Source organism: Klenkia brasiliensis, assembly GCF_900100695.1.
Classification (GTDB): Bacteria; Actinomycetota; Actinomycetes; order Mycobacteriales; family Geodermatophilaceae; genus Klenkia; species Klenkia brasiliensis.
Map to the genome: position 1 here is coordinate 224015 of NZ_FNCF01000002.1, position 55652 is coordinate 279666.

Annotated in this window: 60 protein-coding genes (2 of these 60 running past the window's edge); 36 read left to right on the top strand and 24 right to left on the bottom strand. The window is 74.8% G+C overall.

Annotated features, from left to right (window positions below):
* Positions 1–129, bottom strand: partial view of a YybH family protein gene (locus BLT39_RS05435; protein WP_091060144.1) — the 5' end (the start) only. Its footprint begins 252 nt before the window's first position; only the first 129 of its 381 coding nucleotides appear in the window; it begins with the start codon at positions 127–129; the stop codon falls past the left edge of the window.
* Positions 126–1652, bottom strand: coding sequence for a purine-cytosine permease family protein (locus BLT39_RS05440; protein WP_091060147.1), 1527 nt, complete (start codon positions 1650–1652; stop codon positions 126–128). The genes BLT39_RS05435 and BLT39_RS05440 overlap by 4 nt, the downstream gene beginning before the upstream one ends.
* A 102-nt stretch (positions 1653–1754) precedes the next feature.
* Here BLT39_RS05440 and BLT39_RS05445 point away from each other — a divergent pair, with 102 nt between their 5' ends.
* From BLT39_RS05445 to BLT39_RS05455, 3 genes are all read left to right on the top strand, one after another.
* Entirely contained in the window at positions 1755–2417 is a 663-nt protein-coding gene (locus BLT39_RS05445) for a cyclase family protein (protein WP_091060149.1), read from the top strand.
* A 97-nt stretch (positions 2418–2514) separates the two neighbouring features.
* The gene (locus BLT39_RS05450) at positions 2515–3387 is read left to right on the top strand and encodes a PP2C family protein-serine/threonine phosphatase (protein ID WP_165640157.1); all 873 of its coding nucleotides are present in this window, start codon (positions 2515–2517) and stop codon (positions 3385–3387) included.
* Between the two features lie 57 nt (positions 3388–3444).
* The gene (locus BLT39_RS05455) at positions 3445–3882 is read left to right on the top strand and encodes a hypothetical protein (protein ID WP_091060155.1); all 438 of its coding nucleotides are present in this window, start codon (positions 3445–3447) and stop codon (positions 3880–3882) included.
* 7 nt (positions 3883–3889) lie between these two features.
* On the opposite strand, the gene BLT39_RS05460 is transcribed toward BLT39_RS05455, so the two are convergent.
* A complete protein-coding gene (locus tag BLT39_RS05460; RefSeq protein WP_091060158.1) occupies positions 3890–5776 on the bottom strand; it encodes a primary-amine oxidase in 1887 nt (628 codons plus the stop codon).
* Positions 5773–6786 (bottom strand): agmatinase, encoded by a 1014-nt coding sequence (speB, locus tag BLT39_RS05465; protein WP_091060162.1) that lies wholly within the window; start codon positions 6784–6786, stop codon positions 5773–5775. The genes BLT39_RS05460 and speB overlap by 4 nt, the downstream gene beginning before the upstream one ends.
* 108 nt (positions 6787–6894) lie before the next feature.
* Here speB and BLT39_RS05470 point away from each other — a divergent pair, with 108 nt between their 5' ends.
* The 3 genes from BLT39_RS05470 (at position 6895) to BLT39_RS05480 (ending at position 9252) form a co-directional block, all read left to right on the top strand.
* Positions 6895–8265: an NAD-dependent succinate-semialdehyde dehydrogenase gene (locus tag BLT39_RS05470; protein WP_091060166.1), complete on the top strand. Its 1371-nt coding sequence runs from the start codon at positions 6895–6897 to the stop codon at positions 8263–8265.
* 80 nt (positions 8266–8345) lie between these two features.
* Positions 8346–8756, top strand: a complete 411-nt coding sequence (locus BLT39_RS05475; protein ID WP_091060170.1) for a hypothetical protein — start codon at positions 8346–8348, stop codon at positions 8754–8756.
* A 94-nt stretch (positions 8757–8850) separates the two neighbouring features.
* Positions 8851–9252, top strand: a complete 402-nt coding sequence (locus tag BLT39_RS05480; RefSeq protein WP_091061715.1) for a VOC family protein — start codon at positions 8851–8853, stop codon at positions 9250–9252.
* 75 nt (positions 9253–9327) lie between these two features.
* Here the strand turns inward: BLT39_RS05480 and BLT39_RS05485 are convergent, their stop codons facing one another.
* The 4 genes from BLT39_RS05485 to BLT39_RS05500 form a co-directional block, all read right to left on the bottom strand.
* Entirely contained in the window at positions 9328–9687 is a 360-nt protein-coding gene (locus BLT39_RS05485; protein WP_091060174.1) for a PRC-barrel domain-containing protein, read from the bottom strand.
* Between the two features lie 96 nt (positions 9688–9783).
* Entirely contained in the window at positions 9784–10278 is a 495-nt protein-coding gene (locus BLT39_RS05490) for a glutathione peroxidase (RefSeq protein ID WP_091060177.1), read from the bottom strand.
* 2 nt (positions 10279–10280) lie between these two features.
* Positions 10281–10715 (bottom strand): DUF2237 family protein, encoded by a 435-nt coding sequence (locus tag BLT39_RS05495; protein WP_091060179.1) that lies wholly within the window; start codon positions 10713–10715, stop codon positions 10281–10283.
* Positions 10712–12055 (bottom strand): glucose-6-phosphate dehydrogenase, encoded by a 1344-nt coding sequence (locus BLT39_RS05500; protein ID WP_091060181.1) that lies wholly within the window; start codon positions 12053–12055, stop codon positions 10712–10714. The genes BLT39_RS05495 and BLT39_RS05500 overlap by 4 nt, the downstream gene beginning before the upstream one ends.
* Before the next feature lie 62 nt (positions 12056–12117).
* Here BLT39_RS05500 and BLT39_RS05505 point away from each other — a divergent pair, with 62 nt between their 5' ends.
* Together BLT39_RS05505 and BLT39_RS05510 are read left to right on the top strand one after the other, a co-directional pair.
* Positions 12118–14088, top strand: a complete 1971-nt coding sequence (locus BLT39_RS05505; RefSeq protein WP_242658179.1) for an acetoacetate--CoA ligase — start codon at positions 12118–12120, stop codon at positions 14086–14088.
* Between the two features lie 90 nt (positions 14089–14178).
* Positions 14179–15432, top strand: a complete 1254-nt coding sequence (locus BLT39_RS05510; protein WP_242658180.1) for an acyl-CoA dehydrogenase family protein — start codon at positions 14179–14181, stop codon at positions 15430–15432.
* 128 nt (positions 15433–15560) lie between these two features.
* Here the strand turns inward: BLT39_RS05510 and BLT39_RS05515 are convergent, their stop codons facing one another.
* Positions 15561–15968 carry a four-helix bundle copper-binding protein gene (locus BLT39_RS05515; protein WP_091060185.1) on the bottom strand — a complete coding sequence of 136 codons (408 nt, stop codon included), beginning with the start codon at positions 15966–15968 and terminating at the stop codon, positions 15561–15563.
* 126 nt (positions 15969–16094) lie between these two features.
* Here BLT39_RS05515 and BLT39_RS05520 point away from each other — a divergent pair, with 126 nt between their 5' ends.
* A complete protein-coding gene (locus BLT39_RS05520; protein WP_165640158.1) occupies positions 16095–17117 on the top strand; it encodes a heparan-alpha-glucosaminide N-acetyltransferase domain-containing protein in 1023 nt (340 codons plus the stop codon).
* 18 nt (positions 17118–17135) lie between these two features.
* On the opposite strand, the gene BLT39_RS05525 is transcribed toward BLT39_RS05520, so the two are convergent.
* Positions 17136–17561, bottom strand: a complete 426-nt coding sequence (locus BLT39_RS05525) for a VOC family protein (protein ID WP_091060187.1) — start codon at positions 17559–17561, stop codon at positions 17136–17138.
* Positions 17562–17622: 61 nt separating this feature from the next.
* Between BLT39_RS05525 and BLT39_RS05530 the strand changes: the two genes are divergently transcribed.
* Positions 17623–18618, top strand: a complete 996-nt coding sequence (locus BLT39_RS05530; protein ID WP_091060188.1) for a helix-turn-helix transcriptional regulator — start codon at positions 17623–17625, stop codon at positions 18616–18618.
* On the opposite strand, the gene BLT39_RS05535 is transcribed toward BLT39_RS05530, so the two are convergent.
* Complete coding sequence (locus BLT39_RS05535) at positions 18536–19441, bottom strand: polysaccharide deacetylase family protein (RefSeq protein ID WP_091060191.1); 906 nt, start codon at positions 19439–19441, stop codon at positions 18536–18538. The two genes, BLT39_RS05530 and BLT39_RS05535, sit on opposite strands and share 83 nt — an antisense overlap.
* A 113-nt stretch (positions 19442–19554) precedes the next feature.
* On the opposite strand from BLT39_RS05535, the gene BLT39_RS05540 reads away from it, so the two are divergent.
* Entirely contained in the window at positions 19555–20571 is a 1017-nt protein-coding gene (locus tag BLT39_RS05540) for a lysylphosphatidylglycerol synthase domain-containing protein (RefSeq protein WP_165640159.1), read from the top strand.
* A complete protein-coding gene (locus tag BLT39_RS05545; protein WP_091060199.1) occupies positions 20568–22889 on the top strand; it encodes a phosphatidylglycerol lysyltransferase domain-containing protein in 2322 nt (773 codons plus the stop codon). Before BLT39_RS05540 ends, BLT39_RS05545 begins: the two co-directional genes overlap by 4 nt.
* On the opposite strand, the gene BLT39_RS05550 is transcribed toward BLT39_RS05545, so the two are convergent.
* Together BLT39_RS05550 and BLT39_RS05555 are read right to left on the bottom strand one after the other, a co-directional pair.
* Entirely contained in the window at positions 22890–23420 is a 531-nt protein-coding gene (locus BLT39_RS05550) for a GNAT family N-acetyltransferase (protein WP_091060203.1), read from the bottom strand. It lies immediately after the preceding gene.
* Entirely contained in the window at positions 23417–24037 is a 621-nt protein-coding gene (locus BLT39_RS05555; protein ID WP_091060206.1) for a LysE/ArgO family amino acid transporter, read from the bottom strand. Before BLT39_RS05555 ends, BLT39_RS05550 begins: the two co-directional genes overlap by 4 nt.
* 71 nt (positions 24038–24108) lie before the next feature.
* Here BLT39_RS05555 and BLT39_RS05560 point away from each other — a divergent pair, with 71 nt between their 5' ends.
* Entirely contained in the window at positions 24109–24975 is an 867-nt protein-coding gene (locus BLT39_RS05560; protein WP_242658181.1) for a LysR family transcriptional regulator ArgP, read from the top strand.
* A 6-nt stretch (positions 24976–24981) separates the two neighbouring features.
* On the opposite strand, the gene BLT39_RS05565 is transcribed toward BLT39_RS05560, so the two are convergent.
* Both BLT39_RS05565 and BLT39_RS05570 read right to left on the bottom strand, forming a co-directional pair.
* Complete coding sequence (locus tag BLT39_RS05565; RefSeq protein ID WP_091060213.1) at positions 24982–25872, bottom strand: Rieske (2Fe-2S) protein; 891 nt, start codon at positions 25870–25872, stop codon at positions 24982–24984.
* A gap of 53 nt (positions 25873–25925) precedes the next feature.
* Entirely contained in the window at positions 25926–26822 is an 897-nt protein-coding gene (locus BLT39_RS05570; protein WP_242658182.1) for a TetR/AcrR family transcriptional regulator, read from the bottom strand.
* Between the two features lie 266 nt (positions 26823–27088).
* On the opposite strand from BLT39_RS05570, the gene BLT39_RS05575 reads away from it, so the two are divergent.
* Together BLT39_RS05575 and BLT39_RS05580 are read left to right on the top strand one after the other, a co-directional pair.
* Positions 27089–27259: a CsbD family protein gene (locus BLT39_RS05575; protein ID WP_091060217.1), complete on the top strand. Its 171-nt coding sequence runs from the start codon at positions 27089–27091 to the stop codon at positions 27257–27259.
* Between the two features lie 100 nt (positions 27260–27359).
* Entirely contained in the window at positions 27360–28007 is a 648-nt protein-coding gene (locus BLT39_RS05580) for a hypothetical protein (protein ID WP_207507641.1), read from the top strand.
* Between the two features lie 67 nt (positions 28008–28074).
* Here BLT39_RS05580 and BLT39_RS05585 read toward each other — a convergent pair whose 3' ends face one another.
* Complete coding sequence (locus tag BLT39_RS05585; RefSeq protein WP_091060221.1) at positions 28075–29064, bottom strand: isopenicillin N synthase family dioxygenase; 990 nt, start codon at positions 29062–29064, stop codon at positions 28075–28077.
* Between the two features lie 182 nt (positions 29065–29246).
* On the opposite strand from BLT39_RS05585, the gene BLT39_RS05590 reads away from it, so the two are divergent.
* Genes BLT39_RS05590 through BLT39_RS05600 form a run of 4 tightly spaced genes read left to right on the top strand, consistent with a single transcriptional unit; the run spans position 29247 to position 31301 of the window.
* Positions 29247–29624: an FKBP-type peptidyl-prolyl cis-trans isomerase gene (locus tag BLT39_RS05590; protein ID WP_091060224.1), complete on the top strand. Its 378-nt coding sequence runs from the start codon at positions 29247–29249 to the stop codon at positions 29622–29624.
* A gap of 53 nt (positions 29625–29677) precedes the next feature.
* Positions 29678–30370, top strand: a complete 693-nt coding sequence (locus BLT39_RS05595) for a DsbA family oxidoreductase (protein WP_091060227.1) — start codon at positions 29678–29680, stop codon at positions 30368–30370.
* Positions 30367–30516 carry a hypothetical protein gene (locus BLT39_RS22270; RefSeq protein WP_165640160.1) on the top strand — a complete coding sequence of 50 codons (150 nt, stop codon included), beginning with the start codon at positions 30367–30369 and terminating at the stop codon, positions 30514–30516. The genes BLT39_RS05595 and BLT39_RS22270 overlap by 4 nt, the downstream gene beginning before the upstream one ends.
* A 20-nt stretch (positions 30517–30536) precedes the next feature.
* Positions 30537–31301: an alpha/beta fold hydrolase gene (locus tag BLT39_RS05600; RefSeq protein ID WP_091060232.1), complete on the top strand. Its 765-nt coding sequence runs from the start codon at positions 30537–30539 to the stop codon at positions 31299–31301.
* Here the strand turns inward: BLT39_RS05600 and BLT39_RS05605 are convergent.
* On the bottom strand, positions 31298–31495 hold the full coding sequence (locus tag BLT39_RS05605) for a hypothetical protein (RefSeq protein ID WP_091060236.1): 198 nt from the start codon (positions 31493–31495) through the stop codon (positions 31298–31300). The two genes, BLT39_RS05600 and BLT39_RS05605, sit on opposite strands and share 4 nt — an antisense overlap.
* A gap of 193 nt (positions 31496–31688) precedes the next feature.
* Between BLT39_RS05605 and BLT39_RS05610 the strand changes: the two genes are divergently transcribed.
* From BLT39_RS05610 to BLT39_RS05645, 8 genes are all read left to right on the top strand, one after another.
* Positions 31689–33503 (top strand): phosphoenolpyruvate carboxykinase (GTP), encoded by a 1815-nt coding sequence (locus tag BLT39_RS05610; protein WP_091060239.1) that lies wholly within the window; start codon positions 31689–31691, stop codon positions 33501–33503.
* A 27-nt stretch (positions 33504–33530) separates the two neighbouring features.
* Entirely contained in the window at positions 33531–34055 is a 525-nt protein-coding gene (locus BLT39_RS05615) for a hypothetical protein (protein ID WP_091060242.1), read from the top strand.
* Positions 34056–34135: 80 nt separating this feature from the next.
* Positions 34136–35350, top strand: coding sequence for an MFS transporter (locus tag BLT39_RS05620; RefSeq protein WP_091060244.1), 1215 nt, complete (start codon positions 34136–34138; stop codon positions 35348–35350).
* A 225-nt stretch (positions 35351–35575) separates the two neighbouring features.
* On the top strand, positions 35576–36121 hold the full coding sequence (locus BLT39_RS05625; protein WP_207507643.1) for a cysteine dioxygenase: 546 nt from the start codon (positions 35576–35578) through the stop codon (positions 36119–36121).
* Positions 36118–36552 (top strand): rhodanese-like domain-containing protein, encoded by a 435-nt coding sequence (locus BLT39_RS05630; RefSeq protein ID WP_207507645.1) that lies wholly within the window; start codon positions 36118–36120, stop codon positions 36550–36552. The genes BLT39_RS05625 and BLT39_RS05630 overlap by 4 nt, the downstream gene beginning before the upstream one ends.
* Before the next feature lie 85 nt (positions 36553–36637).
* Positions 36638–37453, top strand: a complete 816-nt coding sequence (locus tag BLT39_RS05635; RefSeq protein WP_165640161.1) for an EAL domain-containing protein — start codon at positions 36638–36640, stop codon at positions 37451–37453.
* A 19-nt stretch (positions 37454–37472) separates the two neighbouring features.
* A complete protein-coding gene (locus tag BLT39_RS05640) occupies positions 37473–38132 on the top strand; it encodes an acVLRF1 family peptidyl-tRNA hydrolase (RefSeq protein ID WP_091060249.1) in 660 nt (219 codons plus the stop codon).
* A gap of 96 nt (positions 38133–38228) precedes the next feature.
* The gene (locus BLT39_RS05645; RefSeq protein WP_091060252.1) at positions 38229–39680 is read left to right on the top strand and encodes a methyl-accepting chemotaxis protein; all 1452 of its coding nucleotides are present in this window, start codon (positions 38229–38231) and stop codon (positions 39678–39680) included.
* 17 nt (positions 39681–39697) lie between these two features.
* Here the strand turns inward: BLT39_RS05645 and BLT39_RS05650 are convergent, their stop codons facing one another.
* On the bottom strand, positions 39698–40840 hold the full coding sequence (locus BLT39_RS05650; protein ID WP_091060256.1) for a thiolase family protein: 1143 nt from the start codon (positions 40838–40840) through the stop codon (positions 39698–39700).
* Between the two features lie 198 nt (positions 40841–41038).
* On the opposite strand from BLT39_RS05650, the gene BLT39_RS05655 reads away from it, so the two are divergent.
* The 4 genes from BLT39_RS05655 to BLT39_RS23485 all read left to right on the top strand — a co-directional run bounded on the left by BLT39_RS05655 (position 41039) and on the right by BLT39_RS23485 (position 43292).
* Positions 41039–41887, top strand: coding sequence for a formate/nitrite transporter family protein (locus tag BLT39_RS05655; RefSeq protein ID WP_091060259.1), 849 nt, complete (start codon positions 41039–41041; stop codon positions 41885–41887).
* A 17-nt stretch (positions 41888–41904) separates the two neighbouring features.
* Entirely contained in the window at positions 41905–42354 is a 450-nt protein-coding gene (gene cynS, locus BLT39_RS05660) for a cyanase (RefSeq protein WP_165640162.1), read from the top strand.
* Positions 42355–42456: 102 nt separating this feature from the next.
* Entirely contained in the window at positions 42457–43065 is a 609-nt protein-coding gene (locus BLT39_RS22915; RefSeq protein ID WP_109502108.1) for an ABC transporter ATP-binding protein, read from the top strand.
* Between the two features lie 17 nt (positions 43066–43082).
* Positions 43083–43292, top strand: coding sequence for a LuxR C-terminal-related transcriptional regulator (locus tag BLT39_RS23485; protein ID WP_423221481.1), 210 nt, complete (start codon positions 43083–43085; stop codon positions 43290–43292).
* Here BLT39_RS23485 and BLT39_RS05675 read toward each other — a convergent pair.
* From BLT39_RS05675 to BLT39_RS05690, 4 genes are all read right to left on the bottom strand, one after another.
* Positions 43224–43988 carry a helical backbone metal receptor gene (locus tag BLT39_RS05675; RefSeq protein ID WP_091060262.1) on the bottom strand — a complete coding sequence of 255 codons (765 nt, stop codon included), beginning with the start codon at positions 43986–43988 and terminating at the stop codon, positions 43224–43226. The two genes, BLT39_RS23485 and BLT39_RS05675, sit on opposite strands and share 69 nt — an antisense overlap.
* Complete coding sequence (locus BLT39_RS05680; RefSeq protein ID WP_091060265.1) at positions 43985–44470, bottom strand: MarR family winged helix-turn-helix transcriptional regulator; 486 nt, start codon at positions 44468–44470, stop codon at positions 43985–43987. Before BLT39_RS05680 ends, BLT39_RS05675 begins: the two co-directional genes overlap by 4 nt.
* Positions 44470–47670 carry a fused isobutyryl-CoA mutase/GTPase IcmF gene (gene icmF, locus BLT39_RS05685; protein WP_091060268.1) on the bottom strand — a complete coding sequence of 1067 codons (3201 nt, stop codon included), beginning with the start codon at positions 47668–47670 and terminating at the stop codon, positions 44470–44472. The genes BLT39_RS05680 and icmF overlap by 1 nt, the downstream gene beginning before the upstream one ends.
* 70 nt (positions 47671–47740) lie before the next feature.
* A complete protein-coding gene (locus tag BLT39_RS05690; RefSeq protein ID WP_091060272.1) occupies positions 47741–48238 on the bottom strand; it encodes an FBP domain-containing protein in 498 nt (165 codons plus the stop codon).
* Positions 48239–48525: 287 nt separating this feature from the next.
* Between BLT39_RS05690 and BLT39_RS05695 the strand changes: the two genes are divergently transcribed.
* Positions 48526–49377 carry a 3-hydroxybutyryl-CoA dehydrogenase gene (locus BLT39_RS05695; protein ID WP_242658183.1) on the top strand — a complete coding sequence of 284 codons (852 nt, stop codon included), beginning with the start codon at positions 48526–48528 and terminating at the stop codon, positions 49375–49377.
* On the opposite strand, the gene BLT39_RS05700 is transcribed toward BLT39_RS05695, so the two are convergent.
* Positions 49365–51077, bottom strand: a complete 1713-nt coding sequence (locus BLT39_RS05700; protein ID WP_091060278.1) for a chorismate-binding protein — start codon at positions 51075–51077, stop codon at positions 49365–49367. The two genes, BLT39_RS05695 and BLT39_RS05700, sit on opposite strands and share 13 nt — an antisense overlap.
* A gap of 180 nt (positions 51078–51257) precedes the next feature.
* On the opposite strand from BLT39_RS05700, the gene BLT39_RS05705 reads away from it, so the two are divergent.
* From BLT39_RS05705 to BLT39_RS05715, 3 genes are read left to right on the top strand one after another with little or no spacing between them, the layout of a single operon-like run.
* Positions 51258–51872: a TetR/AcrR family transcriptional regulator gene (locus tag BLT39_RS05705; protein WP_091060281.1), complete on the top strand. Its 615-nt coding sequence runs from the start codon at positions 51258–51260 to the stop codon at positions 51870–51872.
* A gap of 12 nt (positions 51873–51884) precedes the next feature.
* A complete protein-coding gene (locus tag BLT39_RS05710; RefSeq protein ID WP_207507647.1) occupies positions 51885–53840 on the top strand; it encodes a HelD family protein in 1956 nt (651 codons plus the stop codon).
* A 21-nt stretch (positions 53841–53861) separates the two neighbouring features.
* Positions 53862–54716 (top strand): PPK2 family polyphosphate kinase, encoded by an 855-nt coding sequence (locus tag BLT39_RS05715; protein WP_091060285.1) that lies wholly within the window; start codon positions 53862–53864, stop codon positions 54714–54716.
* Between the two features lie 13 nt (positions 54717–54729).
* On the opposite strand, the gene BLT39_RS05720 is transcribed toward BLT39_RS05715, so the two are convergent.
* Complete coding sequence (locus BLT39_RS05720) at positions 54730–55278, bottom strand: MOSC domain-containing protein (RefSeq protein WP_207507649.1); 549 nt, start codon at positions 55276–55278, stop codon at positions 54730–54732.
* A gap of 167 nt (positions 55279–55445) precedes the next feature.
* Here BLT39_RS05720 and BLT39_RS05725 point away from each other — a divergent pair, with 167 nt between their 5' ends.
* Positions 55446–55652, top strand: partial view of an HNH endonuclease signature motif containing protein gene (locus BLT39_RS05725; RefSeq protein ID WP_242658184.1) — the 5' end (the start) only. Its footprint extends 1191 nt past the window's final position; the window shows 207 of its 1398 coding nt (coding positions 1–207); its start codon is at positions 55446–55448; the stop codon falls past the right edge of the window.

Below are 55652 nucleotides of genomic sequence, written 5' to 3' on the forward strand. Positions count from 1 at the left end.
CCGGGAGCCGAACCGCGGGCTGCCGGGCAGCACGAAGGTGGCGTCGGGGTGCATCCGGGCGAAGTAGGCGTCCTCGTCCGACGACGCGAACGCCGCGACCAGGTCGTCCAGCGCCTCCAGCGGGGTCACGCGGGCAGCTCCGCACCGGCCGGGCGGACCGGGTCGGTGATCGGCCGGGCCTCACCGGGCGTGCTGGGCACCCAGCGCGGGCCCTGCGGGCCGAAGACGTAGCGCGGCTCGGGGAAGACGAACAGCGACCCCAGGTAGATGACCGCGGCCAGCAGCAGGGCCACCGGCAGGCTGACGTCGACCCCGCCGAACGCGTTCGTGAACGGCCCCACGATCAGCGGCGGGTAGTTGGCGAACAGCAGGCCGATGACCGCCGAGGGGATCCAGGCGACCATGCCGCGCCAGTTGACCCCGCCGGAGAACCAGTAGATGCCGCCCTCGCGGCCCTGGTTGAACACCTGGACGGCGGTCGGGTCGTAGAACCCGCGGCGCACCACGTAGCCCAGCGCCATGATCACCATCCACGGCGTGGTGCAGATGACGATCGCGCCGATGAAGGCGTTCACGCTGCCCACCAGGTCGAAGGCCAGCCGCCCGACCAGGATGAACACGAAGCTCAGCGCGCCGATCACCAGCGAGGCCCGCACCCGGCCCAGCCGCGGGAACACCGAGGAGAAGTCCAGCCCGGTGCCGTACAGCGAGGTCACGCCGGTCGACAGGCCACCGAGGACGGCGACCACCATGAGCAGCAGGGCGTACCAGAGCGGGGAGAGCTGGACGAGGGCGAACACGTAGTCGGCCTCGCCGGCCACCAGCGTCGCCGTCGCCACGCCGAACAGGAACGGCACCAGCGTGGCCAGCTGCGCGGCGACCGTGGCGCCCAGCAGCCGGGCCCGCGACGTGGCGGCGGGGATGTAGCGCGACCAGTCGCCGAGGAAGGCGCCGAAGGACACCGGGTTGCCCATCACGATGAGCACGCTGAGCACGAAGGTGGGGGCGAAGGAGCCCAGCGCGTAGGCGTCGGGGCCGGGGTCGTAGCCGGCGTCGAACACGCCGGCGTAGGCGACCAGGCCGAGCAGGATGAGCACGGTGTTGCCGATGACCACGACCTTGTTGACCAGCAGCATGAACTGGTAGCCGTAGACCACGACGACGATGACCAGGCCGCCGAGCAGCGCGTAGACCAGGGCGCGCACGAGGTCGGTGTCGGGCAGGCCGACGAGCCGGTTGCCGGCCGCGACCAGGGCGTCGCCGGAGACCCACACCGAGATCGAGTAGAACGCGATCGCGGTCAGCAGCGACAGGAACGACCCCACGATCCGGCCGCGGACGCCGAAGTGCGCCGATGAGGACACCGCGTTGTTGGTGCCGGTGCGCGGGCCGAACAGGCCCATCGGCGACAGGATCAGCCCGCCCAGCACCACGCCCAGCACGGTCGCGGCGGCGGCCTCGGCGAAGGACAGGCCCAGCAGCACCGGGAACGTGCCCAGGATGATGGTGGCGAAGGTGTTGGCGCCGCCGAACTGGATGCGCAGCAGGTCCAGCGGTCGCGACGTCCGCTCGGCGTCGGGGATGGTGTCGATGCCGTGCTGCTCGACCTCCAGCGCGCGGGGGCGACGGGTCGGGGTGGGCGTGCTGGCCATCGCGGCTCTCCTCCTCGGCGGTGACGGGGGCCACCGAGCGGTACCGTAGATCCACTGTTGCCCCGAAGGCAACGAAAGTTCACCACAGCGAAACGAGGACACGTGCGCGTCACACGGCTGGTCGACCTCTCGGTCCCCGTGGACGCCGGCACGCAGGTCTTCCCCGGCGACCCGGTGTTCGCCTCGCACCCGCACGCCACGGCCGCCGCCGACGGCTTCCACGTGCAGGCGATCAGCATGGGCTCGCAGACCGGCACCCACGTCGACGCCCCGTTCCACTTCGCCGACGACGGGCTGCGCATCGACCAGCTCGACCTCGGCCTGTTCACCGGCCCGGCGGTGCTGCTCGACGTCCGCGGCCGGGCCCCCCGCAGCCGGCTGACCTGGGCCGACCTCGGCGAGCCCGACCTCGCCCCCGGCACGCTGGTGCTGCTGCACACCGGCTGGTCGGCGCACTACGGCACCCCGGCCTACTTCGACCACCCGTACCTCGACGCCGGCGCCGCGCAGCGCCTGCTGGACGCCGGCATCCGCACCGTCGGCCTGGACGCGCCCAACCTGGACCTCACGCCGACCGCGGACGACCCCGGCGAGGGCTACCCCGTGCACCACCTGCTCGCCGCCGCCGGCGGGGTCATCTGCGAGAACCTGGCCAACCTCGCCGCCGTGGACTTCGCCGACCCGTTCGTCTCCCTGCTGCCGCTGCGACTGACCGGTGCCGACGGCGCCCCGGTCCGCGCGGTCGCCCTCCAGCTGGCCCCCTGACCACCCCGACCGGGTCGGACCGCGCCCGGCGCGCAGGCACGGGCGCCCGGCTGCTGTTCTACTGATCATCGGCCGCACGGTGCGGTCGGGGACGGGGGTGGACGTGGCGCTGGCGCTGCACGCTGCCGCCCGCTCGCACACCGGGCCGCGGCCGGACAACCAGGACTCCGGTCTGGTGTCCCCCGCCCTGGTCGCGGTGGCCGACGGCGTGGGCGGCAACGTCGGCGGCGCGGTCGCCTCCGGCCTGGTCGTCTCCTGGCTCGCGCCGCTGGGTGCGGGCCTGCTGGCCGACGAGCCCGACGGCGGCATGGCCCGGCTGGTGTCGGCGGCCAACGAGCGCATCCGCACCGCGGTGACCCACCGGCCCCGGCTCGAGGGCATGGCCACCACGCTGTGCGCGGTCGGCGTGCAGGGCGACTCCGCGGTGCTCGCGCACATCGGTGACTCCCGCGCCTACCGCTGGCGCGCGCCCGAGCTGGTGCAGCTGACCCGCGACCACACCCTCGTGCAGGCGCTCATGGACGCCGGCTCGATCACCGCCGAGGAGGCGCTGGTGCACCCGCAGCGCTCCGCGGTGTACGCGGCGCTGCACGGCGGCACCGACGACGTCGAGGGCCTGGAGGTGCTCGCCGTCGACGTCCGGCCCGGCGACCGGCTGCTGGTCTGCTCCGACGGCCTGTCCGGCGCACTGCCCGCGCAGGTCATCGCCGAGCTGCTCGCGGTGGCCGAGAACGCCGACCAGGCGGCGGCCACCCTGCTCGGCGCCGCGCTCGCCGCCCCCGCCTCGGACAACGTCACCGTCGTCGTCGCCGACGTCCTCGACGACATGGTCGACGGCCGGCCGGCCACCCGGTACCGCACGGTCGGCGCGGCCTCCGGTGCCCGCGACGAGACCGTCGAGGTGCTCGAGGCGCTGTGGCCCGGGCCCGCCACCGGCGCGTTCCGGCCGGTCGCGGCGTCCTCGGACTGATCACCCCTGCGGGGGAGGACCCCTGCAGAACGCGCTGGCCAGGCCGACACCACAGGCGTGACCACCCTGCTCGACGTCGACGCCACCACGCTGCTGCCCGGCCGTTCCGCCCTGCTGGACGTCCTGGGCCTGCGCCGGCCCACCCCGCCGGCGGCCCCCACCACCGGCCTGGTGCTGATCGGCCTGCCCGCACCCGCCGGCCTGCCCCTCGGCGCCGGCCAGCTGGTCGAGGCCGCAGCCGGGCTGTCGGGTGCGCTGCTGCCCGGCGAGTGGCTGGCCCGGCACGGCGCGGACGCGTTCGCCGTCGTCACCGAGGAGCCGATGACGGCCACCGCCGGCCGGCTGCTGGCGGCGCTGCCCCCGGGTGCCGCCGCCGGCGTCTGCCCGGTGACCGCCGACCGCACCGCGGTCGACGTCCTCCGGCTGGCCGCCCTCGGCCTGGTGCTGGCCCGCCTGGGCGAGCCGGGGGCGGTGGTCCGCTACCCCACCGCCTGACCCGCGCTCAGTGGCAGTGCGGCTTGCCCGACGCCGACGGGGGCATCGACAGGGTGGGGTTGCGGTCGAAGAAGCCGGTCGGCTTGAGCTCGAACCGCACGATGTCCACCGGCATGACCGGCCAGTCCTCCACCCGCGGCACGTGGTGCAGCCCGAACACGTGCCAGAGCACGACGTCGGTCGCCTCCACCGACCGCCCCGCCTTCGTCCACTCCGGCAGGCCGGCGTCCCGCGAGCTCTGGTTGCAGAACTCCCCGGACGGCCAGCGCTCCTCGGGGTCGAACGGGCTCACCCACACCGGGTGCGCGACCACCCCGGCGCGCTGCATCAGCGGTGACTCCGGCCCGGCCAGCGCGGGGATGGCCGCGGTCGGCACCAGCTTGTAGGACGTCGGCGCGCCCCACGCGTTCCGCCGGGACGCCGAGGTCACGGCGAACCCGCGCTGCGAGGCCCAGTCCAGGTCGAACCCGCCCTCGGTGGTGATCGCCGCCTTCCGCGGGGTCAGCGCCATGCCGTAGGGGTTGTCCGGGCCGATCGGCGGCACCTCGGTGTGCGACTGCACGACGGTGTTGTCGGGGGTGTCGACCTCCATGTCCAACCGGGCCACGATGAAGTGCTGGTGGACCGGTGCGTAGGTGTGGTCGTCGACGACGGTGCCGTGCTCGGGCGGGGTGCCCTCGTAGGAGGAGGTCACCATGATCCCGGTGGCCCGGACCTCGCACTCGATCTGGCCGTCGGGGTAGAAGCGCCAGTAGACGAGGTACTCGTAGTTGGCCACGGTGGCGTGGAAGCTGACCACCAGCCGGCGGGACCGGCGCACCTCGGCACCGGCGTGCTCGTCGACGTGCTTCCACAGCACGCCGTCGTCCTCCTCGTGGATGCACACGGCGTTGGTGATCGTGTACGGCTCGCCGTGGCTGTCGTGCAGCACGGCGTCGAGGTAGGTGATCTCGCCGAGGCAGTCGCAGCCCAGCTCCAGCGAGGTGGTCATGAAGCCCAGGCCCCACTCGCCGATGTCGAAGGCGGTGCGCCGGTGGTGGTCGGTGCTGGGGTCGCGGTAGGGCACCACCATCTCGGCGAAGCTCATCCGGTGGGCCACCGAGCGGCCGTCGATGGACACCCGGTGCAGCACCAGGCCCTCGCGGTGGTTGAAGCCGATGCGCATCGACCAGTCCAGCCAGCGCAGCTCGTTGCCCTGCATCGACAGCGAGACGCCCTCGGGCTGGGTGAGGTCGAAGGGCTTGACGTCGGTGCGCTCGACCAGGCCGGGGACCAGCGAGGGGACGTACTCGCCCATCGCGCCGGTCGGGGCCGCGACGCGGAAGGTGTCCTCGATGTCCAGCAGCTCCATGGTGTTGAGGTCCACCACGTGGTGCAGCCCGTTGACCGGGTGGGCGTAGGGGTTGCCGTTCGGGGTCTCCCGCACCCAGACGTCGGTCCAGCCGACCCGGCGGTCGGCGAACTGCTGCGGGATGAGCGAGTGCCCGTAGGCCCAGGTGTCGATGAGCACCAGGTCCAGGTCGGTGATGCCGCGCTCGGCCAGCGAGGCGATGACCTGCGGGTGCTTGATGAGCTCGACGTGCGCCTCGTGCCACTCGTCGACGGTCATGTTCGGCTGCTCACCGGGGACCGGCGTCCACGCCAGGACGGCGTCGTCGGTGAGCGACACGACGGCCTTGTAGGCCGAGTTCGAGGCCCGGTCGAAGCAGGTCACCAGCGCTTCACGGGGGTTGGGGTCGCCCGTCGTCCAGGTGCGGACGACGTCCTTGGCGGGCTCGCGCAGCTCGATGCAGGCGAACCGCCAGCCCTCGGCCACGCCCTTCTCCCGGCGCAGGATCGCCGCGGCGGCCCGGAACTCGTCGGCGGACAGCGGGTCGAGCGGGTGCGCGGTCATGGCAGGTTCCGATCTGCGAGCAGGGGGAGAGACGGGTCGAACGGGGGCAGCGCCGACCTGCGTCTCGCGATGGCGCTGAGGGCTTCGAGGACGACGCGGTTGGCCAGGGCTGCGGTGATGTCGGCGTGGTCGTACGGCGGGGAGACCTCGACGACGTCGATGCCCACGACCGGCAGCTCCAGGCAGATCCGGCGGACGGAGTCCAGCAGCTCGCGGGCGGTGAGGCCGCCGGGTTCAGGTGTGCCGGTGCCGGGGGCGTGCCCGGGGTCGCAGACGTCGATGTCGACGGAGAGGAAGACGCCGTCGCACTCGTCGGTGGCGATGGCGAACGCCTCGGTCAGGCAGGTCTGCAGCCCGCGGTGGCCGATCTCGGCCATCTCGTAGGAGCGCATCCGCTGCTGCGCCATCCAGTCCAGCGTCTCCGGCGGCGGCCAGTAACCGCGCAGCCCGACCTGCAGGAACCGGTCCCCGCGCAGCGCGCCGCTCTCGATGAGCCGGCGCATCGGCTGGCCGTGGCCCCACAGCGACCCGAACTCGATGTCGCCGGTGTCGGCGTGCGCGTCGAAGTGGATCATCGACACCCGGCCGTGGCCGAGGACGTCGGCCACCCCGCCGGCGTCGGGGAAGGCGATCGAGTGGTCGCCGCCCAGGACGACCGGGATCGCACCGGCCCGGACGACGTCGGCCACCGCCGAGCGCAGCGCGGGCAGGGCCTGCTCGATGCCGCCGGAGTACATCTCGACGTCCCCGGCGTCCAGCACGCGCAGGTCGCGCAGCCCGTCGGTGCGCAGCGCCAGCGAGGGCCGGGAGCCGTCGTGCGGCAGGTAGTCGGTCATCCGGATGGCCTGCGGCCCGAACCGGGTGCCGGGACGGTGGCTGGTGCCGCCGTCGAAGGGGGCACCCAGCACCACGACGTCGGCGCCGGCCATCGAGGCGGGGTCGGTGTGGTCGCACCGGTCGACGCCGAGGAAGGTGATGTCCGGGCCGAACTGCGTGCCGTAGCGCGCCATCTCTCCCCCTAGCTCACGACGGAAACCGTCGATACGGTGTTCCGCAGCGACGCTATCCGTTGTCAGCGGCGGCGTCGAGACGCGTCGTCCCCCCGATCGGAGCCCACCATGAGCGAGTACGCCGTCGTCGACCCCGCCACCGGCGAGACCGTGGCCAGCTACCCCACCGCCACCGACGAGCAGGTCGAGGCCGCGATCGCCGCGGCCACCGCCGCGCACCGGGGCTGGTCGCGCAGCTCGACGGCGGCCGAGCGCGCCGAGCTGGTGCGCCGGGTCGCGCAGCTGCACCGGGAGCGGAAGGCCGAGCTCGCCGCGCTGATCGTGCGCGAGATGGGCAAGACGATCACCGCCGCGGAGGGCGAGGTCGACTTCGCCGCCGACATCTACGAGTACTACGCGGACGTCGCGGAGCGGATCACCGCCGACCAGCCGATCGACCTGGCCGAGGGCTCGCAGGGCACCGCGGTCATCCGGCGGGCCTCGCTCGGCCCGCTGCTGGGCGTCATGCCGTGGAACTTCCCGTACTACCAGGTGGCCCGGTTCGCCGGCCCCAACCTGGTCATCGGCAACACCATCATCCTCAAGCACGCCCCGCAGTGCCCGGAGTCCGCCGCCGCGATCGAGCAGGTCTTCCGCGACGCCGGCTTCCCCGAGGGCGCCTACGTCAACGTCTACGCCAGCAACGACCAGGCCGCGGCGATCATCGGCGACCCCCGGGTGCAGGGCGTCTCGCTCACCGGCTCCGAGCGGGCCGGCACTGCCGTGGCCGAGGTGGCCGGCAAGCACCTGAAGAAGGTGGCGCTGGAGCTCGGCGGCTCCGACCCGTTCATCCTGCTGTCCACCGACGACCTCGACGCCGCCGTGGGCTCGGCCGTCGACGCCCGGATGGACAACAGCGGGCAGTCCTGCAACGCCGCCAAGCGGTTCGTCGTGCACGCCGACCTCTACGACGAGTTCCTGGCCAAGCTCACCGAGCGGATGACCGCCATCGAGCCCGGCGACCCCTCCAAGGCCGACACCGAGCTGGGCCCGCTGTCCTCGCTGCGGGCCGCGGAGACCCTCGAGCAGCAGGTGCAGCGGGCGGTGGCCGCCGGCGCCACCCTGGTCGCGGGCGGCACGCGGGAGGGCGCGTTCTTCTCCCCGACCGTGCTCACCGGCGTCGGCCCGGACAACCCGGCCTACGGCGAGGAGTTCTTCGGCCCGGTCGCGGTCGTGCACTCCGTCCCCGACGAGGACGCCGCGGTGGAGCTGGCCAACGACACCGGCTTCGGGCTGGGCTCCTACGTGTTCACCACCGACCCCGAGCAGGGCGAGCGGGTGGCCGACCGGATCGAGGCCGGCATGGTCTACGTCAACCTGGTGCTCGCCGACTCCCCGGAGCTGCCCTTCGGCGGCATCAAGCGCAGCGGCACCTCGCGCGAGATGGGCCTGCTGGCCGCCGACGAGTTCGTGAACAAGAAGCTGGTGCGCATCGGCTGATGCTCAGCCGGGGCCTGGGTCGGTCACAGGGCGGGGTCCGAGGGTGGTCGGTGCAGCGACCCCCTCGACCAGGAGCGACCGTGACCGACCCCCAGCAGCACCCCTACCCCTCGGCCACCCCGCCGGCGCACACCCAGGCGCAGCCGTGGGCCGGTGGCGAGCCGCACGTCGACGCCGCGGCGTACCCCGCCGAGGGGCCCACCCCGGCGCCGCGGCGCCGGGCCCGGGTGGCGCTGGTCGCCGCGGTCGCCGTCGGCGCGGTCGCGCTGGGGGGCGGCGGGTTCGCCGTCGGCCGGGCCACCGCGCCCGACGGCACGGCGGCCACCACCGACCAGCAGGTGCCCGGCGGTGGTCAGTTCGGCACCCCGCCCGACGGCGGCCAGCTGGGCACCCCGCCCGACGGCGGCCAGTTCGGCACCCCGCCCGGCCAGGACGGCACCACCGACGGCGGGACGACGACCGACGGCGGGACGACGGAGCCCACCACCTGACCCGGCGGCCGATGAGTTCTGGGCGGCACGGGTGTCCGAAGGGGTGACGGGGCCGGGGACGCCGGCCCGTGACCCCGAGGAGCACCCCGTGCGCATGGTCTTCGTGAACCTGCCCGTGTCCGACGTCGACGCCGCGAAGGCGTTCTACGCCGGTCTGGGCTGGCAGCTCAACGAGCAGTTCTCCGACGAGGGCACGGCGTCCTTCGTCGTCTCCGAGACGATCACCGCGATGCTGCTCAGCCGGGAGAGGTTCGCCGGGTTCCTGCCCGAGGGTGCCGAGGTGGGCGACCCGGCGCGGCAGGTGTCGGTGATGACCGCCCTGTCGGCGGACAGCCGCGAGGAGTGCGACGACCTGCTGGCCCGGGCGGTGGCCCACGGCGGCCAGCAGTTCGCCCAACCCCAGGACCACGGCTTCATGTACGGCACCAGCTTCGCCGACCCCAGCGGCAACGTCTGGGAGGCGGTCTGGATGGACCCGTCAGCCCTCGCGGGCTGACGGAGGAAGGACCCCCTCGCCCCCCAGCCCGAGCAAGCTCGGACCGGGTCCCTGCGAGGGGGCCGTTCCCTCAACTCACCTGCGGGCCAGCTGGCGCTCGCCGTTGGCGCCGGTGGAGTAGGGCAGCTGGTAGTGCGCGAACACGTTGGGCTCGTCGGCGGCGGTGAGCTCGCCGTCGGTGTCGATGCTCGGGGCGGCCTTGGCCAGGTCGCGGGAGTAGGCCACCCGGACCTCGCGGGGGCCGACGGTGGAGTCCTTGAGGGGGATGAACACCAGCGACTTCCCGCCGATCAGCCCGCCGACCTCGACCCCGATGAACGAGGGCTCGTCGTTGACGACGTCCACGTAGATCGACTCGAGCGTGCCGATCTTGTGGCCCTCGGGGTCGACGACGTTCTCGCCACGCCAGTCGCGGATGTTGCCTGCGGGGATCATTCTCGGGCCTCCGTGTCCAGGGCCCCCGCGGTCGAGGGCCGGTCACCGCGGCCATGCCCCGGATGGGTCGCGCGCAATCGTCCGCGCCCGAGTGACTTACGTCGTCAGCAGCGCCTCGATGGCCGAGCGGACCTCGGGGGCGGTGGGCTCGGTGCGCGGCCGGAACCGGGCCACCACCTCGCCGTCGGCGGACAGCAGCCACTTCTCGAAGTTCCACTGCACCGGACCGGCCTGCCCGTCGGCGTCGGGGACCTCGGTCAGCGAGCGGAACAGCGGGTCGGCGTCCGGCCCGTTGACCTCGACCTTCGCCGTCATCGGGAAGGTGACCCCGTAGGTCGCCGAGCAGAACTCCTGGATCTCCTCCGCCGTGCCGGGCTCCTGGCCGGCGAACTGGTTGCAGGGCACGCCCACGACGGTGAACCCGCGGTCGCCGTACTCCTGCTGCAGCTGCTCGAGCTGGGTGTACTGCGGGGTCAGCCCGCAGCGGCTGGCCACGTTCACCACCAGCGCCGGGCGGCGCCCGGTGAGCTCGCCGAGGGTGGTCGGCTCGCCCTGCAGCGTGGTGACGGGGACGGCGTCGAGGTCGGTCATGGTCAGGGCGAACCCGCGGGGGGCGGCGGGGATTCCAGCCCGGACACGTCGTCGGGGACGTCGACCGCCTGCGCCCGCAGCATCTCCAGCGGCACGACCTCCAGCGCGGCGATGTTGGTCGCGGCCAGCACCACCCCGGCGGGGACGCCGGCCTCGTAGGCCTGCCGCCACCGGACGGCGACGACGCACCACCGGTCACCCGGCACCAGGCCGGGGAAGCCGAACTCCGGGCGCGGCGTGGTCAGGTCGTTGCCCAGCCCGGCCTGCAGGGCCAGGAACTCCGCGGACACCACCGTGCAGACGGTGTGGCTGCCGATGTCCTCGGTGCCGGTGCAGCACCAGCCGTCGCGGTAGAAGCCGGTGACCGGGTCGGTGCCGCACTGCTCCAGCGGCCCGCCGAGCACGTTGCGCTCGCCCGGGACGAACGGTCCGCTCACGCCGGGCCGTCCGAGCCGGCCGCGTACTCGGCCATCGGGACATCGTCGGCGGCCCAGGCGTCCAGCACCGGCTGCACGATGCGCCAGCCCTGCTCGGCCTCGACGTCGGAGATCGACAGCGTCGGGTCCCCGGCGAGCATCTCGCGCAGCAGCAGGCCGTAGGCGGGCAGGTCCTGCTCCGGCGAGGTCGCCCGCAGCACCTCCCGCTCCAGGTCGAAGGGGTCGCCCGCGCCGTTGAGGTTGATCTCCAGCGCGATGCCGTCGGGGGACAGCTGCAGGCGCAGCACGTCGGGCTCGGGCTGCTCGTCGGCGAAGGCCAGGTGGGGCACCGGCTTGAAGCGGACGACGATCTCCTTGCGCTTGGTGCCCAGGGCCTTGCCGGTGCGCAGCCGGAACGGCACCCCGCTCCAGCGCCAGTTCTCCACGGTGACGGTGAACTCGGCGTAGGTCTCGGTCATCCGCGACGGGTCCACGCCGTCCTCGTCGACGTAGGCGGGCAGCTCCCGGTCGCCGATCCGGCCGGCGGTGTACCGGCCGCGCACGCTGTGCGCGGGGTCGCTGCGCACCGCGCGCAGCACGTCGGCCTTGCGGGCCTGCAGGGTGGCTGCGTCCAGCGCCTGCGGCGGCTCCATGGCCACGACGGCGAGCAGCTGCAGCAGGTGGTTCTGCAGCATGTCCCGCAGCGCCCCGGCCTTGTCGTAGTAGCCGGCGCGGCCCTCCAGGCCCAGGTCCTCGTCGAAGACCACGTCCACCGACTCGACGTGCTGGGCGTTCCAGACCGGCTCGAAGATGCGGTTGGCGAACCGCAGGCCCAGCACGTTGAGCACGGTCTGCTTGGCCAGGAAGTGGTCGATCCGGAACACCGCCTGCTCCGGGACCAGGTCGTGCAGCACCTCGTTGAGCCGGTGCGCGTCCTCGATGCCGGTGCCGAACGGCTTCTCCACGACCACCCGCGCGCCCTCGGGCAGGCCCACCTCGGCCAGCGCGGTCAGCGTGGGCAGGAAGACGGTGTTGGGCAGCGCCAGGTAGACCACCGGGACGCCGCGCACCCGCTCCAGCGCGCGGCGCAGGTCCGCGGCGCTGGTCACGTCGCCGTGCTCGTGGCCCAGCTGGGCGACGACCCGCTCGCGGGCGTCCTCCTCGAGGTCGGCGGCGTGCGCGGTCAGCCGCTCCCGCGCCCACTCGCGGTAGCGGTCGTCGTCCCAGTCCTGCTGGCTGACCGCCAGCACCTCGACCTCGTCGTCGAGCACCCCGCGGGCGTACAGCTCGGCCAGGCTGGGCAGCAGCAGCCGCCCGGTCAGGTCTCCGGAACCACCGAGCACGACGAAGGAACGCTCCACGGGCGAGCCCCTTCCCGGCGGAGGGCCTTCCGAACCGCCCCCGACCTGGCAGGGTGCACGGCGTGACGCTGTGGTCCCCGACACCCGAGTCCGCCGCCGCCTCCCAGCTGGGACGCTTCGCCGCCTGGGTCGAGGAGCGGCGGGGGCTGCCGCTGGGCACCGACTACGACGCGGTCTGGGCCTGGTCGACCGGGCACCTGGACCAGTTCTGGGCCGACGTCGCCACCTGGTTCGACGTGTTCGGGGGCGAGCCGCCGGTCGAGGACGACGAGGTGCTCCGCTCCCGCGCCATGCCCGGCGCCGAGTGGTTCCCCCGCCGGACGACGAACCTGGCCCGCCTCGCGCTGCGGCACGCCACCGACGAGCGGCCGGCGATCGTGTCGGTGCGCGAGACCGCCGACGGGCTCACCGACCCGCACGAGCTGTCCTGGGCCGACCTGCGCGGCCAGGTCGGCGCGTTCGCCGCGACGCTGCGCCGGCTCGGGGTGCAGCGCGGTGACCGGGTGGCCGGCTACCTGCCCAACGTGCCCGAGGCCGTCGTCGCCTTCCTGGGCTGCGCCTGCATCGGCGCGGTGTGGTCGGCCTGCGCGCCGGACTTCGGCCCCCGCGCAGTCCTCGACCGGTTCGCCCAGATCGAGCCGGTGGTGCTGGTCGCCGTCGACGGCTACCGGTTCGGCGGCCGCGAGCACGACCGCCGCGACGTCGTCGCCCAGCTGCGGGACTCGCTGCCCACGGTGCGGACGACGATCGCGCTGCCCCGCCTGGGCGACGAGCTGCCCGACGGCGCGCTGGCCTGGTCCGAGGCGGTGGCCGACGTCCAGGAGCCGGTGCCCGAGGAGCTGCCCTTCGACCACCCGCTCTGGATCGTCTACTCCTCGGGCACCACCGGGCTGCCCAAGGGCATCGTGCACGGGCACGGCGGGGTTGCCCTGGAGCAGCTCAAGCAGGGCGGCCTGCACCTGGACGTCGCCCCCGGGGACCGGTTCTCCTGGTACGCCTCCACCGCCTGGATCATGTGGAACATCGCGTCCTGCTCGCTGCTGACCGGCGCGACGCTGGTCGTGCACGACGGCGCACCCGGCTTCCCGGCGCTGGACGCGCAGTTCGCCGTGGCCGCCGCCTGCCGGACCACCTACCTGGGCACCAGTGCCGGCTACCTGTCCGCCTGCGAGAAGGCCGGGCTCCGCCCCGGGGACGACCACGACCTGTCCGCGCTGCGGGGCATCGGGTCGACCGGGTCGCCGCTGCCGGCCTCGACCTTCGAGTGGGTCTACGCGGCGGTCAAGCCCGACGTGTTCCTGGGGTCGCTGTCCGGCGGCACCGACGTGGCCACCGGGTTCATCGGCTCCTCGGTGCTGCTACCGGTGGTGGCCGGCGAGCTGCAGCGGCCGATGCTCGGGGTGGCCGCGGCGTCGTGGGACGAGGACGGCCACCCGGTGGTCGGCGAGCTCGGCGAGCTGGTGGTCACCGAGCCGATGCCGACGATGCCGCTGCGGTTCTGGGGCGACGCCGACGGCTCGCGCTACCGGGAGGCGTACTTCGAGCCGTGGCCGGGGGTGTGGCGGCACGGCGACTGGCTGGAGATCACGCCCACCGGCAGCTGCATCATCACCGGCCGCTCGGACTCCACGCTCAACCGCGGCGGCGTCCGGATGGGGACGGCGGACCTGTACGCCGCGGTGGAGAGCATCCCGGCGATCGCCGACTGCGTCGTCCTCGGCGTCGAGCAGCGCGACGGCGGCTACTGGATGCCGCTGTTCGTGCAGCTGGCGCCGGGGTTCGAGCTGACCGGTGCCCTGGTCGCCGAGATCCGGGAGGCGGTGAAGCGGGAGGCGAGCCCGCGGCACGTGCCCGACGAGGTCGTCGTCGTCCCCGGGGTGCCGCACACCCGCACCGGCAAGCGGCTGGAGGTCCCGCTCAAGCGCCTGTTCCAGGGCGTGCCTCCCGAGAAGGCGCTCAACCTCGGCGCCGTCGACGACGCCGAGGTGGTGCAGCACTACGTGCAGCTGGCGCAGGAACGCGGCGTGCGCTGATCGGTGTGATCCTCGCCGGAGCGGGTGCCCGGATGGTTACCCGCCGGTAACTTGGCAGCGACCCCGCCCGACGACGTGCAGGAGACCGCAGTGACGACCGACGAGACCACCACCGGCACCGTCGAGATGGAGCCGCGCCGGCCCGACCTGCTGCCGCCGTGGCACACCCCCGAGCGCGAGGCGCTGCAGCTGCAGGCCCGGGCGTTCGCGATGGACGAGGTGCTGCCGGTCGCGGACGAGCTCGACCCGCAGAAGGGCGAGATCCCGCAGCACCTGCTGGAGCGGCTCGGTGAGCTGGGCTACTTCGGCATCACGGTCGACCGCGAGCACGGCGGCCTGGGCCTGGGCGTCTTCGAGTACTGCATGGTCAGCGAGGAGCTGGCCCGCGCCTGGATGAGCGTGGCCTCCATCCTGGCCCGCTCCCAGGGCATGGGCACCTCCGTGGCCGACCCGGCCCGCCGGGCGGAGCTGCTCAAGAAGTCCGCGGCCGGCTCCTGGATCGGCGCTGTGGCGCTCAGCGAGCCCGACGCCGGCTCGGACCTGGCCAACGTGCAGACCCGCGCCGTCCGCGACGGCGACGAGTGGGTGATCACCGGGCACAAGCGCTGGTGCGGCAACGCCAAGGCCGCCGACTTCATCCAGGTGCTGGTGCGGGTGGCCGACCCGGAGCCGGGGGAGTCCCGCTCCCGCGGGCTGCGCAACGTGCTGCTGGCCAAGGAGCGCGGCTCGTTCCCCGAGGGCCTGTCCGGCTACCCGATCGACAAGGTCGGCTACCACGGGTTCCTGACCTGGGACCTGCAGTTCGACGGCGTCCGCATCCCGGCCGACGACCTGATCGTGGGCCCGGGGGACGGCGACGGCGACGGCGGGTCCAGGGCCGGGTTCGCCGAGGCGCAGGCCTTCCTCAACACCGCCCGGGTGCACACCGCCGCCCGGGCCGTGGGCCTGGCGCGCGCCGCGGTCGAGGACTCCACCACCTACCTGCAGGAGCGCGAGCAGTTCGGCCACCCGATCGGTGACTTCCAGGCGCTGCGGTTCGCCCTGGCCGAGATGGCTGCCCAGGTGGAGGAGTCGCGGGCGTTCTACCGGCAGGTCGCGCACCTGCTCGACGTCGGCGTCCCGTGCGAGCGCGAGGCCGCGATGGTCAAGCTGCAGGCCACCGAGATGGCGGTGCGGGTGACCAACCAGGCCATGCAGCTGCACGGCGGCAACGGCTACACCACCGAGCGGCAGGTCGAGCGGCACTGGCGCGATGCCCGGCTGACCACGATCTTCGAGGGCACCAGCGAGATCCAGAAGCGGATCATCAGCGACCGCATGCTCCCGCGCTCCCCGCTCACCTGAGGCCTGCCCCCCGCAGCGTTGATCAGGGAGGTTGATCCGACTCCGTCCTGGTTCACCAGATCTCGCGCACCAGGACGGAGTTGGATCAACTCCCCTGATCAACGCTGCCCCCCGAGCCGGGAGCGGGGTCAGGTGAGCTGGGCGCGCAGCTGGCGGCAGCGGTGCGCGGTCTCCGCCGCGGCCTCCGCCTGCAGCCGGCAGGTGCGCCACTCCAGGTTCTGCGCGCCCAGGTGCGCGGCCCGGTCCAGCGCGTGCACGGTCGTGCCCAGCACCGAGCGCCACACCGCGCTGGCGGCGGGGGTGTTGCGGGCCAGCACCCGGCGGCACACCGCGGCCAGGTCGGCGGCGTCCTGGGTGGCCGCGACGCAACCCCGCAGCTCGGCCACCCGCGGGTCGCCCATCAGCGTGGCGACGCTGGTCAGCGCGACCTGCTCGTAGCCGGCGAGCGCGTCCAGGGTGGCCGCGAGCTGGTCGGGGGCGGTGCCCAGCGGGACGACGCGGGCCTCTTCACGCAGCATCGTGGTGGTCGACTGCATGGCTTCCTCCTCGGTTCGACGAACGGGACCCACAGCACGCCGTGGACCCGGGAGACAGCTGTGAACCTGCTCCGGGGTCGCTGCCGGACGGGTGCGGATGTGCTGTGCGGCCGCAGCATGGGAGCCGTGACGACGACGCAGCAGGTGCGGCTGCACGGGGTGGACGTCGCCCGCGGCCTCGCCGTCGTCGGCATGCTGTTCGTCGACAACCGCGGCAACGCCCAGATCGGGGAGCAGCTGGTGCACGCCCCCTGGCACGGGTTGCGCGTCGCCGACGTCGTGTTCCCGGTGTTCCTGCTGGTCGTCGGGGTGTCGATGCCCTTCTCCCGGCGCGCCGACCGGCCCCGCGCCGTCCTCGTCCGGGTGCTCAAGCTCGGCCTGCTCGGCTGGCTGGTGGTCACCGCCAAGTACGGGTTCGGCGCCGTCGGCGCCGGCGTGCTCGGGCACATCGCCGGGGCCTACCTGCTGTGCTGGCTGCTGCTGCGGCTGCCCCGGCGCGCGCAGGTGCCCGCGGCCGCGGCGGTGCTCGCCGTCCTCACCGCGGTCGCGGTCTGGGTGCCGGTCCCCGGCAGCGGCCGGACGGCGGTCGACCCCGACCTCTCCTGGGCGCACTGGCTCGACCAGACCATGGGGCTGGACTTCTCCGCCGAGGCCCCGCACTCCTACCTGCCCAGCGCGGTGACCGTGTTCATCGGGGTCCTGGCCGGCCGGGTGCTGCTGGAGCGCGGCGTGCGGGCCGCGCTGCCGCGGATGCTGGCCGGCGCCGCCGTCCTGCTGGTGCTCGGCCTGGCGCTGGCCCCGCTGCTGCCGGTCAACAAGCGGCTCTGGACGCCGTCGTTCGTGCTGGTCACCGGCGGCATCGGGCTGGTGGTGCTGGCCGCGGCGCTCTGGCTGGTCGACGTCCGCGGCGTGCGGCGCCCGTTCCGGCCGGCCGAGGTGCTCGGGCTCAACGCGATCGTGGCCTTCGTGACCTCGGAGCTGCTGTTCCGGGCGGTGCTCCGGTACGACGTGCAGCCCGCCGTCGACCGCTGGCTCACCGACCTGACCAGCGCGACGGCGTCGGCCTACCTGTACGCCACGTTCTCCGTCGTCGTGGTGTGGGCGGTGTGCCAGGTGCTGGCCCGGCGGGGGATCGTCGTCCGGGTCTGACCCCCCGCCGGGCACCGCTCACCAGGACGCGGCGACGTCGAGCACCCAGGTCACGCCGAAGCGGTCGGTCACCATGCCGTACAGCGGGGAGAACCCGGCCGGGCCGAGGTCTGCGCGCACCGTGCCGCCCTCGGCCAACCCGCGGAAGAAGCGGGTGATCTCCTCGGCGTCGTCGCCGCGCACCGAGACGTAGACGGCGTCGGTGCCCGGGTCGTGGGGGCGGCCGGGCGGGACGTCGAAGGCCATGACGGCGAACCCGTTCGCAGCGGTCACCCCGCCCCAGATGACCTGGTCGTCGACGGCGCCGTCGGCGCGGTCCCGGTCGGTGCCGCCCTGCGCGAACGTGAAGGCCTGCACCTGGCCGCCGAACACGTCGGCGTAGTGCTCCAGGGCCGCCCGGGCCTGGCCGCGGAAGTTGAGGTGGGTGGTCGTCGTGATGCTCATGCAGCCAGCCTGACGGAGGTAGCGGTCAGGTCCTGACCTACACGTGCGCGATCCTGGAGCGGTGAGCGGAACCCCCGGCCGGTTGCTGTCCCTGCTCTCGCTGCTGCAGTCCCGCCGCGACTGGCCGGGGTCGCTGCTCGCGCAGCGCCTGGAGGTCAGCCCCCGCACGGTGCGCCGGGACGTCGACCGGCTGCGCGACCTCGGCTACCCCGTGCAGGCCACCATGGGCCCGGACGGCGGCTACCGGCTCGCCGCCGGGGCGTCCCTGCCGCCGCTGCTGCTGGACGACGAGCAGGCCGTCGCGGTCGCGCTCGCGCTGCAGCTGTCCGCCGACGACGCCGCGCACCGCGCGCTGGCCACCCTGCGCCAGGTGATGCCCTCGCGGCTGCGGCACCGCGTCGACGCCGTGCAGGTCGCCGCCGTCCCGGGCCGCCCGGTCGCGCAGGTGGACCAGGAGGTGCTGGTCGCGGTCACCGGCGCGGTGCGGGCCCGGCAGGAGCTCCGGTTCGACCTGGGCGGCGCCGTGCGGCGGACCCAGCCGCACGCCGTCCTCGCCCGGGAGGGCCACTGGTACCTGCTGGCCTGGGACCTCGACCGCGACGACTGGCGGACCTTCCGGCTCGACCGGGTCACCCCGCGCACCCCGCTGGGCGCCCGGTTCACCCCACGGGAGGTGCCCGGCGAGGATCCCGGCGCGTTCGTCGCCGCCCTGTTCCGCGGCTCGCGCGACCCGGCCGAGGGGTGGCCGTGCCGGGGACGGGTGGTGCTGGCCGCGCCCGCCGAGTCGGTCGCGCCCTACCTGGGCGACGGCACCGTCGAGCCGCTGGACGGCGACCGGTGCCGGGTCTCGGCCGGGTCCTGGTCGTGGGTCGGCCTGGCCGCCTCGCTGCTGCGCCTGGACGCCGACCTCTCCCACGCCGAACCGGCCGAGCTCGTGCGGGCCTTCGCCGACCTCGGGGCCCGCTGCAGCGCGGTCAGTCCACCGTCGTCGCGGGCTGGCCGCCGACCGGCTCGGCCTCGCTCATCGCCAGCAGCCGGTTCGCGCTCACCAGGGTGATGCCCCGGTCGGCGATCTGCTGCAGCGCCGACGGCAGCGCCTGCACCTCGAGCTCGCGCCGCTCGGACAGCGCCTGCGCGAAGGACGCGGTGGGGTCGAAGGTGCCCTGGCCGATGCCGTCGTGCAGGCCCAGCACGTCGCCGGCGACCACGGTCTGGCCCATGTAGTCGCCGATCTCGCCGACCTGCTTCTTGCCCCCGGGCCCGCGGGTGACCGACCAGATGTAGGTGTCGTAGCCCAGCTCCGCGGCGACCCGGAGCGCGTAGCCGGTGATCTCCCCGCGCGGCGGCCGGAAGCTGGTGAACGGCTGGTCGACCAGCGCGGCGACCTCGTCCCGGCAGCGCACCAGCTCGTCGCGGGTCTGCGCCGCGGTGAGCGTGGTCAGGTCCCGGTGGGTCCAGGTGTGGTTGCCGATCTCGTGGCCGGCGGCCAGCACCTCGCGCAGCAGGTCGGGGTGCTGCACGGCGTTGTAGCCCATCACGTTGAACGTGGCGGTCACCCCGGCGGCGGCCAGCGCCTCCAGGATGCGCGGGGTGAACTCGGGCGTCGGCCCGTCGTCGAAGCTGATGCAGGCGATCGGGGACGTCACCGTGGTGTTCCAGACGACCCGGTGGGTGCCCAGCCGGGCCACCGACTCGCCCTCGTCGGCGGCCCCGCCGGCCTCGGCGAACCGGGCCTCGGCGGCTGCGCGGGCCTCGGCGCGGACGTCGTCGTCGTCCCGGGCCACGACCGTGCCGATGGTCCCGCCGGCGGCCGCGCCGACCACCAGGCCGCCGATCCCGAGCCCGGCCCGGCCCAGGAACTGCCTCCTGCTGCTGCTCATGGGCCCGTTCTACCGTCCGTGGCCTGGGAGAACGCTGCCAACCCGGCAGATCCGGCTGTGGGTCTGCTGGGAGCGGGCGCAGGAAGGCTGTGGGCAACCTACCGTCGCCCCACGTGAGCGCATCGGGGACGACGACGGGCCGGCGGCTGGCCGTCGCCGGGGTCGTCACCGCCGTCGTGGTCGTCGTCGCGTGGACCCAGCGGCGGGACCTGGCGGACGTCGTCCGCGGGGTCCACCTGGCCGACCCCCGGTGGCTGCTGGTGCTCGCCGCCGCTCTGCTGCTGTGGTGGGCGGCCTGGACGGCGCTGCACGCCACCGCCCTGGCCGGCGTGACCCGGCTGCGCGCCGCCGACCTGCCCGCGGTCGCCGGCGGCGCGGTCTCCGCCGTCGCGCTGAACTCCGTCGTCACCTCCGCCGGCCTGGCCGGCCTCGCCGCGATGGCCCGGGCCGGCCGCCGCCGCGGGCTGCCGCGTACCGAGGTCGCCACCGCCTACCTGCTGGCCGCCACCGTCACCGACCTCGGCTTCCTGCTGGTGCTGCTGGCCGGGTTCGGCGTCCTGGGCGCCCGGGGGGAGCTGACCGGGCTGGACTGGCTCGCCGGCGGGCTGTTCACCCTGCTGTCGGTCGCCCGCGTCGCCCTCACGGTGCTCGCCGTCCGCCGGCCCGCCGCGCTGCACGCCCTCGCCGTCCGGGCCGCGCGGGTCCGGGCCGCGGTCACCCGCCGCCCCGCCGCCGCCCCCGACCCCGCGCGCACCCGCGAGCTGGTCGAGACCGCCGAGGTGCTCACCCGGCGTCCGGCCCGGGCCGTGCCGCCGCTGCTGGCCGCGGCGTGCGTCGACGTGGCCGGCGTCGGCATGCTGTGGGCCGCACTGGCCGCCGTCGGCGGGCCGCACGACCTGGGCCTGGCGCTGTCGGCCTACGTGCTGGCCTCGGTGGCGGCGATCCTGGGTCCGCTGCCCGGCGGGATCGGCGCCGCCGAGCTGGGCGCCGGGGCCGCGCTGACCGTGGCCGGGGTGCCGCTGGGGATCGCCGCCGCGGCCACCCTGCTGTTCCGGGTCGCCGAGTTCTGGGTGCCGCTCGCCGTCGGCGGGCTGGCGTGGGTCGCCGTCCGGGAAGGGGAGCCGGCATGAACGTGGTGGCCGAGGGCCGCTGGGTCCGGCGCGGCAGCGCGCTGGTCGCGCTCGTGGTGGGGGCGGCGGCGCTCGCGTCGGTCGCCGCGGTGCTGCCCCAGCCCCACCACCGGCCGGTGCCGGGCCTGCGGCCCTTCGACAGCGCCGTCGCGGCGATCGACGGCGGCCGCTACCTGCTGCTGGGCGCCGGGCTGGTGCTGCTGCTCGTCGTCCGGGCGCTGCTGCGGGGCCGGCGCGCGGCCTGGCTGGCCGCCGTCGCCGCGCTGGTCGCCGCCACCGCCGGGTCCCTGGTGGTGCACCGGCACACCCCGGTGTCGGTGCTGCTCGCGCTGCTGACCGTCGGCGTCGCCCTGGCCGGGCGGTCCTTCGTCGCCCGCGGTGACCCGATGCTGGTCCGCCGGGGCATCGCGGTGCTCGCCGGCGGCGCGGCCCTGGTCGGCGCGGTCGCGACGGTCGGCCTCTACGAGCTCGACGGCCAGTTCCGCGGCGGGACGACGTTCGCCGGCTCGCTGGAGTCGGCCGGCCGGCTGCTGCTCATGCTGCCCGTCGACGACCAGCCGCTGACCCGGCACGCGGAGTGGCTGGTCTCGGCCTCCCGCGGCGCCGCGCTGGCCGTGGTGCTGGTGGGGGCCGCGCTGCTGGTCGCCGCCGTCTCGGGCGGCCGCCAGCACGAGGCCGACCGCGCCGTGGTGGCCCGGCTGCTGGCCGCGCACGCCACGACGTCGCTGGCGCACTTCCAGCTGCTGCCGGACAAGCGGTGGCTGATCGGCTCGGACGGGCAGGCCTTCGTCGGCTACGGCCTGCGCGGGCGGACGGCGGTCGCCCTCGGCGGGCCGGTCGGTGCCCCGGGCAGCCGCCGGGCGGTGGCGGAGGAGTTCCTCGAGCTGTGCCGGCGCAACGGCTGGACCGCCGGGTTCCACCAGGTCACCGCCGACGAGCTGGACGACCTGGCCCCGCTGGGCCTGCGGGCGTACAAGATCGGCGAGGAGGCCGTCGTCCCGCTGGACGCCGAGGTGCCCCCCGCCGGCCGCCCCGGCAAGTCCATCCGCTCGGCCGTGCGCCGCTGCGAGCGCGCCGGCTACCGCGTGGTGGCCCTGGAGCACCCGCTGACCGACGCCGACCTCGCCCGGCTGCGCGAGGTGTCCGACGCCTGGTCGGCCGACGGCGAGCACCGCGAGCGCACCTTCACCCTCGGCCAGTTCGACGCCGACCAGCTGCGCGCCACCCCGGTGCTGGCCGTCGTGGACGACGAGGACCGGGTGCAGGCCTTCGCCAACACGCTGCCGCCCTACCGCGGCCGCGACCGCAGCTTCGACCTGATGCGCCGCCGACCGGGCTCGGTCAACGGCGTGATGGACCAGCTGTTCGTGGCCATGGCCGAGCGCTTCCGGGCCGACGGCGGCACCGGCATGAACCTCGGCCTGGCGCCCTTCACCGGCCTGGACGACCAGCCCGGCGTGCCCGCCCGGGTGATGCGGCTGCTCTACGAGCACGGCGGCGCGCTGCTGGACTACGCCGGGCTGCGGTCGTTCAAGGACAAGTGGGCCCCGCGCTGGGAGCCCCGGTACCTGGTGACGACGTCGGAGAGCGCGCTGCCCCGGGTGGCCGTGGCGGTGGCGCGGCTGGGCGAGCTGCCCGACCGGCGCAACCCGCTGGTGCGGCTGGCCCGCGTCGTCCGGGAGTTCCCGGTGACGACGGCGTTCGTCGCCGTCCAGCTGTGGCTGATGCTGTCCAGCGCCTACGACCCGCAGGTGCACCGGCAGCTGATCCTGGCCGCCGGGTCGTCCTGGGACCTGCTCCTGCACGGCCAGGTCTGGCGGCTGCTCACCTCGCCGGTGGTGCAGGCCAGCCCCGGCCTGGTCTGGGTGAACCTGCTGCTCATGCTGGTGATCCCGGTCGCCGAGCGGCGGCTGGGCAGCCGCTGGACCGCGGTCGGCTTCTTCGCCGGCGACCTGCTGGGCTCGGTGCCGGTGCTGCTGGGCACCCGGGTCGCGGCCGCGCTCGGGTTCGACCCGGCCCGCCTCCAGCTGCACGAGGTCGACGGCGGCACCTCGGCCGGCAGCTGGGCGCTCATCGCGGCGCTGGTGGTCACGATGCCCGCCGGCCGGTGGCGGCGGTGGGCCGGTGCGGCCCTGGCGGTGTGCATGGTCGGCGGGCTGGTGCTGGACCAGGGCATCGCCGACGTCCAGCACGCGGTGTCGGTGCTCGGCGTCGTCGCGCTGCTGACCGTCGGCCGCCGGGTGCTCGAGGCCCGGCGCGGGTCCACCGACGACGTCCCTCCCGAGGTGCGGGAACCGGTGGCGCAGGACGCCCGGTGATCAGCCGGGCCCGAGCGGGAGGTGCATGAGCAGCTCGTCGCGCAGCTCGCCGTCGCCCAGGCGGATCGCACCCGGCCACCGGCCCACCTCCCGGTAGCCGTGCCGGGCGTAGAAGCCGTCGGCGCCGGTGCCCGCCCGCACGGTCAGGTGCAGGGAGTGCAGACCGAGCTCCCGGGCCCGGTCGGCGGCCGCGAAGAGCAGCCGGGAGCCCACCCCGGTGCCCCGGGCGGCGGGGTGCGTCTGCACCCGCTTCAGGGTCGCCCAGTGCGCGAAGATCGGCTGCGGGTTGCGCTCGAGCACCAGCCAGCCGGCCAGGCGCCCCTCCCCGGTGGCGACCAGCAGCTGGACGCCGTCGGACAGCGAGCCGACCAGGGCGTCCAGCACCGGGGCGACGGTCGCGTCGTCCACCGGGACGACGGGGAACCCCACCGCGCCGCCGGTGTTGGTGACGTCGCGCCAGCAGTCCAGCAGCGCCGCGCGCAGCGGGGGGTCCACCTGGGCGGGGTCGGTTCGCCAGCGCAGCTCCGTCACCCCACGATCCCACCAGGCCCGACCAGCAGGGAGACCGCGAGGGCGGCCATGACGAGCGCGATGACGCCGTCGAGCACCCGCCAGGCCGCCGGCCGGGCGAACACCGGGCGCAGTGCGCGGGCGCCGAAGCCCAGCCCGGTGAACCACAGCAGGCTGGCCGTGCAGGCGCCGGCGGCGAACCACCAGCGGTCGTCGCCGTGCGTGCCGGCCACCGAGCCCAGCAGCAGCACGGTGTCCAGGTACACGTGCGGGTTCAGCCAGGTCAGCGCCACGGCCGTGCCCACCACGGCACCGATCCCGGCCCGGCTGCCCCCGGCGTCGGTGGCCAGCGCGGCCGGCCGCAGGGCCCGCCGGGCGGCCAGCACCGCGTAGCCGCCGAGGAACAGCGCGCCGGCGACCCGCACGACGTCGACCAGCCACGGCACCCGGGTCAGCACCGCCCCGGTCCCGCCCACCCCGGCCAGGATCAGCACCACGTCGGACACGGCGCAGACCGCCACGACGGCGGCCACGTGCTCCCGGCGCAGGCCCTGGCGCAGCACGAAGGCGTTCTGCGCGCCGATGGCGACGATCAGGGACAGGCCGAGGCCGAGGCCGGCCAGCACAGCGGTGAGCACGGGTCCGACGCTAGGGCTGCGGGGCCGACAGTTCCGCGCACGGTTCTGCAGCACCGTAAGCTGCACTGTCGATGGACCTGGCCCAGCTGCAGGCGCTCGCCGCCGCCGTGGAGGCGGGCACCCTCGACGGTGCCGCCCGGCTGCTGCACGTCACGCCGTCGGCGGTGAGCCAGCGGCTGCGGGCGCTGGAGTCCGCCACCGGGCAGGTGCTGCTGGTGCGCAGCCGGCCCGTCGTCCCGACCGAGGCCGGTGCCGCGGTGCTGCGGCTGGCCCGCCAGGTGCAGCTGCTGGTCGCCGACACCACCGCGCAGCTGGCCGGGTCCGCCACGTCGGGGCCGCCCGTGCTGCCGGTGGCGGTCAATGCCGACTCGCTGGCCACCTGGTTCCTGCCCGCGGTCGCGCCGCTGGCCGACCGGGTGCAGCTCGACGTCCGGGTGGCCGACCAGACGCTGACCAGCGCCCTGCTGCGCGACGGCACGGTGATGGCCGCGGTGACCGCCGACCCCGTCGCCGTCCCCGGGTGCTCGGTCACCCGGCTGGGCGCGATGACCTACCGGCCGATGGCCACCGCCGCCTTCGCCCGCACCTGGTTCGCCGGCGGCACCACCCCCGCCGAGCTGCGCCGCGCCCCGGTCGTGGTGTTCGACCGCACCGACGACCTGCAGGCGGCCTACCTGAGCCGGCGCACCCACGACCGGCCGGCCCCGCCGGTGCACTTCGTGCCCGCCAGCGCCGACTACCTGACCGCCGTCCGGCTCGGGCTGGGCTGGGGCATGGTGCCCGACCTGCAGACCGGGCCCGACGACGGACTGGTGGAGCTGGACCCGGCCGGGGCGGTGGACGTCGTCCTGTGGTGGCAGCAGTGGAAGCTGCGCTCGCCGAGCCTGGACGGCCTCGCCGCCGCCGTCCGCTCCGCCGCCCGCGCCGCCCTGGGCTGAACCGGGTCAGTCGTCGCCGGTGTGGCGGCCGGCCAGGCGGGCCAGCACGCGGCCGCCCTCGTGCTTGACCAGCAGCTTCTCCTGCGGGACGGCGACCGGGCCGCGGGTGGGCTGGCCGGCGTCGAGCTCGAACGCGGAGTCGTGCCAGGGGCAGACCAGGCAGTCGCGGCCGCGCACCTGCTCCACGGTGCCGTCGGACAGCGGCCCGCCCAGGTGCGCGCAGGCGTCGACGAACACGTCCACCCGCTCCCCGCGGCGCACCACGGCCAGCGGCACCGGCTCGCCGTTCCCCTGCCCGGACCGCCGTGCGGGCCGGCCGTCGGGCAGGTCGGCGAGCGGGCCGAGGTCGACCCAGTCGTGGGTCAGCGAGCGCGCGGCGGTGGCGGCGTGCGAGACGCCGGAGCTCTGCGCGTAGCTCATGTGCCCGCCGACCGCCGCCGAGCCGCCGGCCAGCGCCAGCCCGGCGTAGGCCAGCACCCGGCCGGCGGTTCCCGCCCCCCGCCTGCGGGCGACCAGCGACCCGGCGTAGAGGCCCAGCGCCACGGAGTTCAGCGCGGCGTGCGCCAGCCCGACCCGGCGCACGCCCACCTCCTGCTGCGACCAGTCGGCCGAGCCGGCCATCGCGGTGGGGACGGCGGCGGCCACCCCGGTGCCGATGAGCAGGGTCGCGGCGGGTCGCAGCGGGGGGACGGCGTCCAGCAGACCGGCGGCCACCCAGCTGCCCACCGGGACCTGGGCCAGCACCGGGTGCAGCGGGTGGCCCAGCCAGGTGCCGTGCAGGGCGTCCTCGACGGCGCGCGGCCGCAGCGCGCGCTGCACGGCGGCCCGGACCGGGCGGTCGGCGCCGTCGAGGGCGGGGGAGTCGGCGATGCGGTCGAGGAATCCCAGCAGGCTCATCGGCCGGGCCTACCCGGACCTCCCGGGTTCGGAACCGTTCCGGGCGGATCCGGTCAGATCCCGGTGGGGGGCGGGGTGGTCAGCTCGTCCTCGTCGGTGACCGGCGGCAGGTGGTGGGCGCCGGACTCCAGCATGGTCTGCAGCCGGTCCAGCAGGCTCTCCAGCGACTCCTCGAACTCGGTGCGCGTCTCGTCGAGGGACAGCAGCGGCTGCAGCTCGGAGATGAGCGGGAACTCCACCAGGTCCAGCTGCTTGGTCGCGGGCTTGCCGTCGGGGTCGTCGTCGGGGTGCACCGAGACCCCGCGCTGGGCGACCTCCAGCAGCAGGTGGCCGAGCAGGAAGCTGGTGTAGGCGCGGTAGGCCACCACGGCCTGGACGCTGCTGAACCCGTGGGTGTGCAGGGCCCGCAGCAGCGACTCCACCCACCTCAGGCTGCGCAACGGGGGGCGTACCCACGGCGCGGCCGGCGGACGCGTGGCGACCAGCGGGAAGAGGGCCGGGTGGGCGAGCGCGATGCGGCGCACGCCGTGCGCCAGCCGCTGCAGGTAGTCCTGCCAGCCGAACCTGGGCTCGAAGAGCACCTCGTCGTCGGCGAACAGCTCGTCGACCACGGTGTCCACCACGCCGTCGAGCAGGTCGTCCCGGCCGGGCACGTAGCGGTAGAGGCTCATCGCCTCGACGCCCAGCGCGGACCCCAGCCGGCGCATGGTCAGCAGGGGCAGGCCGTGCGCGTCGATGTAGTCGATCGCCGCGGTGATGATCCGCTCGCGGTCCAGGGGCACCCGGGTGCCCAGGCTCGGCGGGCCGGGGGCGTCCTCGGCCGCGCGCCGACCACGGTTCTCCGGCAGGTCGGGGTCGTCCGGGTGGTCGGGTGGCTCGAGCCCGCCGTCCTGGATGCCCCCCAGCTCGGTGCCCGGTCGGTCGTCCGGGGGGGCTGGCGTGTCGGCCACGGTCCTCCTTCGTCGGTGCTTCTCGTCGAGGTTGGCACTGCACACCGGCACCACGCACGTCGAGACCTGGCTGTTGTGATCTGTCCCGCACATGTTTGGCCTGGGCGCTTACGGCGTAATGAAGGCCTGTCCGCAGGGCGCTTACGACGTAGGAACCATTGCGGACGATCCGGTTGCGGACAGATCCGTCCCACCGGGCCCGGCGGGGACAGCCGTCCTCGCCGGAAACGGCACCACCCTGGTGCCCGACCCACGGGAGCAACGCCATGAGCGGTCTCGACAAGATCAAGAACAAGGCCGAGGAGCTGGTCGGCGAGGCCAAGGAGGCCATCGGCAAGGCCACCGACAACGAGAAGCTGCAGGCCGAGGGCAAGAGCGACCAGACCTCCGCCAACACCAAGCAGGCCGGCGAGAACGTGAAGGACATCTTCAAGTAGGCCGCCTGCGGGCCGGGCGGCACGACCGCCCGGCCCGGCCGCACCACCCTCGTCCCCCCGTCCACCCCGCCCGGAGCGGGAACCCGTCCCAGGAGTGACCGTGTCCGTCGACCCGAACCCCCGTCCCGCCCCCGTCGCCGGCGCCCACAGCGCGCCCGCCGACACCACCGTCGCCGCCACCCCGTCCCGTCGTGACGTCGTCGCCGCCGAGAAGTCGCGCGCCGGCGGGGTCAAGATCGGCTCCGCCTTCTTCGGCTGGCTGACCGCCACGGGCATGGCCGTGCTGCTGACCGCGCTGGTCGCCGCCGCCGGCACCGCCGTCGGCCTGGCCACGGACACCTCGCTGTCCCAGGCGGCGGACGACGCCACGAACAACCCGCAAGCCGTGGGCTGGGCCGGGGGCATCGCCCTCCTGGTGATCCTGTTCCTCTCCTACTACTCCGGTGGCTACGTCGCCGGCCGCATGGCCCGCTTCCACGGCGCCCGCCAGGGCATCGCGGTCTGGGTCTGGGCCGTCGTCGTCGCCGTCGTCGTCGCGGTGCTGGCCGCCGTCGCCGGCAACCAGTACGACGTGCTGGGCCAGCTCAACGCCTTCCCGCGGCTGCCCGTCAACGAGGGTGACCTGAGCACCACCGCGCTCATCGTGGCGCTGGTCGTCGCCGGTGTCGCCCTGGTCGGGTCGGTCCTCGGTGGCCTGGCCGGCATGCGGTTCCACCGCAAGGTCGACCGCGCCGGGCTCGGCGACTGACCTCCCCGCACCGTGCCTCGCGGCCCGGTCCGACCCCTGCCCCGGGTCGGACCGGGCCGCTGGCGTCCTACCGGAAGTTCGCCTGGATGCGGCGCAGCAGGAACTCCCCGGCGGTGATCGGTGCCTCGCCCGCGGTCTCGATGACCGCGTCCTTGTCCGCCTGGGCGAAGTAGGCGATGGAGAACCGGGGGTCCAGCGACTGCCCGGGGCCGGGTGCCGCGACCCGGTGGAAGTTCGACGGCAGCCGCCCGCCCGACCACCGCTCGAGCATGTCCCCGATGTTGCAGGTGATGGCGTCGTCGGTCGCCGGGACCGGCGTCCAGGCGTAGCCGTCGTCGGTCGGCCGGGCCGCCTCGGCGCCGGGCAGCACCTGCAGGCCGTCCTGGCCGGCCCGTTGGAAGAGCAGGGTCAGGCAGTCGAAGTCGGTGTGCGCACCCGCCCGCCAGGTGCCCGGGGTGCCGACCAGCTCGGCCGGGAAGGCCATGTAGTGGATCAGCCGCAGGCACGACTGGTACTGCGGGTTGGCCGGGTCGTGGACGCCGGCGAAGAAGTCCCGCGGCAGCCCGAGGACGTCGGCGAAGCAGGACAGCACTGTCATCGCGACCTCGTGGCAGTGCGCCTCGAAGGCCAGCACCGTGCCGCGGAAGCCGGCCACCTCGTCCTCGGCGGGCCAGAGACCGTCCATGTGCGGCCGGGTCAGCTGCCAGGACTCCTTCTGGTCCGGCGTCCCGACCGACGGGCGCACCTGGGACTTGAACTCGTAGCCGGCGTTGAGGCCCTTCTTGAGCGGGTAGCGCGCCTTGACCTCGGCCGGCAGCGCGAAGAACGCCCGGGCCGCGGCGAAGGCGGCGTCGACCTCGGCGGGGGTGATGCCGTGGTCGACGACCTGGAAGAAGCCGATGTCGGTCGCGGCCGACCACAGCTGCTCGGTGACCTCGGCGCGGCGGGCGCCCAGGTCGGCCAGGGAGATGCGGCGGACCTCGCGGTCGGCCGTCAGGGTGCCGGGCGCACCCATCCGGGACTCGCGGGCCAGCTCGGACAGGGTGGGCGTGCTCATGGTGGGACCCCCGAGGGGTGGCCGCACGGCAGCTGCCGCGGCTCTGCGGCCCATTCGAGCCGGGTGGACCGACCCGGGCAAGGGCCCGCGACCAGACGTAACCCAGGCTTCACACCGGCAGGTCTGGTTGGCTGGTCGGCGAGCGCCGGGACCACCCCGGCACCCGCACCCGAGGAGCCCCCGTGGCCGAGCTGACCCGCCCCGACGTCGAGCCCCCCACCGGCCCGGCCCCCGACGACCTGGTGGTCGAGGACCTGGTCGTCGGCGAGGGCGCCGAGGCCACCGCCGGCAGCCTGGTGTCCGCGCACTACGTCGGCGTCACCCACGACGGCGGCGAGCAGTTCGACGCCTCCTGGGACCGCGGCGACCCGCTGGAGTTCCGGCTCGGCGTCGGCATGGTCATCTCCGGCTGGGACGAGGGCATCGCCGGCATGAAGGTCGGCGGCCGCCGCCGGCTCACCATCCCGCCGCACATGGCCTACGGCGACCGCGGCGCCGGCGGCGTCATCAAGCCCGGCGCCACCCTGGTCTTCGTCGTCGACCTGGTCGGCGTCCGTTGACCCACCCCGCCCCGCCCGGGAACACCGGGCGGGGCCGGGGTGTTGGGCCGCGCGTGAAGGTGGAGATCTGGTCCGACGTCGTCTGCCCGTGGTGCTACATCGGCAAGCGCCGGTTCGAGACCGCCCTGTCGCGGTTCGAGCACGCCGACCAGGTCGAGGTGGTCTGGCGCAGCTTCCAGCTCGACCCCTCCGTCGCCGAGGGCGACGTGCACCCCACCCTGCCGGCGCTGGCCCGCAAGTACGGCCGCTCCGAGGACGAGATGCGCCAGCAGATGACCTCGCTGGACGCACTGGCCCTGCGCGAGGGCCTGCACTACGACCTGGCCAACGGCGTCAGCGGCAACACCCTGCTCGCCCACCAGCTCATCCACCTGGCCGCCGAGCACGGCCTGCAGGACGCGATGAAGGAGCGCCTGCTGCACGCCCACTTCGAGCAGCAGGTGTCGGTCTTCGACCTGGATTCGCTGGTGGGCCTGGGCGCCGAGGTCGGCCTGGACGCCGACGAGGTGCGCGCCGCGCTCACCGACCGCCGGTTCCTGCCCGCCGTGCGCGAGGACATCGCCACCGCGCAGGCGCTCGGCGCCACCGGCGTCCCCTTCTTCGTCGTCGACCGCACCTACGGTGCCGCCGGCGCCCAGGACCCGTCGGTGCTGCTGCAGCTGCTCGAGCGGGCCTGGGCCGACAGCCACCCGCTGGCCACCGTGCCGCCGGCCGCCGGTTGCGAGGGCGACAGCTGCACCGTGTGACCCGGCCGCCGCTGGCCGAGCTCTCATCCGAGCACCGCTCGGGCGCCGTCCGGCGACTGGCAGGTGCCCCGGTGCCGGAGGTGCAGAGCACCGTGGGCGACGTCGTCGTGCGCTACCCGTACGAGGTCGGCCGCTTCCGGTTCTGAGCTGCGGGTAGGGCAGGGTCGTGCTGAACCGTGCCGACCCCTTCCCCGACCGGCCCGGCCCGGTCGTCGTCCTGCTCCCGGCCTTCCCGCTGGACCACCGCCTGTGGGACGACGTCGCGGCCCTGCTGCCGGCCCCGCTGCGGCCGGTGGCCGTCGACCTGCCCGGCCTGGGGTCCCCCGCCGGGGGTGAGCCCTCGCTCGAGCTCGCCGTCGACGGCGTCCTCGAGCTGCTGGACGAGCTCGGCGCCGACCGGGCAGTGGTGGCCGGGCTCTCGACCGGCGGCTACGTGGCGGCGATGCTGGCCGGCCGGGCGCCGGAGCGGGTGGCCGCGCTGGCGCTGTGCGACACCACCACCGAGGTGGGCCCGCCCGACGTCCCCGCCGACCGGCTGGCCGTCGCCGACGACCTGGAGCAGCACGGCATCGGGGCGGTGATGGACTCCGTGGCCGAGGGCCTCGGCCCGCACGCCGGCCCCGAGCTGGCCGAGCGGGTCGCCACGATGATCCGCTCGCAGGACCCGGCCGCCGTGGCGTGGGTCTGCCGCGCGCTGGCCGCCCGGCCGGACACCTCGGCCGCCGTCCGGGACCTCCCGGCCCCGGTGCTGCTGCTGTTCGGGGAGCACGACGAGCCCACCCCGCCGGAGCAGCGGCTGGCCCGGCTCCGGGCGCTGCGCCCGGACGCGACCGCCGTGGTCGTCCCGGGGTCGGGGCACCTCACCGCGCTGGAGGCCCCGGCCGAGGTGGCCGGGGCGCTCGCGGACCTCGCGCGCCGGGCCGTCGGCTAGCCCGGGGGCTCCTGCTCGGTCAGCTGCTCGTCGGCCTCGCCGGCGGGGTCGCCGGACAGCTCGTCCTCGCCGGCGGCGAGCTCGTCGTCCTGCGCGGAGGCCAAGTCGGCGCCCTCGGCGACGGCGCCGGGGTCGGCCTGGGTGGTGCGGGGGTCGGCGGCGGGGTCGGGGACGTCGGGGTCGGTGACGGTCATGCCGGGCGTCGTGCCCGCCGTGCGCCGACGTCAACCGAGCCCAAGACGTCTGGGACGTCTGCCACCGGACAAGACGTCAGATACGTCTCACCCGGAAAACCTGTCCGCGGCCCAGCTCCGGCGCTAGCCTCGTCCGATCGCACCAGCGCCGGGGCGAGCTCCGCACCGGCGGCAACGATGGATGGAGACGCCCGTGACGTCCGTGGCCACCCCCGGTCTGGAGAACGCCCCCACCACCCACTCCCGGCTGCTGGCCTGGGTGGCCGAGATGGCGGAGCTGACCACCCCGGACCGCGTGGTGTGGGTGGACGGCAGCGACGAGGAGTGGACCCGGCTCACCGAGCAGCTGGTCGCCGCCGGCACCTTCACCCGGCTGGCCGCCAAGCCCAACTCCTTCCTGGCCCAGTCCGACCCCAGCGACGTCGCCCGGGTCGAGGACCGCACCTACATCTGCTCGGTCGACGAGGCCGACGCCGGCCCCACCAACAACTGGATGGACCCGGCCGAGATGAAGTCGGTCATGACCGAGCTGTACCGCGGCTGCATGCGCGGCCGCACGATGTACGTCATCCCCTTCTGCATGGGCCCCATCGACGCCGAGTCGCCGATGTTCGGCGTCGAGCTCACCGACTCCGAGTACGTCGTGGTCTCCATGCGCGTCATGGCCCGCATCGGCACCGCGGCCCTGCAGGCCCTGGGCGAGGACCGGCCCTTCGTGCCGGCCATGCACTCGCTCGGCGCGCCGCTGGAGCCCGGGCAGGCCGACGTCGCGTGGCCGTGCAGCACCACGAAGTACATCGTGCAGTTCCCCGAGGAGCGGATGATCTGGTCCTACGGGTCCGGCTACGGCGGCAACGCCCTGCTCGGGAAGAAGTGCTACTCGCTGCGGATCGCCTCGGTCATGGCCCGCGACGAGGGCTGGCTCGCCGAGCACATGCTCATCCTCAAGCTGACCAGCCCCGAGAAGAAGGTGCACTACATCGCCGCGGCGTTCCCCAGCGCCTGCGGGAAGACCAACCTGGCCATGCTCGAGCCGACCATCCCCGGGTGGGAGGTCGAGACCCTGGGCGACGACATCGCCTGGATGCGGTTCGGCGAGGACGGCCGGCTCTACGCGCTCAACCCCGAGTTCGGCCTGTTCGGCGTCGCGCCGGGCACCGGCTGGGACACCAACCCCAACGCCATGCGCACCATCGACCAGGGCAACTCGGTGTTCACCAACGTCGCGCTCACCGACGACGGCGACGTCTGGTGGGAGGGCATGACCGAGGAGCCGCCGGCCCACCTCACCGACTGGAAGGGCCGCGACTGGACCCCGGACTCCGACGAGCCCTCCAGCCACCCGAACAGCCGGTTCTGCACCCCGATCACCCAGTGCCCGATCTTGGCGCCGGAGTGGGACGACCCGAAGGGCGTGCCGATCTCGGCGATCCTGTTCGGCGGCCGCCGCAAGACCACCATCCCGCTGGTCACCCAGGCCCGGGACTGGAACCACGGCGTGTTCATGGGCGCGACGCTGTCCTCGGAGACCACCGCAGCCGCCACCGGCGCCGTCGGCGTCATCCGCCGCGACCCGTTCGCCATGCTGCCCTTCATCGGCTACAACGCCGGTGACTACTTCAACCACTGGGTGGAGACCGGCAAGTCCGCCGACGCCACCAAGCTGCCGGCGATCTTCTACGTCAACTGGTTCCGCCGGGACGCCGACGGCGGCTTCCTCTGGCCGGGCTTCGGCGAGAACTCCCGCGTGCTCAAGTGGGTCGTCGAGCGCCTGGAGGGCACCGCCTCGGCGGTGGAGACCCCGGTCGGCCACGTGCCCACGCCCGCGTCCCTCGACGTCGAGGGCCTGGGCATGACCGACGAGCAGGTGGAGGCCGCGCTCGCGGTGCGCCCGGAGGAGTGGCGGGAGGAGATCCCGCAGATCACCGAGTGGTTCGACAAGTTCGGCGACAAGCTGCCCACGACGATGTGGGACGAGCTGGAGATCCTCAAGAGCCGCCTCGCCTGACCCGGGCGGTCCCAGTAGGTTCCGTGCATGCGGCACCTGTTCGGGATCGTGCTGGGCGCCGTCCTCGTCGCGGTCGCCTCCGCCGTCCTGCTGTTCGGGGTCGGCGAGGTGGCCGGGCGGGACGGCGGGACGAGCACCACGGGGCTGGTGCTCGTCACCGCGGCCGGGGTGCTGTTCGGCCTGCTGGCCGCGCTGCGCCGGATGTCCCCGCTGGCCCCGCTGGTCGGCGGGCTCGCCCTGCTCGCCGCCGGCGTGGGTGCCTGGGTGCGACCGGCCTTCTACGCCGGCGTGGACACCGGCGTCGACCAGCTGCAGGTGGGTCTGCCCGCCGGCCTGCAGGGCGGCACCGCGCTGCTGCTCGGGGCCCTGCTCGTCGTCGTCGGCCTGCTGCCCGGCGGCCGGCGGCGGGCCCGACGGGACGACGACGAGGACGACGACGGGTTCACCGCCGTACCCGACGGTCAGCCGCAGGCCTGGCGCTCGCCGGAGGCCGGTACGAACGCCTACCCGCGGGCCGAGCCCTACCAGCGTCCGCCGCTGCCGCCGTCCTGACCCTCGTGCGGGCACCGGGCCCGCGCGGCGGTTAGCGTCGGGGCCCGCACACCGCCGACCCCGCCGGAGGCCACCTCCCCGTGCCCAACCCGTACCTGCACGTGCTGCGCACGCCGCACGTGCTGCCGATGGTGGCGGCGGCGTTCATCGGGCGTCTGCCGCTGTCGATGATCGGGCTGGGCAGCGTGCTGCTGGTCCAGGACTACACCGGCTCCTACGGCCTGGGCGGCGGCGTGGCCGCGGCCGGGGCGGTGGCCACCGCGATCAGCGGACCGGTGCTGGGCCGGCTGGCCGACACCGTCGGCCAGCGGCGGGTGCTGCTGCCGGTGCTCGCGGTGTTCGTGCTGGCCGGGTTCGGGTTCCTGTTCTCCGTGCGCGAGGGCTGGCCGCTGTGGCTGGTGTTCGCCACCGCCGCCCTGGCGGGGGCCTGCATCCCGCCGGTCGGGTCGATGATCCGGGTCCGCTGGACCCACCTGCTGCGCGGCACGCCGCGGCTGCCCACCGCCCTGGCCATGGAGTCGGTGGTCGACGAGTTCGTCTTCATCGTCGGCCCGGTGCTGGTCACCTTCCTGTCCACCACCGGGCACACCACCTCGGGCGTGGTCACCGCCTTCACCCTCGCCGTCGTCGGCAGCCTGGCCTTCGCCGCGCAGGGCCGCACCGAGCCCCCGGCGCACGGGCACGAGGCCCGGCAGGGCCCCTCGGCGATGCGCACGCCCGGGCTGCGGGTGCTGTTCGTCGTCGGGCTGGCGGTCGGCACGATGCTGGGCACGCTGGAGATCGCGCTGGTGGCCTTCGCCGACCAGGTCGGCGCCAAGCCCTACTCGGGCGTGCTCATCGCCGCGCTGGCCGTCGGCTCGATGGTGTCGGGCATCGGCTGGGGCACCGTGCACTTCCGGTCCCCGGTGCGCCGGCGGCTGCTCGTGGTGCTGGCGGTCTTCGTCGTGACCAGCCTGCCGCTGGTGGTCGTCGGCGACCTCTGGCTGATGATCCCGTTCGTCGTGCTCGCCGGGCTGGCGGTGTCCCCGTCGCTGATCAGCGCCTTCACCCTGGCCGAGGTGCTGGTCCCGAGGTCGGCGGTGACCGAGGCCTTCACCTGGATCGGCACCGCGCTGGCGATCGGGGTCGCGCTGGGGGCCTCGGTGTCGGGCAAGGTGGTGGACGTGGTCGGCGCCAACGCCGCGTTCCTGGTCGCGACCACCGCGGCGGCCGGCGCCGGCGTCGTGGTGGCCCTCTTCCAGCGGCTGTTGGTCGTCCCTGCCGAGCACGCCGGGGACCCCGCGCTCGCCCGCTGAGAGAAAGTGCACCAATCCGGTGTGGTTGGTTGCACCGGGGAGCCCGGTGTGGTGTCCTCTTCCGCGTGACGTACTCGCTCGAGCTGCACCGGAGGTCCGCCGTGGACCTGCTGCGTGTCGCCAGCGCGCTGTGTCCGGGCTGCTGACCACACCCCAGCCCCGACCCCCGTCACCCCGCCGCGCGGACCCCTGCGTCCCGCCGCGCCCCCTCCTGGAGACACCCCCGTGACCAGCACCGTGCTGCCCACCGCCCTGACCACCCCCGCCGAGGCCCCCGCCGGCGCCGCCGCCCTGGCCGTGGCCCTCGCCATCCGCACCGACCTGTGGGCCGACCGGGTCGAGTACCGCGAGGAGTCCCGCTGGACCTCGCTGCTCGAGCCCGCCGACGTCGCCCACGCCCTGGACGCCTCGCTGCACGCCGAGCTGCACGACGCGCAGATCTGGCTGCTGTCCTGGCTGCCCGGCCAGGGCACCCCGCTGCACGACCACGGCGCCTCCGCCGGGGCCTTCGCCGTCGCCCGCGGCACGCTGACCGAGCGGGTCGTCGCCCGCGGCACCGGCCCGACCGCCCGGCAGAGCACCGCCGACCTGGTCGCCGGCCGGGTGCGCTTCTTCGGCGCGCACTACGTGCACCAGGTGGTCAACACCCTGCACGAGCCGGCGGTGAGCGTGCACGTCTACGCCCCCCGGCTCACGCTGATGAACACCTACCGGGTCGACGGCGGCCAGCTGGTCCGCACCGGCACCGAGCGCGCCGGGGTGGACTGGTGACCGCCCTCCTCGAGCCCGCCCGCACCCGCCCGGCCGGCGCGGTCTCGGTCGACGACCTGCTCGCCGCCGCGCGGGCCCGCATCGACCGGGTGACCCCGCTGCAGGCCGCGGCCCGCGTCGCCGCCGGCGGCCTGCTGGTGGACATCCGCCCTGCGGCCCAGCGTCATCGCGAGGGCTGGGTGGCCGGCGCGCTGGTCGTCGAGCGCAACGTGCTGGAGTGGCGCTTCGACCCGGCCAGCGACGCCCGGCTGCCCGAGGCCACCGGCTACGACGTCGACGTCGTCGTGCTCTGCTCGGAGGGCTACACCTCCAGCCTGGCCGCGGACGCGCTGCGCTCGATCGGGCTCTCCACCGCCACCGACGTGGTCGGCGGTTTCCACGCCTGGGTGGCCGCCGGACTGCCGTACGTCCGTGGGCACGGGGTGTCCTGACCCACGGTGAGCAGCTGACCCCTCGTGCGGGGGAGATCACCGGTTCGGGCTGCAGTTCCGGACGACGTCGTTCGACAATGCGTCCGTGACGACCTCGAGCCTGGTGGGCGCCCTGCGCGGTGCGCTGGCCGGCGTGCCCGGCAACGGGTCGCTCGAGGTCCACTTCCAGCCGGTCGTGGGCATCGCCGACGGTGACCCGCTGGGTGCCGAGGCGCTGGTGCGCTGGTGCCACCCCCGGCTCGGCCTGCTGCCGCCGGACACCTTCGTGCCGGTGGCGGAGCGCGCGGGCCTGGGCCGGCGTCTGGACGCCGCCGTGCTCCAGCTGGCCCTGGGCCAGCTGGCGGCCTGGGACGCCGCGGGCATCCGGGTGCACCGGGTGGGCGTCAACCTCGGCCGCACCAGCCTGCACTCGCCCGAGCTGGTCGGCACCGTGCAGCGGGCCTGCGAGCGGGCCGGGGTGCTCCCCGACCGGTTGATGCTGGAGGTCGTGGAGCACGACGAGCTGACCCTGACCCCGGCCCGGCTGGCTGCGGTGCAGGCCCTGGCCGACGCCGACATCACGCTCGCCCTCGACGACTTCGGCGCCGGCCACGCCGGGGTGGGCCTGCTCGGGCGGCTGCCGTTCGGCGTGCTGAAGGCCGACCGCTCGCTGCTGCCGGGCCCGCACCGCACCGCCGCCGCGCAGGCCCCCGACGCCCGCCGGGTGCTCGCCGGGGTGGTCGCGCTGGCCGCCGCGGTCGGGGTCGAGGTCACCGCCGAGGGCGTCGAGACCCCGGCGCACCGCGAGCTGGTGGCCGAGCTCGGCGTCCCGCACGCCCAGGGCTGGCTGTACTCCCGCGCGCTGCCCGCCCCCGCCTTCGCCGCGTGGTGGCGGCAGCGGGTGTCCGCGCTCGCCGCCTGACCCTGGCAGGGTGGGCCCGGTGACCCGGTCCCGGCCCGCCGCCGGGGGCGGCCGGCTCGTGCTGGTGCCCCCCGCCCGCGTGGAGCGCTGGCTGGACAACGCCGCCGCCCGGCACGGGTCCTTCACCGACGTCCGTCCCGACGCCGACGGGGTGACCGTGACCTGCGCGGACGGCGCGGAGCTCCGCCTGGCGCCGCCCTTCGGGTGGACCGGTCCCGGCCCGGCCGCGCTGACCCGGCTGGGCACCGCGGCCCGCTCCGCGCACCGGGTCGCGGTGCTGCTGGTGCGGCGCGGCCGGTGGGCGGTGGGCGTCTTCGACGGCGGCGACCTGGTGGTGTCGAAGGTGGACGCCCGGCAGGTGCAGGGCCGCACCGCGGCGGGCGGGTGGTCCCAGCAGCGCTTCGCCCGGCGCCGGGCGAACCAGACCGATGCCGTGGTGGAGCACGCGGTGGAGACCGCCGTCCGGGTGCTGCTGCCGCACGCCGGGTCCTGCGCGGCCCTGGCCACCGGCGGCGACCGGGGCCTGGTGGACGACGTCCTGGCCGACCGCCGGCTCGCGCCGCTGGCGGCGCTGCGCCGGCTGGAGCCGGTGGAGGTGGGGGAGCCCACCAAGCAGGAGCTGCTGACCACCCCCGACCGTTTCCGCGCCGTCCGGGTGGTGGTCACCGACCCGGGCTGAGGTCACAGCGAGACCGTCGGGTCCTGGAGTGGATTCGGCCTCCGACCTGCCGATCCTCCACCCGGGTCCGGTGGTCGGGCGGCGGAGGAGGTCGGGGTGGCGCGCAACGCAACGGTGGCGGCGGGTGCTCCCCTGCTCGTGGGCGCGGCGGTGGTGCTCGGCGCCCCGACCTGGCTGGTGCTGTCCGCGGCCGGGCTGCTGGCCCTCCTGGTCGTGGCCGCCGTCCGGGCCCCGGCCGGTCCCGTGGCCGGCCCCGATGACCTCGCCCGGGCGCTGTCCCGCGGTGACCTGACCGCGGCGGGCGGGTCGTCGCTGGACGACGCGGTCGGCGAGCTGGGGGAGCGGCTGCGGCCGCTGGCCGCCGAGGCGGAGCTGCTGGGCGTGGCCGGGCAGATCATGGCCGACGCCGGCAGCACCATCGCCGCCGGGACGCGGGAGACCTCCGCCGCCGCGGCGGACATCACCGGGTCCGCCCACCAGGTGTCGGCCAAGGTCGGCGCGATGGCCGCGGCCGGCGAGCAGATGCAGGCCGCGATCGGCGAGATCGCGCGCAACGCCCAGGAGGCGGCCGGCGCCGCGACGGTCGGCGTGCAGGCGGTGGCCCGGGCGGCGGACCTGATGGTCGCCCTCGACCGCTCCAGCGTGAGCATCGGCGACGTCGTGAAGACCATCTCCGCCATCGCCGAGCAGACCAACCTGCTGGCGCTCAACGCCACCATCGAGGCGGCCCGGGCCGGCGACGCGGGCAAGGGCTTCGCCGTGGTGGCCACCGAGGTCAAGGACCTGGCCCAGGAGTCGGCCCGGGCGACCGAGCGGATCGCCGCGACCGTCGAGCGGATCCGCCAGGAGTCCTCGGCGGCGGCCGACGCGGTCGCCGAGGTGCGCGAGGTGGTGGCGCGGATGAGCGAGTACCAGCAGTCCATCGCCACCGCCGTGGAGGAGCAGACGGCGACGACGGGCGAGCTGACCTCGGCGACGTCGGCGGTGTCGGTGGAGACCGCCACCATCGTGTCGGCCATCGAGACCATCGCCGGCCACGCGGCCGGTGCGTCGGTGCAGGCCGGCCGCAACGAGGCCGCCGTGCACGAGCTGCAGCGGATCACCCAGCGGGTCGACCGGGTGCTGGGCGGCATCCGGCTGCGCGAGGCCCCCGTCGAGCCGGGCACCTGGCGGATGACGTGGGACCACGCCGCGCGCCGGCTGGACTTCGTGCAGTCGGGCAGCTTCACCCTCGAGCAGATGCGCGCCTTCGAGCGGGACTTCCGCACCGCGCTGGCCGACCCGCCCGCCCAGTTCATGATCCTCGCCGACATGCGCGCGATGGCCCCGTCGCCGCCGGACGTGCAGGCGGTCCAGGAGGCCACCATGGGGCTGGCCTTCGAGAAGGGCATGGCGTTCTCGGTCGGGGTGCTGGACAACCCCCTGCTGGCGATGCAGATGCAGCGCTCGACCGAGGCCAGCGGCGCGCCCATCGACTGGGCCAGCTCGGTCGAGGAGGCCATGCGCCTGTTCGGCGCTCACCGGGCGGCCCACCCGATCAGGGGCTGAGCGGGCCGCCCGGTGGGTCAGAGCAGCTCGAGGATGGTGGCGTTGGCCTGGCCGCCGCCCTCGCACATGGTCTGCAGGCCGTAGCGGATCCCGTTGTCGCGCATGTGGTGGACCATCGTGGTCATGATGCGGGCGCCCGAGGCGCCCAGCGGGTGACCCAGGGCGATGGCCCCGCCGACCGGGTTGAGCGCCTTCTCGTCGGCGCCGATGTCGGCCAGCCAGGCCAGCGGGACCGAGGCGAAGGCCTCGTTGACCTCGAAGACGCCGATCTCGTCCAGCCGCAGGCCGGAGCGGTCGAGCACCTTCTTGGTGGCCGGGATCGGCGCGGTCAGCATGATCACCGGGTCGTCGGCGGCCAGCGCCACGCTGTGCACCCGGGCGATCGGGGTCATGCCCAGCTCGGTGGCCTTCTCGCCGGTCATCATCAGCAGCGCGGCCGAGCCGTCGGAGATCTGGCTGGCGTTGCCGGCGCTGACCACGCCGTCGGCCTGGAACGGGGTCTTCAGCCCGGCGAGGGCCTCGACGGTGCCGCCGCGGCGGACGCCCTCGTCGGCGCCCACCCGGCCCTCGGGGGCGTCGACCGGGGCGAGCTGGGCGTCGAAGCGGCCCTCGTCCTGGGCGGCCGCGGCGCGCTCGTGCGAGCGGAGGGCGAACTCGTCGAGCTGGGTGCGCGAGAGGCCCCACCGCTGGGCGATCATCTCGGCGCCGATGCCCTGGTTGGGGGAGACCCCGTCGTAGCGCTCCTGGAACCGCGGGCCCATCGGGTCCTGGTTGCCCCGCGAGGAGCCCATGGGCACCCGGGACATCGACTCGATGCCGCCGGCGACGACGACGTCGTAGTGCCCGGCCACGAGGCCGGCCGCGGCGAAGTGCACGGCCTGCTGGGAGGAGCCGCACTGCCGGTCGACGGTGGTGCCGGGGACCGACTCGGGCCAGCCCGCGGCGAGCACCGCGGTGCGGGCGATGTCGAAGGTCTGCTCGCCGCTCTGGGAGACGCAGCCCCACACCACGTCGTCGACCAGGGCGGGGTCGAGGCCGGCGCGGCCCACGAGGCTCTGCAGCACGTGCGCGGACAGGTCGGCGGGGTGGACGCCGGACAGGCCGCCGTTCCGCTTGCCGACGGGGGTGCGCACGGCCTCGACGATGACTGCGTCGCGCATCCGGCGACTCCTCTCGTGGAGCGCCGGCTCCGCTGCCGGCGCTGGAACGGTCAGGCCTGACTGTAGACCCGCCCCGGCGCACCGTCACCCACCCCGACCTGTGCGGTCGCCGTCATCCGGTCGGTACCTCGGCATCACAGGGACGGCACACCAGTTGCACAGGATCGGGTTGCCCACGACCCGACCCGGAGGAGTCCCGTGTCCTACGTCGACCCACCCACCTTCGTCACGAAGATGATCGACGCCGGCCAGTCCAAGGTGCTGATGTCCACCCGCGACACCGTCATCCGGGCCTTCATGGCTGGTGCGATCCTGGCCCTGGCTGCCGCCTTCGCGGTGACCATCACGGTGCAGACCGGCAACCCGCTGCTCGGTGCGCTGCTGTTCCCGGTCGGCTTCTCGCTGATCTACCTGATGGGCTTCGACCTGCTCACCGGGGTCTTCACCCTGGTGCCCCTGGCGCTGCTGGACAAGCGGCCGGGGGTCACCTGGCGCAGCATGCTGCGCAACTGGGGTCTGGTGTTCCTCGGCAACCTGCTCGGCGCGCTCACCGTCGCGCTGATGATGGCGGTGGTCGTCACCACCGGCTTCTCCACCGGGCCGGACGAGGTCGGCGCCAGGCTGGGCGAGATCGGGCACGACCGCACCGTCGGCTACGCCGAGGCCGGCGCCGGCGGGATGCTGACCCTGTTCATCCGCGGGGTGCTGTGCAACTGGATGGTCTCCACCGGCGTGGTCGCCGCGATGATGTCGACCAGTGTGCCCGGCAAGGTGATGGCGATGTGGATGCCGATCATCATCTTCTTCTACATGGGCTTCGAGCACTCCGTGGTCAACATGTTCCTGTTCCCCATCGGCCTGTTCCTCGGCGCAGACTTCACCCTGGGCGACTACATCCTGTGGAACGAGCTGCCGACCGTCCTCGGGAACCTGGTGGGCGGTCTGACGTTCGTCGGGCTGACCCTGTACGCCACCTACGCCCGCACCGGCAGCAAGCGCGATCCGGCCCCCAGCACGACCGACGACCGCAGCCCGGCTGCGGTCTGAGACGCGAGGAGAGCACCGTGAGCATCCTGATGACCAAGGCCGAGGCCGCCGACCACGTGCGCACCGCCCGGGTGCGCAAGGGCCTGACCTGGACGGCGATCGCCGACGAGCTGGGCACCCCGGTGGTCTGGACGACCGCGGCGCTGCTCGGCCAGCACCCCGTCCCCGGCGAGGTGGCGCAGCGGGCCGGCGCGTTCCTCGACCTCGACGAGGCGGTCGTCGAGGCGCTGCAGCTGCAGCCGTACCGCACCGCCGACCCGGCGCTGCGGAGCGACCCGACGATCTACCGGCTGCACGAGGCCCTGGCCGTGTACGGCCCGGCCCTCAAGGAGCTGATCCACGAGGAGTTCGGCGACGGGATCATGAGCGCCATCAACTTCAAGGTCGACATCACCCGGCGCCCCGACCCGGGGGGTGCCCGCGTGGTGATCACCCTCGACGGCAAGTTCCTGGACTACGCCTGGTGACCGCGACGCGGACCAGCTGACCGCCGGCGCAGCCGATCGGTCGAGGGAGCTCGAGCCGGTCGGTGGATGCCACCGGCCGGCTCGGCCCGCCAGGGTCGGGGCATGGCTCTGATCGAGGTGCGCGGACTGCGCAAGACCTACGGCCGCACGGTCGCGGTGGACTCGCTGGACCTGGACGTCGCCGAGGGGCAGGTGGTCGGCGTCCTGGGCCCCAACGGGGCGGGCACGACCACCACCGTCGAGTGCGTCGCCGGTCTGACCCGCCCCGACGCCGGCACCGTGACCGTCGCCGGGCACGTGCCCTGGCGTGACCGCGGCGCGGTCACCCGGCTGCTCGGCGTCCAGCTGCAGAGCTCGGGCCTGCCGGCCGAGCTCACCGCCCGGGAGGCGGTGCAGCTGGTCGCCGCCTGCCACGACGACCCGGTCGACCCCGACGAGCTGACCACCGGCCTGGACCCCGAGGCCCGCCGGCAGACCTGGGACCTGGTCCGCGACGTCCGCGACGCCGGGACGACGGTCGTGCCGGTCACCCACCTCATGGAGGAGGCCCAGCAGCTGTGCGACCGGGTCACGGTGGTGGCCGGTGGCCGGGTGGCCCCGACCAGCTGGTCGCCGCGCTGCGGGCCGCGGCGGCAGGTGAGTCGGTGCTCTCGCCCGCGGTGGCCACCCAGGTGGTGTCCCGGCTGCGCGGGGAGACCGGTGGCGGGCTGACCGACCGGGAGCTGGCGGTGCTGCGGCTGGTCGCGCAGGGCACCCCGAACCGGGCGATCGCGGCGTCGCTGTTCGTCAGCGAGGCCACGGTGACGACGCGCCTCGGGCACGTGCAGCAAGCTCGGCGCCGCCGACCCCGCCGCGGCCGTGGCCACCGCCTACCAGCGAGGCATCCTGCTCTGACCCGCGACCGCGTCCAGCAGGTCGGCGCGGGCGGTGGCCAGTGACGGGCCGTACCAGGTCAGCTGCCGGCCGCTGACCAGCGCGGTCGCCCGGCCGGGGAAGGCCTCGGGCCCGTCGTCGGCGGTGAAGACGTAGGGCTCGTCGGGCAGCAGCACCAGCTCGGCGTCGACCGCGGCCGGGTCGGCCTGCGGGTAGCGCTCGGCGGTGACGGCGTTGGTGCAGCCCAGCCGGGCCAGCAGGTCGCCGGTGAAGGTGCGCGCGCCCACCCACATCCACGGGTCGCGCCAGATCGCCACGGCCACCCGCGGGCCGCGCCCGGGCGGCGGCGCCCAGGCCTGCTCGGCGGCGGTCAGCCAGGCGGGTGCCGGCACCTGCAGGACGTCGACGAGGAGCCGGCGCATCGAGGCGAAGGCGTCGTCCAGGGTCTCGATCCGGGTCACCCAGACCGGGATTCCGGCCTCCCGCAGCCGGCGGACGTCGAGCTCCCGGTTCTCCTCCTGGTTGGCCACCACGAGGTCGGGTGCCAGCTCGCGGACCGCGGCCAGGGAGGGGTTCTTGGTGCCGCGCACCCGCGCGACGTCGAGGTCGGCCGGGTGGGTGCACCAGTCGGTCGCGCCCACCAGCCGGTCGGGGACGGTGACCGCCAGCGCCTCGGTCAGCGACGGGACGAGGGAGACCACCCGCCGCGGCGGGTGCGGGAGCGGTACGGGGTGCCCCAGGTCGTCGTGCAGGGCGGTCACCCCAGGTCGCCGGCGTCGGCGCGCAGCTCGCGGAGGACGTCGACCAGGTCGCGCACCCTCTCCGGGGCCAGGCCGGGGCGGGTGAAGACCTCGGCGTTGAGGGCGTCGGTGGCCTTGGCCGCCAGCCGCCGGCCCTCGTCGGTGACCGAGACGACCACCACCCGGCCGTCGGACGGCGAGGGCCGCCGCACCACCAGCTCGGCCGCCTCCAGCCGCTGCGCCGCGTTGGTGACCGACGCCGGGTGCACCTGCAGCAGGGCGCCGGCCCGCGTCATGGGCAGCGAGCCCTCGCGGGTGAAGGACAGCAGCTGCAGCAGCTCGTAGCGGGCGAAGGTGAGCCCGAGGGGGCGCAGCACGGCGTCCACCCGGGCCTGCACGATCGCCTGCGCCCGCATGATCGAGGTGACGGCGAGCATCCCGGGGGTGGCGTCGTCCCACCCCCGGGCCGACCACTGCCGCCCGGCCTCCTCGATCGGGTCCATCAGACGTTGCGCCGGTACTGGCCGCCGACCTCGAAGAACGCGTCGCTGATCTGGCCCAGCGAGCAGACCCGGACGGCGTCCATCAGCGCGGCGAAGACGTTGCCGCCGTGCATGGCGGCGTCCTGCAGCGCCGACAGCGCGGCCGGCGCCTCCGTGGCGTGCCGGGCGTGGAAGTCGGCCAGCCGCCGCAGCTGCGACTGCTTCTCCTCCTCGGTGGCCCGGGCCAGCTCCACGGTCTGCGGCGCCTCCTCGGCGGCGTGCGGGTCCAGGAAGGTGTTCACCCCGACGATGGGCAGCGAGCCGTCGTGCTTGCGGTGCTCGTAGAGCATCGACTCGTCCTGGATCCGGCCGCGCTGGTAGCCGGTCTCCATGGCGCCCAGCACGCCGCCGCGCTCGGCGATCCGGTCGAACTCGGCGAGCACGGCCTCCTCGACCAGGTCGGTGAGCTCGTCGACGACGAAGGAGCCCTGCAGCGGGTTCTCGTTCATCGCCAGGCCCCACTCCTGGTCGATGATCATCTGGATGGCCAGCGCCCGGCGGACCGAGTGCGCCGAGGGCGTGGTGACGGCCTCGTCGTAGGCGTTGGTGTGCAGCGAGTTGGCGTTGTCGTAGATCGCGCACAGCGCCTGCAGCGAGGTGCGGATGTCGTTGAAGTCCATCTCCTGCGCGTGCAGCGACCGGCCCGAGGTCTGCACGTGGTACTTCAGCTGCTGGGCCCGCGGGTTGGCCCCGTAGCGCTCCTTCATCGCCACCGCCCAGATCCGGCGGGCGACCCGGCCGATGACGGTGTACTCGGCGTCCATGCCGTTGGAGAAGAAGAAGCTCAGGTTGGGCGCGAAGTCGTCGATGGACATGCCGCGCGCCAGGTAGGCCTCGACGTAGGTGAACCCGTTGGCCAGGGTGAAGGCGAGCTGGCTGATGGGGTTCGCCCCGGCCTCGGCGATGTGGTAGCCCGAGATCGAGACCGAGTAGAAGTTGCGCACCTTCTCGGCGATGAACCACTCCTGGATGTCGGCCATGCAGCGCAGCGCGAACTCCGTGGAGAAGATGCAGGTGTTCTGGCCCTGGTCCTCCTTGAGGATGTCGGCCTGCACCGTGCCGCGGACGTTGCCCAGCACCCACGCCCGCACCTCGGCCGGGTCCTCGTCGGGGTGGGCGGCCAGCCGCTGGTCGATCGCGGTGTTGAGGAACATCGCGAGGATCGCGGGGGCGGGGCCGTTGATCGTCATCGACACCGAGGTGGACGGCGAGCACAGGTCGAACCCGTCGTAGAGCACCTGCATGTCCTCGAGCGTGGCGATCGAGACGCCCGAGGTGCCGACCTTGCCGTAGACGTCCGGGCGCGGGTCGGGGTCGCGGCCGTAGAGGGTGACCGAGTCGAACGCGGTCGACAGCCGGGTCGCCGGCTGGCCCTCGGACAGCAGCTGGAAGCGCCGGTTGGTGCGGAACGCGTCGCCCTCGCCGGCGAACATGCGGGCGGGTGCCTCGCCGTCGCGCTTGAACGGGAAGACGCCGGCGGTGTAGGGGAACCGGCCGGGCACGTTCTCCGAGCGCAGCCAGCCGACGAGCTGGCCGTGGTCGTCGGTGCGCGGCAGCGACACCCGCCGCACCGTGTTGCCCGACAGGGTCTCCCGGGTCAGCGGGACGGCGATCTCCCGGCCCCGGACCGTGTAGGTGTACTCGTCGCCGGAGTAGTCGGCCACGAGCTGCGGCCACTCGTCGAGCAGGTGCACGGTGCCCGGGAGCAGGTCGATGCCGTCGGCCCTCCTGCGGGCGGCCTCGGCGGCGTCGCCGTCCAGCAGCCCCGCCGCCGTCCGCAGGTGCTGGCGGTCGCGGGCGAGGGCGGCCTGCTCGGCCGTCGTGCGGTGGTAGCCGCGCACGGTGTCGGCGACGTCGGCCAGGTACCGGGACCGGGACGACGGGACGACGCTGGTCAGCCCGGTGGAGGCCATGACGTCGACCGTCGGCAGCACGCCGGTGGCCAGCGACAGCCCCTTGCCGGCCAGCAGCTTCTTCAGCTCCTGGAACAGCGCGGTGACCCCGTCGTCGTTGAACCGGGCGGCGCTGGTGCCGAAGACCGGCATGGTCTCCCAGCTCTGGCCGAACGCCTCGCGGTTGCGCACCAGCTGGCGGGCGACGTCGCGGCGGGCGTCCTCGGCGCCGCGGCGCTCGTACTTGTTCACGGCGACGACGTCGGCGAAGTCGAGCATGTCGATCTTCTCCAGCTGCGACGCGGCGCCGAACTCCGGCGTCATCACGTACAGCGAGACGTCGGAGAACGGCAGGATCGCCGCGTCGCCCTGCCCGATGCCCGGGGTCTCCACGACGACGAGGTCGAAGCCCGCGGCCTTGGTGGCGGCGATGACGGAGTCGAGGTGCTCGGGCACCTGCGCGCCGGCGGTGCGGGTGGCCAGCGAGCGGAAGAACGTCGAGCCGCGGTCGCCGGTCTCCAGGGCGTTCATCCGGATCCGGTCGCCGAGCAGTGCGCCGCCGCCGCGGCGGCGGGAGGGGTCGACGGCGAGGACGGCGATGCGCAGCTTGTCCTCCTGGTCCAGCCGCAGCCGGCGGAGCAGCTCATCGGTGAGCGAGGACTTGCCCGACCCGCCGGTGCCGGTGATGCCCAGGACCGGCACGTGCCGCTGCGCCGCCTCCCGGGTCACCCGCTCGGCCAGCTCGGGGTCGGCGCCGGCCTCGAGCACCGTGATGGCGCGGGCCAGGGCGGCGGGGTCGCCGGTGAGCAGGGCCTCGACGTCGGGGCCCTCGGCGGTCAGGTCGACGTCGCAGGCCGCGATGAGCTCGTTGATCATGCCGGGCAGGCCGAGGCGCTGGCCGTCCTCGGGGGCGAAGATGCGCACGCCGCGGGAGCGCAGCAGCGCGATCTCCTCGGGGACGATCACGCCGCCGCCCCCGCCGAAGACCTGCACGTGGCCGGCGCCGTGCCGCGCCAGCTCCTCCACCAGGTAGGAGAAGTACTCGACGTGCCCGCCCTGGTAGGAGCTCAGCGCGATGCCCTGCGCGTCCTCCTCGAGCGCCGCCCGGACGACGGTGGCCACGCTGCGGTCGTGGCCCAGGTGGACGACCTCCGCACCCTGGCTCTGCAGCAGCCGCCGCATGACGTTGATCGCGGCGTCGTGCCCGTCGAACAGGCTCGCGGCGGTGACGAACCGGACGGGGTTCACGGGCACGTGCAGGTCGGCCACGGGTCCTCCAGGCAGGCGATGTGTGGACGTCCAAGCAACCTACGCGCCGATTGCTTGGACGTCCACGGACCTAGCGCCCGACGACCTGCGCGGCGAACGCGGCCGACCGGCTGCGGAGCGCCTCGACGCGCTCGGCGACCACCTGGTCGGCGATCGCCTCGATGCCGTCGCCGGCCTCGCTGCTGGTCGGTGGCCGGCGCACGTTGGTGGAGCAGGCCAGGTCGTCGCACAGCAGCACGCCGAGGGTGTTGCCGGCCCGCCCCGACGCGCCGCCCCGTCGGGCGACGAACAGGCCCGCCCGCACGGTGAGCAGGTCGCGGCACCAGGCGCACAGGGCCTTCTTCCGCCGCCCGCCCGGCTCGGGGGCGCGCAGCAGCAGGCCGACGGGCCCGCGGTCGAGCTCCAGGACGACGTAGGCGCGCAGCGGGGCCCGGGGGTCGCGCCACCCCAGGAGGTCGAGGTGCTCCCAGGGCTGGGTGGCGAGGTCGGGGAGGACGGCGTCAGCGGCCTCGCGGCGGGAGGCGTTGACGAAGGACGCGCGGATCTGCTTCTCGGTCAGGGCGTGCACAGCTGGCTCCGGTGCGGGAGGAGGGGTGGGGGTCGTCGTCCCGCCCCGGGCGCGCTGCCGCGACCGGCCCCGCTCAGGGGTCGTCGGTCGTGCGGGTCAGCGCAGCCGGACGCGGGTCCGGCTCGGGGTCGACCAGGCCATCGCGGCCACCTGCCTCCCCGCGGGTCCCCCCGCACTCGTGCCTTCCTCGGACCCACCCGACGCTACGCCCGGTGTCCACCCGGTTCCGGCGGTGACCACCCGGGGGTGTGGCACCGTGGACGGCACACGTCGAGCGAGGAGTGGCAGTGCAGCGGATCGCAGTCATCGGTGGCGGGCAGATGGGGGCCGGCATCGCCGAGGTCAGCGCCCGGGCGGGGTGCGACGTCGTCGTCGTGGAGGCCGACGAGGCCGGTGCCGAGCGGTTCCGCGCCCGGCTGGAGAAGTCGCTGCAGCGCGCGGCGAAGTCCGGCCGGCTCTCCACCGAGGACGCCGACGCCGCGTTCGCCCGGGTCGACGTCGCCACCTCGCTCGAGGGGGCCGTGCACGCCGAGCTGGTCATCGAGGCCGCGCCCGAGGTCGAGGCGCTGAAGCTGGACCTGTTCCGCAAGCTCGACGAGATCCTGCCGCCGGAGGCGGTCCTGGCGTCGAACACCTCGTCGATCCCGCTGGTGAAGATGGCCAGCGTGACCAAGCGGCCGGACAAGGTCGTCGGCGTCCACTTCTTCAACCCCGCTCCCGTGCTGCCGCTGGTGGAGGTCGTGGCCAGCCTGCTGACCAGCGACGAGACCCTCGCCGCGGTCACCGCGTTCGCCGAGGACCAGCTCGGCAAGACCACCATCCGGTCCAAGGACCGCGCCGGGTTCATCGTCAACGCCCTGCTCATCCCCTACCTGCTGTCCGCGATCCGGATGATGGAGAGCGGCTTCGCCTCCGCCGAGGACATCGACGCCGGCATGGTGCAGGGCTGCGCCCACCCGCAGGGCCCGCTGGCGCTGGCCGACCTGATTGGTCTGGACACCACCGCGGCGGTCGCGCAGTCGATGTACGAGGAGTTCAAGGAGCCCCTCTACGCCCCGCCGCCGCTGCTGCTGCGCATGGTCGACGCCGGCCTGCTCGGCCGGAAGACCGGCCGCGGGTTCTTCCCCTACGAGCGGTAGACCGCCGGGAGCCAGCCGCGCAGCGAGCTGACCAGCGCGATCTCGGCGCCGGGCAGGTCGTCGGGCGTGATGCGGCCCTCCACGAGGGTGCCGTCGGCGACCAGCCGGGCGCGCTCGACACCGGGCAGGCAGCCGCTGCCCAGCGGCGGGGTGGTCCACCGCCCGCCGAGCCGGACGGCGACGTTCGCGCGGCAGCTCTCGGTCACCTCGTCGGCGGTGTTGACCAGCAGGACGTCGTCGGCGCCCGGGTGGCGGGCCAGCCGGGTGTCGTAGGGCGCGCGCAGGGTGGTCTTGTGGTGCGGCCACGGCGCGTGCTCGTCGACCGGCTCGCCGTCCAGCGCCACGCGCACCGGGCCGGGGAACGGCGCCGGCGGCGGGAAGGTCTCGACGGCGGGCGTGCCGTCGCCGGCCACGGTCAGCCGGACCCGCAGGTCGCCGTCCAGGCCGGCCAGGGCCCGCTCGACCGCGTCGATGTCGACGGGGACGCCGAAGTAGGCCGCGGAGTCCAGCAGCCGGGCGCGGTGGCCGGGCCAGTTCCGCAGGCCGGCGGCGGTGTGCCGCATCGTCTCCAGCAGCGCGAACGCCGGGGGCGCGGCGGTGAGCACGCGGGTCTTGGCCAGCAGCTCGGCGTGCTCGGCGGCGGGGTCGGAGGACCAGGTGATGCCGCCGCCGGCGCCGTAGACCGCCGTCCCGGCCGCCCGGTCGACCACGAGGGTGCGGATGGCGACGGAGAACCGGGCCTCCCCGGGGCCGAGGAACCCGACGGCGCCGCAGTAGACGCCCCGGGGCGAGGTCTCCAGCTCGGCGATGACCGCCATGGACGACGCCTTGGGCGCACCGGTGACCGACCCGCACGGGAACAGCGCGGCGAGCAGCTCGACCAGGCCGGTGCCCGGGCGCAGGGTGGCCCGCACGTCGGAGGTCAGCTGGTGCACCGTGGGGTAGCGCTCGGCGGCCAGCAACCGGGTCACCCCGACGGTGCCGGTGACCGCGACGCGGGCCAGGTCGTTGCGCACCAGGTCGACGACCATTACGTTCTCGGCGCGGTCCTTGGTGCTGGCCAGCAGCGCGGCGCGGGTGGCGTCGTCCTCGGCGGTGGTGCGCCCACGGGCCGCCGTCCCCTTCATCGGCCGGACCAGCACGTCGTCGCCGGTGCGGTGCAGGAACAGCTCCGGGCTGGCGCTGGCGACGACGGTGCGCCCGGTGTCGAGGTAGCCGTTCCACGCGCCGCGCTGGGCCAGCGCGAGGTGCGCGTAGGCGGCCGGCGGGTCGGCGGGTGCCGGTCCGCGCAGCCGGGTGGTCAGGTTGACCTGGTAGGTGTCCCCGGCGGCGATCCGCTCCCGGACGGCGGCCACCGCGGCGGCGTGCTGCTCCGGCGTCCAGTCGGGCACCCAGGGGCCGGGCGGGGGAGTGCCGGCGGCCACCGGGTCGACGGGCCGGGGTGGGTGCTCGGTGATGCCGAACCAGACCAGGTCGCCGTCCGGCTCGTGCGCGGGGAGCACGGGGTCCAGGCCCGGGGCGGCCTCGTAGGCGAGGAACCCGGCGGCCCAGCGGCCGGCGGCGACGTGCTCCTGCACCTCGCGCAGTGCGCCGGCCACCTCGGCCGGGGTGCGGGCGACGACGACGGCGACCGGTGGGTCGAAGGCCAGGGCGGTGCCGGCGACGAGGTCGTCGAACCGCGCCCAGGTGCCCTCCGCCACCCCGTCATCGTCGCCGACGGGGGCCTAGAGCTGGGGGCGGGGGCGGCGCAGGGGCCAGCGGAACGGCGGGGTGCCCGGGCGTGCGGGCACCGGCGGGGCGGGACGGCGGGGTGTGGTCATGCCTCACCGTCCCATACTTGCTTGCTGGCATGCAAGTAACCTGGGTGCGAGACTGCCGGGGTGGTCGAGCAGGTGCGCCGGACGCAGCAGCAGCGCCGCGCCGAGACCGGGCGCCGGGTGCTCGACGCCGCCGTCGCGCTGATCGCGGAGAAGGGGTCGCGGGCGGTCACCCTCGCCGAGGTCGGGGAGGCCGCCGGGTACAGCCGGGGGATCGTGCACGCGCACTTCGGCAGCCGGGAGCAGCTGCTGGCCGCGGTGGTGCGGGACGCGCAGCGCTTCGACGTCCCCGAGGCCGCCGGCTCCGGGCTGGACCGGCTGGCCGCCCTGGTGCGCGCCTACCTGGCCAACCTGGCCCTGCGGGGGCCGGCGATCGGGGCGTTCCTGCTCATGTGGGCCGAGTCGCGGGCCTCGGACCCCGTGCTCGGCCCGCTGTTCGCCGAGCGCGACCGGTCCTTCCGCGCCGACCTGGCCGCGGTGGTGCGGGCCGGTGTGGCGGACGGGTCCGTCCGCGCCGACGCCGACCCCGAGGCCGTCGCCATCCTCCTGCTGGGGGCGCTGCGGGGGATCGGCATGCAGCACGCGGGGTCGGCCGGCGCGGTCGTGGGTGACGGGCTCATCGAGCAGACGGTCGTGGTGCTGGTGAACGGCCTGGGCTCGGGGGCCGAACCGGCGTAACGTCCTCCGACCGTGTCCGACGCCGTCCTCGAAGCCGAACGTGCGCACCTCGACCTCGCCGCCGCCTGTCTGACCGACATGCGCGCGGCCACCGTGGCCACCGCCGACGCCGGCGTCGATGCCTGGGCCTCCGAGCGCCTGGGCGCCGCCCGCGCCGAGCGGCTGCGCAGCCTGGCCGCCGACCCCGGCGCGCCACCGTTCTTCGGCCGCACCGACACCCCCGCCGAGACCTTCCACATCGGCCGCCGGCACGTGCGCGACGCGGCCGGCGACCCGGTGGTCATCGACTGGCGCGCGCCGATGAGCCGGCCGTTCTACCAGGCCAGCGCCGCCGACCCGCAGGGCCTGGTCCGCCGCCGCAGGTTCGGGTTCGCCGACGGCGTGCTGACCTCCTACGAGGACGAGTCGCTCTCGGCCGACGACGGGCCGTCGGCCCTGCTGCGCGAGGAGATCGAGCGGCCGCGCTCGGGGCCGATGCGCGACATCGTGGCCACCATCCAGCCCGACCAGGACGACATCGTGCGCGCCCCGCTGACCGAGTCGATCTGCGTGCAGGGCGCCCCCGGCACCGGCAAGACCGCCGTCGGGCTGCACCGCGCGGCCTACCTGCTCTACACGCACGGCGAGCAGCTCTCCCGCACCGGCGTGCTGGTCGTCGGGCCCAACCGCGCCTTCCTGCGCTACATCGAGCAGGTGCTGCCCGCCCTCGGCGAGGTCGAGGTCGACCAGGCCACCGTCGCCGACCTCACCGACCGGGTGCCGGTGCGCGCCGAGGACCCCGACGACGTCGCCGTGCTCAAGGGCGATGCCCGGCTGGCCGAGGTGCTGCACCGCGCGCTGTGGCGCCGGGTCACCAAGCCGCGCGACTCGGTGCAGGTGCCGCTGAGCGGACGGCGGTACCGGATCCCGGAGGAGCGGCTCAAGCGGTACGTCGACGACCTGCGGCGGGCCGGCATCTCCTACGGCGCCGGCCGGGAGCGGCTGGCGCTGTCGCTGGCCGAGGACGCCCGGCGGCAGAAGGAGGAGGTCGGCGGCAGCCCGACGGACGCCGAGACGCGGCGCTGCGCCCGCTCGGCCGAGGTCCGCGCGTTCTGCGACGAGCACTGGCCGGCCGTGGACGCCGCCGCGCTGGTCGCCGAGGTGCTCGCCGACCCGTCGGTGGGCCGCGGCGTGCTCACCGACGCCGAGCAGGGCCTGCTGCGCCGCGCCCCTGCCCGCTCGGTGCGGGCCACCCGCTGGACGGCGGCCGACGCGGTGCTCGTCGACGAGGTCGCCGGGCTGCTGGAGCGGACGCCGGGCTACGGGCACGTGGTGGTCGACGAGGCGCAGGACCTCTCCCCGATGCAGTGCCGGGCGGTGGCGCGCCGGCTCGCCGCGGGGTCGCTGACCGTGCTCGGCGACCTGGCGCAGGCCACGAGCCCGTGGTCGGTCGCCGACTGGTCGGCCACGCTGGCGGCCCTGGGCCGGCCGGGCACGTCGGTGCGGCCGCTGACGACCGGTTACCGGGTGCCGGCGGAGGTGCTGGAGTTCGCGAACCGGCTGCTGCCGGTGCTGGTGCCCGGTCTCGCGCCGGCCACCGCGGTCCGCTCGGAGCCGGGGTCGCTGCAGGTCCGGCCCGTGGCGGTGCTCGCCGAGCCGCTGGCCGAGGTGGTCGCCTCCGTCGGGCCGGGGTCGGTCGGGGTCGTGTGCGCCGACGCCGAGGTGGACGCGCTGGTGGCCGCGCTGGCCGCGCAGGGCGTCGAGGCCGCGGCGCTGGCCGACGACGGCAGCGAGCCGGCGCCGGTCGCCGTCGTCCCCGCGACCCTGGTCAAGGGCCTGGAGTTCGACCACGTGGTGGTCGTGGAGCCCGCGGCGATCGTGGCCGCCGAACCCCGGGGGCTGCACCGGCTGTACGTGGCGCTGACCCGGGCGGTGAGCAGCCTGGTGGTGCTGCACCGCGGCGAGCTGCCGGACCTGCTGGCCGCCTGAGGTCTCACTAGGGTCTCGATCATGGCCAAGAAGACGGTGTCGGTGCGCGAGGTCCTGCGAGCCCCGTCGGGTGCCGTCTCGCTGGCCGACATCGACCCGCGGGACACCCCGTCGGCGCCGGGCGACAAGGACGCCACCAAGGCGCAGCTGGCCGCCGACGGCGCCGAGCTGGCGGTGCTGCAGGAGAAGCTCTACGCCGAGGGCGCCACGGGCGGCACCCGCCGGGTGCTGCTGGTGCTGCAGGGCATGGACACCAGCGGCAAGGGCGGGGTCATCGAGCACGTCGCCGGGTCGGTGAACCCGCAGGGCCTGGCCATCACCAGCTTCAAGAAGCCCACGCCGGAGGAGCTGCGGCACGGGTTCCTCTGGCGGGTCCGGCGGGCGGTCCCGGCGCCGGGGCTGATCGGGGTGTTCGACCGCTCGCACTACGAGGACGTGCTCATCGGCCGGGTGCGCGAGCTGGCCACCCCGGCGGTCATCGAGCGGCGGTACCGGGAGATCGTCCGGTTCGAGGACCAGCTGGCCGAGTCCGGCGTGACGATCGTGAAGTGCATGCTGCACGTGTCGAAGTGGGAGCAGAAGCAGCGCCTGCTGGCCCGCCTGGACGACTCGACCAAGCGCTGGAAGTTCAACCCCGGCGACATCGACGAGCGCGCGCTGTGGGACCAGTACCAGCGCGCCTACGAGATCGCCGTCGAGCGCACCTCGACGCAGACCAACCCCTGGTACGTCGTGCCCTCGGACCGCAAGTGGTACCGGAACTGGGCCATCGGCCGGCTGCTGCTGGAGGCGGTGCAGGACCTGGACCCGCGCTTCCCGCCCGCCGACTACGACGTCGCCGCCCAGCGCGACCGCCTCATCGACGAGGCCGACTGACCCCGGGGCGTCGCTAGACGCGGTCGAGGGCCTGGTGCGGCCCGGGCGGCAGCTCGACGGTGATCGGGTCACCGCAGCGGACGACACCGCCCGCCGCGACCACTCCCATGATGCCGGCCCTGCGCTGGAGGACGCCCTGGTCGTCGCGGGACACCACCGCGCCCAGGAGCCCGGGCCGGAAGTCGTCGATCTGCCGGCACGGGTTGCGCAACCCGGTCACCTCGATCGCGGCCCCGCTCGGGAACACCAGCGTCGTCCGTCGGGGCAGGGCGAGCAGGTCGATGCCCCGCGTCGTCACGTTCTCCCCGAGGTGGCCCGGTTCCAGGTCGTACCCCGTGGTGCGGAGCTCGTCGTGCAGCTCGGCGTGGATCAGGTGGACCTGCCGCAGGTTGGGCTGGGTGGGGTCGGCAGCCACCCGTGACCGGTGCTGGACGGTCACCCCGGCGTGGGCATCCCCTCGGACACCGAGCCCCTCCAGCAGGGTGATGTCGTCGACCGTGCGTTTCGAGAAGCGGTGGCTGTGGTCGAGCGCCACGGCGACGACCCGTCCTGACGAGGGCACCGCTGCAGTGTGGCAGCCGGCCATCCCCCTGGACCTCCGCCCGCGTCCTGCATGGTCACCTGCAGTCGGCTCGTTCGGCCGCCTGACCTGTGGATTCACCGTGCCGGCGGGCGCCTGCCGCGGTAGACTTCGAACACCTGATCGAACAGGTGGGGGGAGGTGTCGCAGTGGGTCTGGACGAGACGCAGCCCTGGGCGCCCGAACCCCTCGCGCCCGGTGCCCTCGGCGCCGACCGCCGACCAGCCCTCTCCCCGATGGCCGCCGCCTCGCGGCAGCCCGACCCGCCGCCCGCCGATGTCTGCGCGGCGATCGAGGCGGTGCTCGCCGCGGCCGCGACCCCGCTGGACGGCGGGACGACCGCGGCGCAGCTGCTG

Excerpts from the sequence above, each read along its gene's own strand:
- BLT39_RS22915 (WP_109502108.1), top strand. The coding sequence starts at position 42,457 with ATGGCTCTGATCGAGGTGCGCGGACTGCGCAAGACCTACGGCCGCACG.
- BLT39_RS05615 (WP_091060242.1), top strand. The coding sequence starts at position 33,531 with ATGCGGCACCTGTTCGGGATCGTGCTGGGCGCCGTCCTCGTCGCGGTC.
- speB (WP_091060162.1), bottom strand. The coding sequence starts at position 6,786 with ATGGCGCGCTACGGCACGCAGTTCGGCCCGGACATCACCTTCCTCGGC.
- BLT39_RS05470 (WP_091060166.1), top strand. The coding sequence starts at position 6,895 with ATGAGCGAGTACGCCGTCGTCGACCCCGCCACCGGCGAGACCGTGGCC.
- BLT39_RS05480 (WP_091061715.1), top strand. The coding sequence starts at position 8,851 with ATGGTCTTCGTGAACCTGCCCGTGTCCGACGTCGACGCCGCGAAGGCG.
- BLT39_RS05525 (WP_091060187.1), bottom strand. The coding sequence starts at position 17,561 with ATGAGCATCACGACGACCACCCACCTCAACTTCCGCGGCCAGGCCCGG.
- BLT39_RS05560 (WP_242658181.1), top strand. The coding sequence starts at position 24,109 with ATGGACCTGGCCCAGCTGCAGGCGCTCGCCGCCGCCGTGGAGGCGGGC.
- BLT39_RS05650 (WP_091060256.1), bottom strand. The coding sequence starts at position 40,840 with ATGCGCGACGCAGTCATCGTCGAGGCCGTGCGCACCCCCGTCGGCAAG.
- BLT39_RS05515 (WP_091060185.1), bottom strand. The coding sequence starts at position 15,968 with ATGCAGTCGACCACCACGATGCTGCGTGAAGAGGCCCGCGTCGTCCCG.
- BLT39_RS05440 (WP_091060147.1), bottom strand. The coding sequence starts at position 1,652 with ATGGCCAGCACGCCCACCCCGACCCGTCGCCCCCGCGCGCTGGAGGTC.
- BLT39_RS05680 (WP_091060265.1), bottom strand. The coding sequence starts at position 44,470 with ATGGACCCGATCGAGGAGGCCGGGCGGCAGTGGTCGGCCCGGGGGTGG.
- BLT39_RS05490 (WP_091060177.1), bottom strand. The coding sequence starts at position 10,278 with ATGACCGACCTCGACGCCGTCCCCGTCACCACGCTGCAGGGCGAGCCG.
- BLT39_RS05575 (WP_091060217.1), top strand. The coding sequence starts at position 27,089 with ATGAGCGGTCTCGACAAGATCAAGAACAAGGCCGAGGAGCTGGTCGGC.
- BLT39_RS05460 (WP_091060158.1), bottom strand. The coding sequence starts at position 5,776 with ATGACCGCGCACCCGCTCGACCCGCTGTCCGCCGACGAGTTCCGGGCC.
- BLT39_RS05535 (WP_091060191.1), bottom strand. The coding sequence starts at position 19,441 with ATGAGCAGCAGCAGGAGGCAGTTCCTGGGCCGGGCCGGGCTCGGGATC.
- BLT39_RS05715 (WP_091060285.1), top strand. The coding sequence starts at position 53,862 with ATGGCCAAGAAGACGGTGTCGGTGCGCGAGGTCCTGCGAGCCCCGTCG.
- BLT39_RS05485 (WP_091060174.1), bottom strand. The coding sequence starts at position 9,687 with ATGATCCCCGCAGGCAACATCCGCGACTGGCGTGGCGAGAACGTCGTC.
- BLT39_RS05565 (WP_091060213.1), bottom strand. The coding sequence starts at position 25,872 with ATGAGCCTGCTGGGATTCCTCGACCGCATCGCCGACTCCCCCGCCCTC.
- BLT39_RS05585 (WP_091060221.1), bottom strand. The coding sequence starts at position 29,064 with ATGAGCACGCCCACCCTGTCCGAGCTGGCCCGCGAGTCCCGGATGGGT.
- BLT39_RS05545 (WP_091060199.1), top strand. The coding sequence starts at position 20,568 with ATGAACGTGGTGGCCGAGGGCCGCTGGGTCCGGCGCGGCAGCGCGCTG.
- BLT39_RS05605 (WP_091060236.1), bottom strand. The coding sequence starts at position 31,495 with ATGACCGTCACCGACCCCGACGTCCCCGACCCCGCCGCCGACCCCCGC.